The sequence below is a fragment of the Micromonospora peucetia genome (assembly GCF_900091625.1).
GTDB classification, from domain to species: domain Bacteria; phylum Actinomycetota; class Actinomycetes; order Mycobacteriales; family Micromonosporaceae; genus Micromonospora; species Micromonospora peucetia.
Map to the genome: position 1 here is coordinate 514317 of NZ_FMIC01000002.1, position 57028 is coordinate 571344.

At 72.6% G+C, this 57028-nt stretch carries 49 protein-coding genes and 3 tRNA genes (2 of these 52 only partly in view); 19 read left to right on the plus strand and 33 right to left on the minus strand.

All coding sequences use genetic code 11. The annotated features are described in order from the left end of the window. Positions 1–619 carry the 3' portion of a helix-turn-helix domain-containing protein gene (locus GA0070608_RS02805; RefSeq protein WP_091621102.1) on the plus strand. It extends 227 nt beyond the left edge of the window, so the window shows 619 of its 846 coding nt (coding positions 228–846); the start codon falls outside the window, past its left edge; the stop codon is at positions 617–619. A 4-nt stretch (positions 620–623) separates the two neighbouring features. Beyond that, entirely contained in the window at positions 624–824 is a 201-nt protein-coding gene (locus GA0070608_RS02810) for a DUF397 domain-containing protein (protein ID WP_091621105.1), read from the plus strand. A gap of 236 nt (positions 825–1060) precedes the next feature. Here the strand turns inward: GA0070608_RS02810 and GA0070608_RS02815 are convergent, their stop codons facing one another. Genes GA0070608_RS02815 through GA0070608_RS02830 form a run of 4 tightly spaced genes read right to left on the minus strand, consistent with a single transcriptional unit; the run spans position 1061 to position 4746 of the window. Continuing rightward, complete coding sequence (locus GA0070608_RS02815; RefSeq protein WP_091621108.1) at positions 1061–1852, minus strand: putative protein N(5)-glutamine methyltransferase; 792 nt, start codon at positions 1850–1852, stop codon at positions 1061–1063. A 58-nt stretch (positions 1853–1910) separates the two neighbouring features. Next, a complete protein-coding gene (locus tag GA0070608_RS02820; protein ID WP_411970806.1) occupies positions 1911–3023 on the minus strand; it encodes a cystathionine gamma-lyase in 1113 nt (370 codons plus the stop codon). Between the two features lie 5 nt (positions 3024–3028). Beyond that, complete coding sequence (locus GA0070608_RS02825; RefSeq protein ID WP_091621115.1) at positions 3029–4027, minus strand: NAD(P)H-dependent glycerol-3-phosphate dehydrogenase; 999 nt, start codon at positions 4025–4027, stop codon at positions 3029–3031. Further along, positions 4024–4746, minus strand: a complete 723-nt coding sequence (locus GA0070608_RS02830; protein WP_091621117.1) for a lysophospholipid acyltransferase family protein — start codon at positions 4744–4746, stop codon at positions 4024–4026. Before GA0070608_RS02830 ends, GA0070608_RS02825 begins: the two co-directional genes overlap by 4 nt. A gap of 128 nt (positions 4747–4874) precedes the next feature. Here GA0070608_RS02830 and cofC point away from each other — a divergent pair, with 128 nt between their 5' ends. From cofC to GA0070608_RS02850, 4 genes are read left to right on the plus strand one after another with little or no spacing between them, the layout of a single operon-like run. Beyond that, positions 4875–5510 (plus strand): 2-phospho-L-lactate guanylyltransferase, encoded by a 636-nt coding sequence (cofC, locus tag GA0070608_RS02835; protein ID WP_091621121.1) that lies wholly within the window; start codon positions 4875–4877, stop codon positions 5508–5510. 21 nt (positions 5511–5531) lie between these two features. After that, complete coding sequence (locus GA0070608_RS02840; protein ID WP_176733620.1) at positions 5532–5729, plus strand: cold-shock protein; 198 nt, start codon at positions 5532–5534, stop codon at positions 5727–5729. A 53-nt stretch (positions 5730–5782) separates the two neighbouring features. Further along, entirely contained in the window at positions 5783–8074 is a 2292-nt protein-coding gene (locus GA0070608_RS02845; RefSeq protein WP_091621130.1) for an RNA degradosome polyphosphate kinase, read from the plus strand. 24 nt (positions 8075–8098) lie between these two features. Then, positions 8099–9076: an NUDIX hydrolase gene (locus GA0070608_RS02850; RefSeq protein ID WP_091621133.1), complete on the plus strand. Its 978-nt coding sequence runs from the start codon at positions 8099–8101 to the stop codon at positions 9074–9076. A gap of 33 nt (positions 9077–9109) precedes the next feature. On the opposite strand, the gene GA0070608_RS02855 is transcribed toward GA0070608_RS02850, so the two are convergent. From GA0070608_RS02855 to leuC, 4 genes are all read right to left on the minus strand, one after another. Then, complete coding sequence (locus GA0070608_RS02855) at positions 9110–11113, minus strand: endonuclease/exonuclease/phosphatase family protein (RefSeq protein ID WP_091621137.1); 2004 nt, start codon at positions 11111–11113, stop codon at positions 9110–9112. A 183-nt stretch (positions 11114–11296) separates the two neighbouring features. Next, positions 11297–11998, minus strand: coding sequence for an HU family DNA-binding protein (locus tag GA0070608_RS02860; RefSeq protein WP_176733927.1), 702 nt, complete (start codon positions 11996–11998; stop codon positions 11297–11299). Between the two features lie 172 nt (positions 11999–12170). After that, on the minus strand, positions 12171–12758 hold the full coding sequence (gene leuD, locus GA0070608_RS02865) for a 3-isopropylmalate dehydratase small subunit (protein WP_091621145.1): 588 nt from the start codon (positions 12756–12758) through the stop codon (positions 12171–12173). Between the two features lie 12 nt (positions 12759–12770). Next, a complete protein-coding gene (leuC, locus tag GA0070608_RS02870; protein ID WP_091621147.1) occupies positions 12771–14219 on the minus strand; it encodes a 3-isopropylmalate dehydratase large subunit in 1449 nt (482 codons plus the stop codon). Positions 14220–14268: 49 nt separating this feature from the next. On the opposite strand from leuC, the gene GA0070608_RS02875 reads away from it, so the two are divergent. Then, entirely contained in the window at positions 14269–14955 is a 687-nt protein-coding gene (locus GA0070608_RS02875; RefSeq protein WP_091621152.1) for an IclR family transcriptional regulator, read from the plus strand. A 275-nt stretch (positions 14956–15230) separates the two neighbouring features. Here the strand turns inward: GA0070608_RS02875 and GA0070608_RS02880 are convergent. The 4 genes from GA0070608_RS02880 to GA0070608_RS02895 all read right to left on the minus strand — a co-directional run bounded on the left by GA0070608_RS02880 (position 15231) and on the right by GA0070608_RS02895 (position 16896). Continuing rightward, positions 15231–15303: transfer RNA gene (locus tag GA0070608_RS02880), tRNA-Glu, on the minus strand. 400 nt (positions 15304–15703) lie between these two features. Further along, positions 15704–15776: transfer RNA gene (locus tag GA0070608_RS02885), tRNA-Glu, on the minus strand. A 137-nt stretch (positions 15777–15913) separates the two neighbouring features. Then, positions 15914–15985: transfer RNA gene (locus GA0070608_RS02890), tRNA-Gln, on the minus strand. Positions 15986–16092: 107 nt separating this feature from the next. Beyond that, positions 16093–16896: a fumarylacetoacetate hydrolase family protein gene (locus GA0070608_RS02895; protein WP_091621157.1), complete on the minus strand. Its 804-nt coding sequence runs from the start codon at positions 16894–16896 to the stop codon at positions 16093–16095. Between the two features lie 192 nt (positions 16897–17088). Between GA0070608_RS02895 and GA0070608_RS02900 the strand changes: the two genes are divergently transcribed. Then, positions 17089–18372, plus strand: coding sequence for a hypothetical protein (locus GA0070608_RS02900; protein WP_091621161.1), 1284 nt, complete (start codon positions 17089–17091; stop codon positions 18370–18372). Positions 18373–18444: 72 nt separating this feature from the next. Next, complete coding sequence (locus GA0070608_RS02905) at positions 18445–19344, plus strand: 3-methyladenine DNA glycosylase (RefSeq protein ID WP_091621166.1); 900 nt, start codon at positions 18445–18447, stop codon at positions 19342–19344. 117 nt (positions 19345–19461) lie between these two features. On the opposite strand, the gene arfB is transcribed toward GA0070608_RS02905, so the two are convergent. From arfB to GA0070608_RS02945, 8 genes are all read right to left on the minus strand, one after another. Then, the gene (gene arfB, locus GA0070608_RS02910) at positions 19462–19887 is read right to left on the minus strand and encodes an alternative ribosome rescue aminoacyl-tRNA hydrolase ArfB (protein WP_091621169.1); all 426 of its coding nucleotides are present in this window, start codon (positions 19885–19887) and stop codon (positions 19462–19464) included. Between the two features lie 9 nt (positions 19888–19896). Next, complete coding sequence (locus GA0070608_RS02915) at positions 19897–20199, minus strand: hypothetical protein (RefSeq protein ID WP_091621172.1); 303 nt, start codon at positions 20197–20199, stop codon at positions 19897–19899. A gap of 110 nt (positions 20200–20309) precedes the next feature. Continuing rightward, a complete protein-coding gene (locus GA0070608_RS02920) occupies positions 20310–21173 on the minus strand; it encodes a S1C family serine protease (RefSeq protein WP_091621176.1) in 864 nt (287 codons plus the stop codon). A 44-nt stretch (positions 21174–21217) separates the two neighbouring features. Then, positions 21218–22177 carry a VWA domain-containing protein gene (locus tag GA0070608_RS02925; RefSeq protein WP_091621182.1) on the minus strand — a complete coding sequence of 320 codons (960 nt, stop codon included), beginning with the start codon at positions 22175–22177 and terminating at the stop codon, positions 21218–21220. Beyond that, on the minus strand, positions 22174–23160 hold the full coding sequence (locus GA0070608_RS02930; protein ID WP_176733928.1) for a DUF58 domain-containing protein: 987 nt from the start codon (positions 23158–23160) through the stop codon (positions 22174–22176). Before GA0070608_RS02930 ends, GA0070608_RS02925 begins: the two co-directional genes overlap by 4 nt. A 29-nt stretch (positions 23161–23189) precedes the next feature. Continuing rightward, positions 23190–24239: an AAA family ATPase gene (locus tag GA0070608_RS02935; RefSeq protein ID WP_091621191.1), complete on the minus strand. Its 1050-nt coding sequence runs from the start codon at positions 24237–24239 to the stop codon at positions 23190–23192. Positions 24240–24449: 210 nt separating this feature from the next. Continuing rightward, positions 24450–24974, minus strand: a complete 525-nt coding sequence (locus tag GA0070608_RS02940; protein ID WP_091621194.1) for a hypothetical protein — start codon at positions 24972–24974, stop codon at positions 24450–24452. Positions 24975–25374: 400 nt separating this feature from the next. Continuing rightward, positions 25375–26154 (minus strand): transposase family protein, encoded by a 780-nt coding sequence (locus tag GA0070608_RS02945; protein WP_091621200.1) that lies wholly within the window; start codon positions 26152–26154, stop codon positions 25375–25377. A 102-nt stretch (positions 26155–26256) separates the two neighbouring features. Here GA0070608_RS02945 and GA0070608_RS02950 point away from each other — a divergent pair, with 102 nt between their 5' ends. Next, complete coding sequence (locus GA0070608_RS02950; protein WP_245716064.1) at positions 26257–27249, plus strand: endonuclease/exonuclease/phosphatase family protein; 993 nt, start codon at positions 26257–26259, stop codon at positions 27247–27249. An 18-nt stretch (positions 27250–27267) separates the two neighbouring features. Here GA0070608_RS02950 and cimA read toward each other — a convergent pair whose 3' ends face one another. Then, complete coding sequence (gene cimA / locus GA0070608_RS02955; protein WP_091621207.1) at positions 27268–28848, minus strand: citramalate synthase; 1581 nt, start codon at positions 28846–28848, stop codon at positions 27268–27270. A 339-nt stretch (positions 28849–29187) separates the two neighbouring features. On the opposite strand from cimA, the gene GA0070608_RS02960 reads away from it, so the two are divergent. The 4 genes from GA0070608_RS02960 to GA0070608_RS02975 all read left to right on the plus strand — a co-directional run bounded on the left by GA0070608_RS02960 (position 29188) and on the right by GA0070608_RS02975 (position 31707). After that, the gene (locus GA0070608_RS02960) at positions 29188–29748 is read left to right on the plus strand and encodes a peroxiredoxin (protein WP_091621211.1); all 561 of its coding nucleotides are present in this window, start codon (positions 29188–29190) and stop codon (positions 29746–29748) included. A gap of 2 nt (positions 29749–29750) precedes the next feature. Next, a complete protein-coding gene (gene ahpD / locus GA0070608_RS02965) occupies positions 29751–30281 on the plus strand; it encodes an alkylhydroperoxidase, AhpD family (RefSeq protein ID WP_091621214.1) in 531 nt (176 codons plus the stop codon). Between the two features lie 172 nt (positions 30282–30453). After that, positions 30454–30912, plus strand: coding sequence for a PRC-barrel domain-containing protein (locus tag GA0070608_RS02970; protein WP_091621217.1), 459 nt, complete (start codon positions 30454–30456; stop codon positions 30910–30912). A gap of 30 nt (positions 30913–30942) precedes the next feature. Then, the gene (locus GA0070608_RS02975; RefSeq protein WP_281186176.1) at positions 30943–31707 is read left to right on the plus strand and encodes a tyrosine-protein phosphatase; all 765 of its coding nucleotides are present in this window, start codon (positions 30943–30945) and stop codon (positions 31705–31707) included. Between the two features lie 261 nt (positions 31708–31968). Here the strand turns inward: GA0070608_RS02975 and GA0070608_RS02980 are convergent, their stop codons facing one another. Both GA0070608_RS02980 and GA0070608_RS02985 read right to left on the minus strand, forming a co-directional pair. Next, the gene (locus tag GA0070608_RS02980; RefSeq protein WP_091621220.1) at positions 31969–33066 is read right to left on the minus strand and encodes a branched-chain amino acid aminotransferase; all 1098 of its coding nucleotides are present in this window, start codon (positions 33064–33066) and stop codon (positions 31969–31971) included. 195 nt (positions 33067–33261) lie between these two features. Next, positions 33262–34293, minus strand: a complete 1032-nt coding sequence (locus GA0070608_RS02985) for a 3-isopropylmalate dehydrogenase (RefSeq protein WP_091621222.1) — start codon at positions 34291–34293, stop codon at positions 33262–33264. Positions 34294–34516: 223 nt separating this feature from the next. Here GA0070608_RS02985 and GA0070608_RS02990 point away from each other — a divergent pair, with 223 nt between their 5' ends. Together GA0070608_RS02990 and GA0070608_RS02995 are read left to right on the plus strand one after the other, a co-directional pair. Next, the gene (locus tag GA0070608_RS02990; RefSeq protein WP_091621224.1) at positions 34517–35362 is read left to right on the plus strand and encodes an FAD:protein FMN transferase; all 846 of its coding nucleotides are present in this window, start codon (positions 34517–34519) and stop codon (positions 35360–35362) included. Between the two features lie 344 nt (positions 35363–35706). Beyond that, entirely contained in the window at positions 35707–36063 is a 357-nt protein-coding gene (locus GA0070608_RS02995; RefSeq protein WP_091621227.1) for a hypothetical protein, read from the plus strand. Between the two features lie 63 nt (positions 36064–36126). Here the strand turns inward: GA0070608_RS02995 and serA are convergent, their stop codons facing one another. The 5 genes from serA to GA0070608_RS03020 form a co-directional block, all read right to left on the minus strand. Continuing rightward, the gene (gene serA, locus GA0070608_RS03000) at positions 36127–37725 is read right to left on the minus strand and encodes a phosphoglycerate dehydrogenase (protein ID WP_091621229.1); all 1599 of its coding nucleotides are present in this window, start codon (positions 37723–37725) and stop codon (positions 36127–36129) included. 257 nt (positions 37726–37982) lie between these two features. Further along, complete coding sequence (gene ilvC / locus GA0070608_RS03005; RefSeq protein WP_091621231.1) at positions 37983–38996, minus strand: ketol-acid reductoisomerase; 1014 nt, start codon at positions 38994–38996, stop codon at positions 37983–37985. 127 nt (positions 38997–39123) lie between these two features. After that, entirely contained in the window at positions 39124–39639 is a 516-nt protein-coding gene (ilvN, locus tag GA0070608_RS03010) for an acetolactate synthase small subunit (protein WP_091096900.1), read from the minus strand. 61 nt (positions 39640–39700) lie between these two features. Next, positions 39701–41587, minus strand: coding sequence for an acetolactate synthase large subunit (locus tag GA0070608_RS03015; RefSeq protein WP_091621233.1), 1887 nt, complete (start codon positions 41585–41587; stop codon positions 39701–39703). 272 nt (positions 41588–41859) lie between these two features. After that, complete coding sequence (locus tag GA0070608_RS03020; protein WP_091621235.1) at positions 41860–44196, minus strand: putative bifunctional diguanylate cyclase/phosphodiesterase; 2337 nt, start codon at positions 44194–44196, stop codon at positions 41860–41862. 128 nt (positions 44197–44324) lie between these two features. On the opposite strand from GA0070608_RS03020, the gene ilvD reads away from it, so the two are divergent. Further along, on the plus strand, positions 44325–46172 hold the full coding sequence (gene ilvD, locus GA0070608_RS03025; protein ID WP_091621238.1) for a dihydroxy-acid dehydratase: 1848 nt from the start codon (positions 44325–44327) through the stop codon (positions 46170–46172). Positions 46173–46224: 52 nt separating this feature from the next. Here the strand turns inward: ilvD and GA0070608_RS03030 are convergent, their stop codons facing one another. The 5 genes from GA0070608_RS03030 to GA0070608_RS03050 form a co-directional block, all read right to left on the minus strand. After that, complete coding sequence (locus tag GA0070608_RS03030) at positions 46225–46761, minus strand: hypothetical protein (protein WP_091621240.1); 537 nt, start codon at positions 46759–46761, stop codon at positions 46225–46227. A 301-nt stretch (positions 46762–47062) separates the two neighbouring features. Further along, on the minus strand, positions 47063–49573 hold the full coding sequence (locus GA0070608_RS03035; protein WP_091621242.1) for a glycoside hydrolase family 2 protein: 2511 nt from the start codon (positions 49571–49573) through the stop codon (positions 47063–47065). Next, positions 49570–50424: a carbohydrate ABC transporter permease gene (locus GA0070608_RS03040; protein WP_411970807.1), complete on the minus strand. Its 855-nt coding sequence runs from the start codon at positions 50422–50424 to the stop codon at positions 49570–49572. Before GA0070608_RS03040 ends, GA0070608_RS03035 begins: the two co-directional genes overlap by 4 nt. Positions 50425–50453: 29 nt before the next feature. Beyond that, positions 50454–51470 (minus strand): carbohydrate ABC transporter permease, encoded by a 1017-nt coding sequence (locus tag GA0070608_RS03045; RefSeq protein ID WP_091621247.1) that lies wholly within the window; start codon positions 51468–51470, stop codon positions 50454–50456. 78 nt (positions 51471–51548) lie between these two features. Continuing rightward, positions 51549–52838 carry an ABC transporter substrate-binding protein gene (locus tag GA0070608_RS03050; protein WP_091621250.1) on the minus strand — a complete coding sequence of 430 codons (1290 nt, stop codon included), beginning with the start codon at positions 52836–52838 and terminating at the stop codon, positions 51549–51551. A gap of 252 nt (positions 52839–53090) precedes the next feature. On the opposite strand from GA0070608_RS03050, the gene GA0070608_RS03055 reads away from it, so the two are divergent. Together GA0070608_RS03055 and GA0070608_RS03060 are read left to right on the plus strand one after the other, a co-directional pair. Beyond that, positions 53091–54110 (plus strand): LacI family DNA-binding transcriptional regulator, encoded by a 1020-nt coding sequence (locus GA0070608_RS03055; RefSeq protein ID WP_091621252.1) that lies wholly within the window; start codon positions 53091–53093, stop codon positions 54108–54110. 297 nt (positions 54111–54407) lie between these two features. Continuing rightward, positions 54408–57028, plus strand: partial view of a carbohydrate binding domain-containing protein gene (locus tag GA0070608_RS03060; RefSeq protein ID WP_091621254.1) — the 5' portion only. The gene runs 391 nt beyond the window's last position; only the first 2621 of its 3012 coding nucleotides appear in the window; the start codon lies at positions 54408–54410; its stop codon lies off the right edge, out of view.

Genomic DNA, 57028 nt, shown 5'->3' on the forward strand with positions numbered 1-57028 from the left:
CAAGGACGCCCGCAAGCCCGGCTGGTGGGTGTCCTACTCGCACCTGCTGGACCGGCGAACCATCGACTTCATCGCGCTGGAGGCCGAGGCGACCGGCATCGCCAACTTCGAACCGTCGGTGGTGCCGGGGCTTTTGCAGACCGCCGACTACATCCGAGGCGTAATGCGGGGCGGCCCGCACACCCTGCGTGACGACGAGGTGGAGCAGCGGGTCCAGTTCCGACTCGACCGGCAGCAGCGGCTCATCGGCGACCAGCCGCCGATCCTGGACGCCATCATCGACGAGGGCGCGCTGCTGCGGCCCGTCGGCGACCGGCCGGTGATGGAGACCCAGCTGCAACACCTGGTCAAGATGGGCGAGCTGCCCAACATCACGGTCCAGGTGATACCGCTCTCCGCCGGCTACCACCGGGGCACCCGGGGCTCGCTGCACATCCTGGAGTTCGCAGACCCCGAGGACCCGATCATCGCCTCGGTGGAGACGGTAGCCGGGCAGATGGTCCTCGACCGGCCGGGCGACCTGCGCACCTGCACCAAGATCATGGAGCACCTGCGGACCGTCGCGCTCAGCCCGACGGACAGCCGCGACCTGCTCCTCCAACTCCGGAAGGGACGGTAGGACGATGACACCGACGATCAGCGCGGCGCTGGGTGCGGCGCGGTGGCGCAAGAGCAGCCGCAGCGGCGACGAGGGGGCGTGCGTGGAGATGGCGGTCATCCCCGACACGGTCGCCGTCCGCGACTCCAAGGACCCGTCCGGCCCCGCGCTGCTCTTCCCGCCGGCCGCATGGGCCACCTTCGTCGGGGCGCCGCCCGGACACTGACCCTCCCTCCGGGGCGCCGGCGCGCCCGCTGACCACGTCGTGCCGGCGCCCGTCGGCGACGGTCCCACCGTCGGGAGCCGGTGGGGCCGTCGCCCGGCGGGGTCAACCCGCGACCACCGGACGACCCGCACGCAGCGCCTCCAGTGCCGCGATGGCCACCCCACGGGCGCCGGCCATGCCGACCGCCGGGCTTCCCGCCCGGATCGGCAGCCCGGCCGGCGACGTGACGGCCGGAGTCAGCCGGGGCGGCGGGCCGTGACGGCGGTGGCGTCCCGGTCGTCGTCCCGGGTCACCGTCGGGTGCAGTCCCACGGCGGTCAGCGCCGCGCGGAGCGCGTCCACCTGCGTCTGTCCCGTTTCCACCACCAGGTGCCCGCCCGGGGCCAGCCAGCGCGCCGCGCCCTCGGCGACGCGACGCAGCACCGCCAGCCCGTCCGGCCCGCCGTCGAGGGCCACCGGCGCCTCGTGCAGCCGTGCTTCCGGCGGCATCAACGCCACGGCCGCCGTCGGCACGTACGGGGCGTTGGCCAGCACCAGGTCCAGCCGGCCCCGCCAGCGCACCGGCAGCGGGTCGTACAGGTCGCCCTGGAAGACCGGGACGGCCAGCGGGGCCAGGTTTCGGCGGGCGCAGGCCACGGCGGCGGGGTCCACGTCAGCGGCGGCCAGCCAGCGCGGCGCGAGCCGGCGGGCCAGCGCCACCGTGGTGGCGCCGGAACCGCAGCACAGGTCCACCACGGCCGCCGCCGGCCCGGTCACCGCGACGGCGACGTCGACCAGCAGGGCGGTACGCGCCCGCGGCACGAACACGCCGGGGTCGACGGCGATCCGTTCGCCGCAGAACTCGGCCCAGCCGAGCACATGTTCCAGCGGCAGCCCGGCGACCCGGCGGTCGACCAGTCCGGCCAGCGTCCCGGCCGAATCGGCGGCGGCGATCAGCAGCTCGGCCTCGTCCTCGGCGTAGACGCAGCCGGCGGTGCGTAGCCGGCGCACGAGGGCGGACCGGTCGGGGCGGAAGGAGAAGACGCTCACCGGCGGCGCTCGGCGCAGCAACCGGCGTCACACGGTGCGGCAACCGGCGTCGCCCGGCTCACCGGCTGGCGTCCAGCGCGGCGGCCACGTCGGCGACCAGGTCGACGGCGTCCTCCAACCCGCAGGAGAGCCGGACGAAGCCGGGCGGGGTGTCGTCGCCCCACTGGGCCCGCCGGTCGGCGGTGGTGTGCGGGCCGCCGAAGGAGGTCGCCGCGAACACCAGCCGGGCCGCGTCGAGGAACCGGGCCACCCGATCGGCGTCGCCGAGATCGAAGGCGAGCACCCCGGGGATCCGGCGCATCTGCGCCGACGCCACCAGGTGGGCCGGGTCGCCGGGCAGCCCCGGCCAGCGCACCCCGGTCACGTCGGCACGCCCCGCGAGCAGCCCCGCGAGGGCCTGAGCGTTCGCGGTCTGCCGGGCCAGCCGCAGGTCCAGGGTGGCCAGCGACCGGTGCGCGAGCCAGGCGTCGAACGCGCCGGGCACCGCCCCGGTGGCGTTCCGCCAGGCGGTGACCGCGTCCCGCAGCTCGGCCGAGCGGGTCGCGACGTAGCCGAGCAGCAGGTCGGAGTGCCCGGTCAGGGCCTTGGTTCCGGAGGCCACCACGACGTCGGCGCCCAGGTCGAGCGGACGCTGCCCGAGCGGCGTGGCCGTGGTGTTGTCGACCGCGACCAGCGCACCGGCGGCATGCGCCCGGGCGGCCAGCGCCGCCACGTCGGCGACGTCCAGGCCGGGGTTGGCCGGGGTCTCCAGCAGCACCAGGCGTACGCCGTCGAACCCCGGGTGCGGGCCGGCGGTCGGGGCGAGGAGCACCCGGACCCCGATGCCTTCCAGGGTGTCGGCGGCGAAGGCCCGGACGGAGAAGTATCCGTCCGACGGGAGCACCACGGTGTCCCCCGGCCTCAGCACCGTCAGCAACAGCCCGGTGATCGCGGCCTGCCCGCTGGCGAAGACCCGGCAGTCGCCCCCCTCCAACTCCCCGACCGCCGCCTCCAGCAGCCGCCGGGTGGGGTTGTCGGACCGGCCGTAGCCGTCCGGCGCTGCCGCCGGCCCCGCCCACGGATCCAGGTGGTAGGGCGCGGCGAACACCGGCCCGGGCAGGAACGGCTGGCCGGGAACCGGCTCGGGCAGGCCGGCGCGGACGCAGCGGGTGCCGTCGTGCTGGTCGGCCATGTCGCTCACTCCGGCTTGGTGGTGCGGCTCATCAGGGTGGTCACGGCCAGCCGGGGGTCCATGCCCTCGTGGCAGACCATCTCGACCTGCTCGGTGATCGGCATCTCCACCGAGTGCGCCCGGGCCAGGTCGCGCAGGGCCAGCGCGCTCTTGACGCCCTCGGCGGTCTGCCGGGTGGCGATACGGGCCTCCTCCAGGGTCGCGCCCCGGCCCAGGTGCTCACCGAAGGTGCGGTTGCGGGCCAGCGGCGACGAGCAGGAGGCGACCAGGTCACCCATCCCGGCCAGGCCGGCGAAGGTGAGCGGGTCGGCGCCGAGGGCCACCCCGAGCCGGGCCGTCTCGGCCAGCCCCCGGGTGACGAGCGTGGCCCGGGTGTTGTCGCCGAAGCCCATCGCCACCGCGATGCCGTACGCCAGGGCGATCACGTTCTTCACCGCGCCGCCCAACTCGCAGCCGATCACGTCGTCGTTCGTGTACGGGCGGAAGTACGAGGTGGTGATCGAACGCTGCACCAGCGTGGCCCGGTCGGCGTCGGTGCAGGCGACCACGGTCGCGGCAGGCTGCTCGGCCGCGATCTCCGGGGCCAGGTTGGGACCGGAGACCACCACCACCCGGTCCGCCGCCACCCCGGTGGTCTCCACGATCACTTCGCTCATCCGTCTGGTGGTGCCGAGCTCGATGCCCTTCATCAGCGACACCAGGGTGGCGTCCGGGTGCAGGTGCGCGGCCCACCCGGCCAGGTTGCCGCGCAGCGTCTGCGACGGCACGGCCAGCACCACCACCTCCGCCCCGGTGATCGCCTCGGCGGCGTCCCCGGTCGCCGTGACCCGGGACGGCAGCAGCACGTCCGGCAGGTACTCCGGGTTGCGCCGCTCGGCGCGGATCGTGTCGGCGACCGCCTGCCGGCGGGCCCAGACGGTGACGTCCCGGCCGGCATCGGCGAGGATCTTGGCGAACGCGGTGCCCCACGAGCCGGCCCCCAGGACCGCGACGTGCCCGCTCACGCCGCCGCCTCCCCGGCAGGACGGCCCGCTCGTTCCCACAACGGCGGCGGCGTGCCGCCCCGGATCTCGGTGAGCATGTCACGAAGGCGCAGCATGATGGTGTCGGTCATCTCCTCGAGGACGGCCTTCGTCGGGGTCGCCCCGGCCCACCGGCCCAGGTCGACGGGCGGCCCGGCGACCACGGTCACCGGGATCCGGGGGCGGGGGTCCAGTCGGGCCCGGCGCGGGTCGAACATCCGCTCCGGCCCCCACATGACGACCGGGACCACCGGCGCCCCGGTGGCGAGCGCGAGCCGGGCCGCTCCGGTCTTGCCCTTCATCGGCCACAGGTCCGGCTCGCGGGTGATGGTGCCCTCCGGGTAGATCACCACCGCGCCGCCCCGGTCGAGCGCGGCGACGAGGTAGTCCAGCGACCGCACCGCGTCCACGGTGTTCCGCTCGACCGGGATCTGCCGGCACCGGTGCAGGATCCAGCCGATAACCGGGACCCGGAAGACACTGGCCTTGCCGAGGAACTGCGGCCAGCGGCCGGCGTCGTAGACGAAGTGGGCCGCGACGAGCGGGTCGGCGTGCGAGATGTGGTTCGGCACGATGATCACACCGCCGTCGCGGCGCAGGTGCTCCGTGCCGCGCCAGGTGCGCCGGGTCCAGACGGTCAGCACCGGCTTGACCAGCACCACGGCGAACCATTGCCAGAACCCCAGCCTCCGCCGTGTCACCGCGCCTCCTCGTGCCGCCCCGACCCGCACCGGATCCGCACCCCGGTGATGCCCGCAGCGGAAATCATGCCTGCTCGACCCGGGTCCGGCCAGAGAGGGTACCGCCGTACGGCTGGCAGGATGGCGGTGTGAGTCAGCCGAGGTGGACCGTGGTGGTGCCGGTGAAGCGCCTCGCCGCCGCGAAGAGCCGGCTGCGGGGGGCGCTGCCGGCCGTACCGCACGAGGAGCTGGCGCTGGCCCTGGCCGCCGACACCGTCGCCGCGGTGCGGGCCTGCCCGGCGGTGGCCGGGGTGCTGGTCGTCACCGACGACGCCCGGGTGGCCGAGACCGCCCGCCGCGTGGGCGCCCGGACCCTGCCCGACGCCCCCGGCGCCGGCCTGAACGCCGCCTTCCGGCACGGCGCGTCGGCCGCCGGCGGCGGCTGGGTGGCCGGGCTCACCGCCGACCTGCCCGCGCTGCGCCCGGCCGAACTGGCGGCGGCGCTGTACGCGGCGCAGGCCCCGCCCCCGGAGGTACGCCGGTACGTCGCCGACGCCCCCGGCCGGGGCACCGTGCTGCTGGCCGCACCGCCGGGCGTGCCCCTGGACCCCCGCTTCGGGATCGGCTCGGCCGCCGCACACGCCGCGAGCGGGGCGCTCGCCCTCACCGGATACTGGCCGAGCCTGCGCCGCGACGTCGACACCGCCGACGACCTGGCCGCAGCGGCCCGGCTCGGGCTGGGACCGCGCACCGCCGCGTTGGCCGCCGCCGGCTGCGCGGCCTGAGCGGCGTGTAGCCTGCGGGACATGCAGGGCACGGTGGCCACCTACGACGCGGCGACCCGCAGCGGGACGCTGCTCCTCGACGACGGCACCGAGCTGGCCTTCCCGGCCCGCGCGTTCGACGCCTCCGGGCTGCGGCTACTCCGCCTCGGCCAGCGGTTGCGCGTCGACACCGATGCCACCGGCGAGGTGGTCCGGGTGACATTGCCGACGATGGCCTGAGCGGTCGGTCGAAGTTCGTTTTGCGTTAACCGCATCCGGGTGATTATGAGCGGGTGAGCACCCCTCGCAAGCACCCCGCCAACCGACCGCAGACCGATCCGACCGCCCGCGACGGCGCCCGGTCCCGGGGCGCGAACGGCCGTGCCCGCGCCGACGGAACCCCGGGGGCGGACGACGCGGCGGCCGCCTCCGCCGGCCTGGAGGAGGTGCTGGACCCGGTGCCCGGCCCGCCGGCCGGGGCGGCGGCGCCGGGTCTCGGGGACGAGCCGCGTGCGGCGGAGCCGCTGCCGGAGGATCGCTTCCTCAACCGGGAGCTCTCCTGGCTCGACTTCAACGCCCGGGTGCTGGCGCTCGCCGAGGACCCGCGCACGCCGCTGCTGGAGCGGGCCAAGTTCCTGGCCATCTTCGCCAGCAACCTCGACGAGTTCTACATGGTGCGGGTCGCCGGGCTGAAGCGCCGCCTCCAGGCCGGCCTGCCGGTACGCGGTGGCGACCGGATGCCGTTGCGCACCCAGCTGGAACTGGTCGCCGAGAAGGCCGCGACGCTGGTCGCCCGGCACTCGGCCTGCTTCACCGACGAGGTGCTGCCGAAGCTGGCCGCCGAGGACATCCGGATCCTGCGCTGGGCCGACCTGGACGACCCCGAGCGGGACCGGCTGCGCGCGTACTTCCGGGAGCAGATCTTCCCGGTGCTGACTCCGCTGGCGGTGGACCCGGCACACCCTTTCCCGTACATCTCGGGGCGGTCGCTCAACCTCGCGGTGGCGGTCCGCGACCCGGACGGCGGCTCGGAGTTCTTCGCCCGGGTGAAGGTGCCGAACAACGTGCCCCGCTTCGTCCGGGTGCACCGCGACCTGCCGGGCGTGCGGATGCTGCCGGTGGAGGACCTGATCTCGGTGCACCTGGGGCAGCTCTTCTCCGGCCGGCAGGTGGTCGAGTGCCACCTGTTCCGGGTCACCCGTAACGCCGAGGTGGAGGTCGACGAGGACCGCGACGAGGACCTGCTCCAGGCCCTGGAACGGGAGCTGGCCCGACGCCGGTTCGGCCCGCCCGTCCGGCTGGAGGTGGCCGCCTCGATCTCCGACCACGTGCTGGAGCTGCTCGTCCGCGAGCTGGACATGCACGACCAGGAGGTGCTGCGGGTGCCTGGCCTGCTCGACCTCTCCGCGCTCTGGCGGCTCTACAACGAGGCCGACCGGCCGGACCTGAAGGACCCGCCGTTCGTGCCGGCCACCCACCCCCGGCTCACCGAGGGCGAGGTGCCGCGCAGCGTCTTCGCGACCCTGCGCGACGGCGACATCCTGGTGCACCACCCGTACCACTCGTTCGCCACCAGCGTGCAGCGCTTCATCGAGCAGGCCGCCGCCGACCCCGACGTGCTGGCCATCAAGCAGACCCTCTACCGCACCAGCGGCGACTCCCCGATCGTGGACGCGCTCGTCGACGCGGCGGCCGCCGGCAAGCAGGTGGTGGTGCTGGTCGAGCTGAAGGCGCGCTTCGACGAGGTGGCCAACATCGGCTGGGCGCGCACCCTGGAACGCGCCGGCTGCCACGTCGTCTACGGCCTGGTCGGGCTCAAGACGCACTGCAAGACCGCCCTGGTGGTACGCCAGGAGGGCAACCAGATCCGCCGCTACTGCCACATCGGCACCGGCAACTACCACCCGAAGACCGCCCGGCTCTACGAGGACTTCGGCATGCTCACCGCCGACCCGGAGATCGGGGCCGACCTGACCGACCTGTTCAACGTACTCACCGGCTACAGCCGGCAGACCGCGTACCGGCGGCTGCTGGTGGCGCCGCAGGGCATCCGCAGCGGGCTGGTCGAGCGGATCGAACGGGAGATCACACACGTCCGGCTGGGCATGCCCGGGCTCGTGCAGCTCAAGGTGAACTCACTGGTCGACGAGAAGATCACGGACGCGCTCTACCGAGCATCCCGGGCCGGCGTCCACGTGGACCTGGTGATCCGGGGCATGTGCACGCTGCGACCTGGGGTGCCCGGCCTGTCGGAGAACATCCGGGTCCGCTCCATCCTGGGCCGGTTCCTGGAACACTCCCGGATCTTCCGGTTCGGCAACAACGGCGACGCCGAGTTCTGGATGGGCTCGGCCGACCTGATGCACCGCAACCTGGACCGCCGGGTCGAGGCGCTGGTGCGGGTGAGTGACCCGGTCGCCAGGGCCGAACTGGACCACGTGATGACCGCCGCGATGAGCCCCGACGTGGACGCGTTCGAACTGGCGGCGGACGGCACCTGGAGCCGGCGTACCGGCACGGCCGAGGAGCCGCTGGTCCACCTCCAGGAGTTGCTGCTGCGTCGGGTCGGTGGCACGGCGGGCTGACCCGTACCCGCATAGGCTGACCAGATGCTGGATGAGCCGGACGCGGCCGGCCCGGGTCGGGGTTGGCCGGCCGGGATCCCCGACGCGACGCCGCCGATCCGGGCGGCGGGTGGTGTCGTGTGGCGCCCCGCCGACGAGTCCGAACCGACCTCCGGGAGCGCGGACGCCGCCCCCGCGCCGCCCGGCGCGGTACGGGTCTGCCTGGTGCACCGGCCCCGCTACGGCGACTGGTCGCTGCCCAAGGGCAAGTTGGAGCCGGGCGAGCATCCGCTGCTCGCCGCCGTCCGGGAGGTGGCCGAGGAGTCCGACGTCCGGGCGGTGCCACAGGTACGGCTGCCCACCGTGCGTTACCGCAGCGAGGGCCGCCCGAAGGTGGTCGACTACTGGTCCATGCGCGCGGTGGCCACCGGCGGCTTCCAGCCGGCCACCGAGGTCGACGACGTGCGCTGGCTCGGCGTCGACGAGGCGATCCGGCTGGTCAGCTACCCGCACGACGCGGAGGTGCTGGCCGCGTTCGCGGCCCTGCCGACGGTCACCGGCACGATGGCGCTGGTCCGGCACGCCCACGCCGGCCGGCGGGCCACCTGGTCGGGCCCCGACACCGGCCGGCCACTCGACGCCCGGGGCTGGGCGCAGGCCCGGGCACTCGCCCCGCTGGTGGCGCTGCTCCGCCCGGTACGCCTGTTGTCGGCCTCGGCCCGTCGCTGCGTACAGACGCTCGACCCCGCGGCGGCGCTGCTCGACCTGCCGATCGAGATCGACGGCGACCTGGACGAGCCCCGGCCGGGCCAGCAGCCCGACGAGTGCGTGCTGGCCGCCGCCGCCCGCCTGGCCGCGCTGGCGGCCACCGGCGAGCCGGTGGGGGTGTGCGGCCAGGGCAAGGTGATTCCGGGCGCCCTGGCCCGGCTCAGCGGGCGGGCGGACGACTTCACCACCCCGAAGGGCGGCGGCTGGCTGCTCGCCTTCGCCGGCGACCACCTGCTCGCGGTCGACCGGCTCTGACCGGGGCCGTGCCTGACCCGGTCACGCGGCGGGTCAGGCTGGCGGCAGCGTCAGGGTCACCACGACCGGCAGGTGGTCGCTGGCCGTCCCGGGTGGGGCGGCGGGGTCTGCCGTGGCCAGGTCGGGCGTGACGAAGATGTGGTCGATCTGCTGGCGCGGTTCGTCCGCCGGGCTGGTCGGCAGGGGACGCGCGGCAGCCAGCGCGTCGACCAGGCCGGCCCGGGTGAACTCGGCGAACGCCGGGTCGCCCGGTTCGGTGTTCAGGTCGCCGGCCACCACCAGCGGCCGGCCGGCCGCGTACCGGACGGCGAAGTCGGCGACCGCGCCGGCCTGGACCACCGGGTCCTCGCCGGGTGGCGGTTGCAGATGGGTGGCGACCACCGCGAGGCGGACGTCCCCGCCGAGGTCGACCGTGATCCCGAGGGCCTGCGCCCCGGTCGGCGCGCCGACCGCCGGCAACGGCCGGGTCCGCGCCGCGTCCAGGGGCCACCGGCTCAGCACCGCGTCCCCCCACAGCGGGTCGGCGGCCGGCGCGAAGACGTACGGCATGTCCAGCCGTTCCGCCAGCAGGTCGAGCGTGTCGTGGCCGCCGTTGAGCAGCCAGCCCCGGTCCACCTCGCTGAGCGCCACGACGTCGGCCCCGGCCACGGCCCGCGCCAGCGCGTCCGGGTCGAAGCGGCCGTCCATCCCGAACCCCATCCGGACGTTGTACGCCGCCACCCGCACCGTGTCCGGCGGCCCGTCCCGGTTGCTGGCGGACAGCAGTTCGTCGCTCGCGATCGCGGCCAACAGCGTCAGTACGGCGGCCGAGGCGGCGGTCCACACCGGCGGCACCGACGGCCGGACCGGCCCCGGGGCGGGCCGGGCGGCCAGCGCGACGGCGGCTACCAGCACCGCCACCACCACCGGCACCCCGGCGTTGGGGTGACCGAGGTCGTAGGCGGAGTAGTAGGCGACCGCCGCGACGGCGAAGACGAGCATCCCGGCGACCGCGGCGTACCCGCGTCGCCCGGCCGCCCGTGCCAGATCCCGCTCGGCCGCCCGCGCCGGGCCCCGCTCAGCCGCCCGTGCCGGTCCTTGCTCGGCGTGCGCGTCGCCGTTTACGGCCGGAGCACGAGCCTCGTCGGCGCCGTTCCCAGCCGGTCCGTCGACCGCGCCGGCCGATGCCAGGCACGCGCCGAGACCGACGGCGCTGAGCAGGACTGCCGGCAGCAGCAGGTCCCCGCGTTCGAGAGCGACGAGAACGGCCCCGCCGACCAGGGCCGTCGGCCCGAGCCAGCGCCAGGCCCCCCGGCGGGGCGACGCCAGCGCGGCGAGCAGGAAGCCACCGACCGCCACGGCGAGCGGGACGGCGCCGAACAGCGGCACCGTGGCCACCCCCACCTCGTCGGCGGAATCCGACCGCAGCAGACCGAACTGGTACGACGTCGCCGTCCGGGCGACCGCCGGGGAGAGCGCCACCATGCCGGCGAGCAGCAGCGCCGGCCCGGCCAGCAGCCAACTCCGTACGCCGCCTGTCCCGGCCGGCGGCGTGGGCCGCGCCTGCCCCGCCAGGAAGAGACCACCGACCACGACGGCCGCGAGCCACGCCGGCCAGGCTCCGAAGAACGCCGAGCGGTACGTGTCCAGCACCGTGTGTACGAAGGCGCTGAGCGCCAGCCCGAGCGCCAGCCCGGGTACGGGGCGATCGGTGCCGGCGGCGACACCGGCGAGCCAGACCAGCCCGGCGAGCAGCCCGGCCGTCGCCAGCCAGAGCTGGAGCCGCCCGCCCGGCTGGCCGTTGACGGCGAGACGCGCGACGACCAGCAGCACCGCGGCGACGAGCGTGACGGGGCGGGCGCCGACCCGGCGGACCAGCGCGGGCGCGGCCAGGGCGAGCAGGAACCAGCCGAACGCGAAGGCCCCCAGCAGTTCGGCGGGGGTCGAGGCGGCCTGCCCGAAGATGGTGATGACGGCCGGCAGGAAGACACGCAGCACGTCGGCCAGGAGCACGACGCCCAGGGCGAGGGTGACGGTGGTGAGGTGGCGGTAGCGCATGGGCTGCCTTTCGCCGACCGGAAGGGGTGCGGCGATTCTGCGGGCGGGGCACGGTCCCGGTCAACGGGCGGGGGTGGGCACGGTAAGGGGCGCCCACCTGTCGGTGGACGCCCCTGCGTACCGCTCGATTTCAGCGCCCGGTCGCGGCCCTCCTGGCTCGACGCCTGGTCGCGGCCTTCTGGCTCAGCGCTTGGTGGCGGCCTTCTTGGCTGCGGACTTCTTGGCCGGGGCCTTCTTGGCCGCGGTCTTCTTCGCCGCGGTGGCCTTCTTGGCCGCCGGGGCCTTCTTCGCCGCCGCGGTGGTCTTCTTCGCCGCGGTGGCCTTCGTCGCCGCAGTGCTCTTCTTCGCCGGCGCGACCTTGGTGGTCGCGGTGGTCTTGGTCGCCTTCGCCGCGGAGGCCTTCTTCGCCGCCGTGGTCGCCTTGGTGCCGGTCGCCTTCGCACCCGCCGCCTTGGCACCGGTCGCCTTCGCCCCGGTCGCCTTGGCCCCGGCGGCCTTCGCACCGGTCGCCTTGGCAGTCGTCGTCTTGGCAGCCGCTGTGGTCTTGGCTGCGCCCGTCGTCTTGGCGGCGGCTGTGGTCTTCTTCGCCGCCGCTGCGGCCTTCGGCACCTTGCCGCTGGCCACCATCTCCTTGAATCCGGCGCCGGGACGGAAGGTCGGAACCGATGTCTTCTTGACCTTCACCGCCTCGCCGGTCCGCGGGTTGCGCGCTGTTCGGGCGCCCCGGACGCGCTTTTCGAACGCTCCGAATCCGGTGATCGCCACCTTCTCGCCCTTGGTGACCGTCGCCTGGACCTCAGCGAGGACCGCGTCCAGCGCGGCCGTCGCCGTCTTCCGGTCCCCCAGGCGAACGGCGAGCGCCTCGATGAGCTCGGCCTTGTTCACGATTTCCTCCCGATTGTGCAACTGACTCGACGCGAGCCATTCTGCGCGCACGGTATGCCCTGTGCTGCCGGGACACAAACATTCGGCCGAAAAAAGCCCTTGTGTCGTAACGGATTCGCCCCCGCCGACGAGGCCGGCGGGGGCGGAAACCGCTGTGGGATCGGGCGAACGGCTATGCGACCGAGGGCAGGAACGGCGGCCGGGTGGCCTCGAAGGCACTGATCTCCGCCTCGTGGCGAAGGGTGAGTCCAATGTCGTCCAAGCCCTCCAGCAGCCGCCAGCGGCTGAAGTCGTCCATCGGGAACGACCAGGCGGCCTCGCCGACACGCACCTCGCGGGCGGTCAGGTCGACGGTGACCGGGGTGGTCGGATCGGCCTCCACCAGATCCCAGATCTCCTCGACCGCTTTCAATTCCAGCTCGACCGGGAGCAGACCCTCCTTGAGCGCGTTGCCCCGGAAGATGTCGCCGAAGCGGGGTGAGATCACGGCACGGAATCCCCAGTCCCGCAGCGCCCAGACGGCGTGCTCCCGGGAGGAGCCGGTGCCGAACTCCGGACCGGCCACAAGAATCGACGCACCCGAATGGGTTTGATCATTCAGCACGAATTCCGGGTCCTCGCGCCAGGCGCTGAACAAGCCGTCCGCGAAACCGGTCCGGGTCACCCGCTTGAGGTACACGGCGGGGATGATCTGATCAGTGTCCACGTTGGACCGCCGCAGCGGCACGGCGGTACCCGTGTGGGTGGTGAACCTTTCCATCTGGGTGCCCTTCTACAGGTCGGCGGGAGCGGCCAGCCGGCCCGCTACGGCGGTGGCGGCGGCGACCGGCGGGGAGACCAGGTGGGTACGTCCGCCCCGGCCCTGGCGGCCCTCGAAGTTACGGTTGGAGGTGGACGCGGAGCGCTGGCCCGGAGAGAGCGTGTCCGGGTTCATCCCCAGGCACATCGAGCAGCCGGCGAAGCGCCACTCGGCACCGGCGTCCGTGAAGACCTTGTCCAGCCCCTCCGTCTCGGCCGCCTCGCGGACGGCGGCGGAGCCGGGCACGACCAGCATCCGCACCCCGTCGGCGACCCGCTGCCCGCGCAGCACGTCGGCGGCGGCCCGGAGGTCCTCCAACCGGCCGTTGGTGCAGGATCCGACGAAGACCACGTCGACCGCGAGGTCCCGCAGCGGGGTGCCGGGGCGCAGGTCCATGTACTCCAGCGCGCGGCGGGCGGCGGTCCGCTCGGCCTCGGTGACGAACTCCTCCGGGGCGGGCACCAGTGCGCCCAGCGGCGCGCCCTGGCCCGGGTTCGTGCCCCAGGTGACGAACGGGGTCACCGCGCCGGCGTCCAGGGTCACCTCGGCGTCGAAGGTGGCGTCCTCGTCCGTGGGCAGGGTCCGCCACCAGGCGACCGCCGCGTCCCAGTCGGCGCCCTTCGGGGCGTTCGGTCGCCCCTTCAGGTACGCGAAGGTGGTCTCGTCCGGCGCGATCATGCCGGCCTTGGCACCCCACTCGATGGACATGTTGGCGATGGTCATCCGCCCCTCCATGGACAGCGACCGGATCGCCTCGCCGCGATACTCGACGATGTGCCCGCGTCCGCCACCCGTGCCGACCTGGGCGATCAGGGCGAGCACCAGGTCCTTGGCGGTGACCCCGGGGCCGAGCTGCCCCGTCACGTTCACCGCCATCGTCTTCGGCCGGCTCTGCGGCAGCGTCTGGGTGGCCAGCACGTGCTCGACCTCACTCGTGCCGATGCCGAACGCGAGCGCGCCGAACGCGCCATGGGTGGCGGTGTGCGAGTCGCCGCAGACGATGGTCATGCCCGGCTGGGTGATGCCCAGCTGCGGGCCGATGACGTGCACGATGCCCTGGTTCTCGTCGCCCAGCGGGTGCAGCCGGACCCCGAACTCGGCGCAGTTGCGGCGCAGCGTCTCGATCTGCGTACGCGAGGTGGGGTCGGCGATGGTGAGCAGGTCGCCGCGGCGCTGGCGGAACGACGGGTCGGCGTACCCCGTCGGGGTATTGTGATCCTCCGTCGCGAGCGTGAGGTCGGTGCGGCGCACCCCGCGCCCGGCGAGGCGCAGTCCGTCGAAGGCCTGCGGGCTGGTCACCTCGTGCAGCAGGTGCAGGTCGATGAAGAGCAGATCGGGCTCGCCCGCGGCGGACCGCACGACGTGCGCGTCCCAGACCTTCTCGGCCAGGGTCCTCGGCTCGGTAGTAGTGACTCCCACCATCTGGACATCCTAAATTCTGGGAGGTAAGTTTCGGCTTGTGGGACACAGTATGAGCGGTGTCGGCGTTCTCGACAAGGCGGTGGTCATCCTGGCCGCCTGCGTCGACGGCGCCAGCCTGGCCGAACTCGTTGAACGCACCAAGCTGCCCCGGGCCACCGCGCACCGGCTGGCACAGGCGCTGGAGATCCACCGGATGCTGGTCCGGGACACCCAGGGGCGCTGGCGTCCGGGCCCACGCCTGGGTGAGCTCGCCAACTCCGCGCCCGACGTGCTCCTGACGGCGGCGGAGCCGCTGCTGGCGGCACTGCGGGACGCCACGGGCGAAAGCGCCCAGCTCTACCTGCGCCGCGCCGACGAACGCATCTGCGTGGCCGCAGCCGAGCGGGCCAGCGGCCTGCGGGACACCGTGCCGGTCGGTTCGGTGCTGCCGATGACGGCGGGCTCCGCGGCGCAGATCCTGCTCGCCTGGGAGCCGCCGGAGGCCGTCATGCCGCTGCTGCCCCGGTCGAAGTTCACCGGCCGCACCCTGGCCGAGGTACGCCGCCGAGGCTGGGCCCAGAGCGTCGCCGAACGCGAGGCCGGTGTGGCGAGCGTCTCGGCGCCGATCCGCGACCGCACCGGCCGGGTGATCGCCTCGATCAGCATCTCCGGCCCGATCGAGCGCCTGGGACGCCGCCCCGGCGAACGCCACGCGATGGCCGTGGTCCGAGCCGGCCAACGCCTCTCCGGCCTCTGACCCCCACCCGCCCAGGGCTCCCTGTCCACCCACGCCCCAGCCCCACCGGGCTCCACGGGCTCCACGGGCTCCACGCCAGTGTTGATCAAGAGGTTTGCGTCCAATCCGGTATCGGATCTGTACGCAAACCTCTTGATCAACCTGCCTGACAGCACCACCGTCGGTCGGGACGGCTCGGCGGTTGAAGGTCGGGAGGTCGGGGAGGTCGGGCGGGGGTGGAGGGGTGGAACGCGGAACGGCCCGTCCCACCAGGGTGGGACGGGCCGTTCGAGATGTAGCCCCGACCGGATTCGAACCGGCGCTACCGCCTTGAGAGGGCGGCGTCCTGGGCCACTAGACGACGGGGCCAAGACTTTCACTGCTTCCACCGCCCTTGCGAGCGGTGTCGCTGTAGTCTAGCGGCGTCCCCTTCGGGGACGGAAATTGGGGCGACCGAGACCGAACTGGCCGAGACCGAGCTGGCCGAGACCGAGCTGGCCGAGACCGAGCTGGCCGAGACCGAGCTGGCCGGGAGCGGGCCAGCCGAGAACGGGCCGACGCAAAGGCAACGACGGACGCCATCCCACAGCTCAATACAGTCGAGCCAGTCAGCCGAGCCCGCTGCCCAGTGAGCGACACCGCCGGGGTTCAGCGGCCTGCAGAGCGGCGCGACCCTCGGCGCAGTCGGGTCACCCGCAGGGTCGGCGCGGGCGCACAGGGGCATGCGAAACGGCCCGCCCCACCGGAGTGGAACGGGCCGTTCGAGATGTAGCCCCGACCGGATTCGAACCGGCGCTACCGCCTTGAGAGGGCGGCGTCCTGGGCCACTAGACGACGGGGCCAGAACTTTCCTTGCGACACCACTCTGCCGAGCGGCGCCGCTGGACTCTATCAGAGAGAACCCCGATCCCCTGACCGGGAATCGGAGCTGCTCTCCTACGAGATCCAGCGCCCGAGACTCTCTCGAACCTCGGCTGCGCTGGGGTACCAGGACTCGAACCTAGACTAACTGAACCAGAATCAGTCGGGCTGCCAATTACCCCATACCCCATTGGCCCCTTGCGGTGCCGGGATCAAACTTTACCCTCCCGGTGCCGGCGGGCCAAATCGAGCCCCCCATACCGCTCCTGAACAGCGGAAACAGGACCTCGACGCGAATCAGGCGACGGGCACCACCGGGTTGCTCAGCTCCCCGATCCCCTCGATCCGCACGCTGACCGTATCCCCCTCCACGAGCGGGCTAACCCCCGCGGGCGTGCCGGTGAGCACCACGTCGCCGGGGAGCAGCGTCATCACGTGCGAGACGTACGACACCAGGGCCGGCACGTCGAAGACCATGTCCCGGGTCCGGCCGAGCTGACGGACCTCCATCTCCTCGGGATTGCGACCCACCTCACAGCGGATCTCCAGGTCGCGGACGTCGAGCCCGGTGGTGATCCACGGTCCGATCGGGCAGAACGAGTCGAAGCCCTTGGCCCGGGTCCACTGGCCGTCGGAGTGCTGGAGGTCCCGGGCGGTGACGTCGTTGGCACAGGTGTAGCCGAAGATGGCCCGTTCGGCGGCGGCCCGGTCGGCCCGGCGGGCGCCCGGCGCGCCGATCACCACCGCCAGTTCGGCCTCGTGCTCGACCCGCTTGGAGAAGATCGGCAGCCGGATCGCGTCCCGGGGCCCGATCACGGAGGTGGACGGCTTGAGGAAGAGCAGCGGTTCCTTCGGCACCTCGCTGCCGTGCTCGGCGGCGTGCTCGGCGTAGTTGCGGCCGACGCAGACGACCTTGCTGGGCAGGATCGGCGAGAGCAGCCGGACGTCCGAGAGCGCCCAACGGGCACCGCTGAAGGTGATCTGGCCGAACGGATGACCCTCGATCTCGGCGATGGTCAGGCCCTGCGGACCCGCCTCCGACTCGCCCTCGACGGCCCCGAACGACATTCCCTTGGCATGAGCAAAACGAGCGATACGCACCAGGCCAATCTAGCCCCGGTGACCCGCGTCCCGGCCGAGGCGGCACGCAGGCGCACCCGGACGGCCGGGACACACCGGAAAACCGGGGAGGGCGCAGCCTACGCCGCCGGCCGTTCGCGGGAGCGCAGTTCCCGACTTCGTACCCGCCCGGCGTCGCCCCGCCCCTAGCGTCGGCTCCGGAGGTTCGTTCGTATGCCTGCATCGACACGACACCACAGGGCCCTCGCAGTGTTCGTACACTGCCTCGGCATTCTCGCCGCCGTGCCGGCACTGCCCGCGGCGGCCCCACCCGCGGCGGCCGCACAGCCACCACCGGCGGTCGCGCCGACCCCGGAACCGGCCATGCCGTCGGTGCCGCCCGCGGTGCCCACCCCGACCCGGGCCGCCCCGCCGGTGGCGAAGCCGCCCGTCACGGTCGCGGTGACGCCGGAGAGCACGCCGGCGCCGCGCTACCGGATCCAGGTCCGCAACAGCGGCGGCACGCCGGTGGACACCACCGTCCGGCAGGAACTGCCGGCCGGGGCCTCGGCGACCGCCATCACCGCCGGGGGCCGGGCCACCCGGACCGCCGGGCAGTCGGCGACCGAGGTGACCTGGCAGCTCAAGTTGCCCGCCCGTAGCACCACCACCCTGGGCACGGCGCTCACCACCGCAGCCCCGGACCGGCCGCTGACCGCGCCGGCCTGCGCCTTCGCCCGCGACGGCAGCCGGCCGTACGACTGCGCGACCGGGACCTGGAAGGCGGCCGTGCCGGCCGCCGCGCCCGAACGGCCCGAGACGCCGCCGTGGCAGCGGACGCCGGTGCTGCTGGCCGGGCTGGGCGTCGTGCTGGTGCTCGCGCTGGGCGGGGCCTGGATCTGGCGCCGGCGGCGGCGCCGACCGGTCGCCGCTGCCCTCTCCGACGGGCCGGGGACGGTCTACCCGCGGCCGGCCACGCCGCGCCCGGAGCAGATCCGCCGAAGGCCGTCCGTCTGGCTGATCGTCCCGGTGGCCGCCGTGGTGCTGGCCGGCACGGTGGGCACCGCCGCCTGGACGGCCACCCGGCAGGTCGCCGACATCGACACCGACAGCCAGCCGACCAGCGGCGCCTGGTTCGGCCAGGGGGTCAACGGTGCCGTCGGGGAGCCGCTGCGCGAGTCGGCGTTCGAGTTCACCGTGTACCGCGTCGCGTGCGAGCCGGGCGGGGCGGCCCGGCAGTGCGAGGCCACCGTCGGGGTCCGCAACCTCACCCCGGAGCAGCAGAGCTGGCACGGGCGGCTGCAACGGGCGTACCTGCCGGACGGCAACTTCGTCAGCACCGACGAGCAGGCGACGCGGACCGCCAACCAGGGCCGGGACGTCTTCGCCCAGCCGATGGCGGCCGGCAGCCGGACCGTGCTGCCGCTGGTCTTCACGGTCGACGGGAAGGCGCCGCCGGAGCAGTTGGAACTGCGCAGCGGGGTGTTCTCCGCCGGGGTCCGGGTGGACGTGCCCTGACCGGGCACCGGGCGGCGGTCGTACCCTTGGCCCCGTGACCGCCGCCCTCGCCCCGACCGCCCGCGAGCAGCCGTGACCAGCATCCCGGCGGCGTGCTGGCTTCCCCTCCTGGAAACTCACGAGAAGCGCGCCGACTCCCTCACCGCGGGCCACCGCGCCCGCAAGACCACGAGGGAACGCCACGCGATCGATGACTTCTTGTACGACTACTACGGCACCAGGCCCGCCGCCCTCCGAAGGTGGCACCCGGGCGTGGGCATCTCCCTGGAACCAGGACCGAACGGCTCTGCCCCACACCGGCAGTGGCGCTGGTACGCCACGGACGCGGACGGGGTCGTGACCTTCGACGTCGCGGCGTTCCTCGCCGACCGGGCCGAGTCGGTGCGCTTCATCCACCGACTGCTGTCCGCGATCGCGTCGCGACCAGCCTTCACCGGCTGCCTCGGCCTGCACGAGTGGGCGATGGTGTACCGCCAACGTGAGCATCGGCATCCACTCCCCCTGCGACTCGGGCAGGAGGGCACTGACGCGGTAGTCGAGTCTCACCAGATCCGCTGCACGCACTTCGATGCGTTCCGGTTCTTCACCCCGGAGGCAGTCAGCTTGAACCGGCTCCAACCCACGAGGGAGAGCCAGGTGGAGCTTGACCAACCGGGCTGCCTGCACGCCTCGATGGACTGCCACAAGTGGGCAACCAAGCTGGGCCCCGCGGTTCCGGGGGACCTGGCGCTCGACTGCTTCGAGTTGGCGAGGGACATTCGACTACTCGACATGCAGGCGTCCCCGTACGACCTCTCCTCGTACGGGGAACCGGCGGTGGCCATCGAGACACCGGAGGGCAAGGCCGGGTACGTGGCTCGTCAACGCGAGTTCTCGCAGCGTGCCGGCCAGCTACGCGCCCGGCTGATCGCTGTCTGCGCGGCGCTGCTCGAGAGAGCGGAGCCGCCGGCAAGGGAAGCGGCGCGTTCGTAGGCCAGGGTGAGTTCGGCGAGGACGCCGTCGGCAGGGTGCTGACGGCCCTCGAGTGTTCTGGATGACCACCGACCCGCGTGCCGCACGAATGTCGAGATGCGTACGCCGCTCGCGCGGTCAGTCGCCGTCGACGCGGCGGTCCCGCTTGCGCTGTGACCGGCGCTTCTTCTCGGCCAGCCGGCGTTCCTTCGCCCCACGTGACGGGCGGGTGGGCCGGCGGGGCGGTGGCGGCGGGGCGGTGGCCTCACGCAGCAGCGCGGCCAGCCGTTCCCGGGCGGCCTCCCGGTTGGCCAACTGCGCCCGGTGCTCGCTGGCGGTGACGGTGAGCACCCCATCGACCAGCCGGCCCGCCAGCCGCTCCAGCGCCCGCGCCCGCAGCGGCTCGGGCACGCCCGTTGAGCCGGCCAGGTCGAAGCTCAGCTCGACCCGCGAGTCGGTGGTGTTGACGCCCTGGCCACCGGGCCCGGACGACCGGGAGAAGCGTTCCCGCAGCTCGGCTGCGGGAACGGTCCATCGCTCGGTCACCCGTAGTCCGTCGTCCACCCCCCGAGGCTAACGCCCCGCCCGGACGCTCGGAGTCGCGGACGGGCTCGGGGTCGGGTCGGGTGGGGCGGGCTCACCGTCGGAGCCGGCGGCGGCGTACGCGACCGCCCCGATCAGCAGCAGGGCGATCACCCCGATCTTCGTGGTGGCCACTTTGATCAGCAGCCACGCGGCGCTCCGGGCGCCGGGCACGGTCTTCTTGACGGTCTGGTAGTCGGCCCACCCACGTCGCGCCCGGGCATACGCCGACCCCACACCGGTACCGATCAACAGGCCCACCAGCAGGAGGACCACGATTCCAGGACGCTCCACCCACGCCAGTATCCATACTCAGCGTGATATTTCCATTGGCCGATCATTTCGCGCCGGGTATCCGACAGTTTTCACATTCCTGAGCCCTCGGATAAGGGCGTGCGGGCAGCTCAGCCGCCCTTTCCGATGATCGTGTCGGCGGTCTGCTGCACCTGTTCGATAGGAATGGCGAAGCCGATCCCGATCGAGCCGTTGCCGTCGATCGTGGCGATGGCGGTGTTCACCCCGACCACCTCACCGCGCGCGTTGACCAACGGGCCGCCCGAGTTGCCCGGGTTGATGGAAGCGTCGGTCTGCACGGCGGTGTGCCGGTTGTCGCCGAGGCGTACCTGCCGGTCCAGGGCGCTGACGATGCCGGCGGTGACGGTGCCGGGCAGCCCCAGCGGGGAGCCGACCGCCAGCACCGGCTCGCCCACCCGGGTCGATCCCGGCTTGGCCAGCGGCAGCGCCGCCAGGCCGGCCGACGGCGGCACCCGGAGCACGGCGAGATCGCTGCGCGGCTCCCGGCCGACCACCTCGGCGGCGAACCGCCGCCCGTCCGGCAGTTCCACCGTCACCGAGCCGCTGCGCCCCTTGGCCAGGATGTGGTCGTTGGTGATGATGTGCTGCTGGTCGTCGACCGCGAAGCCGGAACCGGTGGCGGAGGCGCCACCGGCTCCGCCCACGAGCACCGAGACCACCCCCGGAACGGTCTTCCCGGCCGCGGTCACCAGCTCCGCCGGGACCGGGGCCGCCGAGGCCGCCGCCGGGCCGGGGGCGGCGTCGCGGCCGGCCACGACGCCGCCGGCCACCGCGCCGGAAACCGTCGACAGGGCCACCACGGCCAGCCCCGCCAGCAGCCGCCCACGCGGGCGCCACCGGCCCGGACCACCCTCCGGTCCGGGCCCGTCCCACCGGCCCCGGCCATCCGGATCCAGCTCCGGGGAGATGAACCAGGGGCCGCGCGGTTCGCCCAGCCCGGTCTGCACTGCCATGCGTACGCTCCTCACGTGTCCTTCTCGACGGTGGCCGTTCGGATTCAGGGCAGCCGGGAGAACCAGCGCATCGAGCCGGCCGCGGCGCCCATGGCGAGCACCAGTCCGAGACCGATGAAGCGGGCCGAGACGTCCTGCCGTTCCGTGCGGTAGCCGACCGAGGTGCCGATGTCCTCGTAGACGGCACGCAGCTCGTCGCTGGTGCTGGCCTCGTGGAAGACACCCCCGGTCTCCTCGGCGACCGCGCGCAGGGTCTGCCCGTCGACGGGCACCTGGATCGGCCGGCCGCCCCGGTCCACCGTGCCGCCCGGGGTGCCGAACGAGATGGTGTGCACCGGCACCTTCATGTCGATCGCCTCGGACGCCGCCTCCATCGGGTCCATGCCGGAGGTGTTCGCCCCGTCGGAGAGCAGGATGATCCGGGCCGGCGGTGGGTCCTTCGCCGCCTCGCTGTCGAAGCCCTTCACCGCGCCGAGCGAGGTGCTGATGGCCTCGCCGATGGCGGTGCCCTGCACCCCGGTGGCCCCCTCGACCAGCCGCTCGATCCCCTCGTGCAGCGCCTCCCGGTCGGTGCTGGGCGGCACCAGCACCGCCGCGCTGCCGGCGAACGCGACCAGCCCGACGTTGAACTCGTCAGGCAGGCCGTCGACGAAGCGCCGGGCGGACTCCTTGGCGGCGCTGAGCCGGTCCGGCTCCACGTCGCCGGCGAGCATCGAGGTGGAGACGTCGACGGCGACCATCACCGTTGCCCGTTCCCGGGGCACCCGCACCTCCGCCGTGGGCCGGGCGAAACCGACCACCAGCAGCGCCAGCATGGCCAGGAAGAGCCCGGCCGGCACGTGCCGCCGCCAGGCCGGGCGGTGCGGCGCCACCCGGTCGAGCAGCCGCAGGTTGGTGAACCGGACGGCGTAGCGGCTGCGTCGGCGCTGCATCAGCAGGTAGCCGGCGGCCAGGGCGAACACCCCGAGCAGGAGCCAGAGCCGGGCGGGCGACTGCCAGATCACACCGCACCTCCCCGCGCGGTCCCGGCCGGGGCCGCCGCGAGCCGCCGCTGCGCGTGCACGTGCCGCACGATGTCGGCGCCCCAGTCCCGGTCGGTGCGCAGCGGCAGGTGGGTGGCCCCGCTGCGGCGCAGCGCCTGGCGTACCTGGTCGCGCTGGGCGGTCGCGGCGTCCGCGTAGCGTTCGCGCAGCGTGCGGTCGCCGGTCCAGACCTCGCGCCGCTGCCCGGTCTCCGGGTCGACCAGGGTGACCAGGCCGACATCCGGCAGCTCCAGCTCCCGGGGGTCGGTGACCTCCACGGCGAGCACCTGGTGCCGCACGGCGAGGCGGCGCAGCGGGGCCTCCCAGGTGGGTGCCTGCCCGGGGTCGTCGGGCAGCCCGTCGAGGAAGTCCGAGACCACCACGACGAGCCCGCGACGCAGCGCCACCCGCTGCACGGCGGCCAGCCCGTCGGCCAGATCGGGACCCGCCGGCGCCGGGTCGCCCCCGTCGTGGCCACCGACGCGCGGGGCGGTCAGCAGTGCCCGGAGCAGCCCGAACAGGTGGGTACGGCCGCTGCGGGGCGGAAACCTGCGCAGCCCGCCCGGGCCGAGCACCTGCGCGCCGAGGCGGTTGCCCACACCGCCGGTGAGAAAGCCGACCGCCGCGACGGCCGCCACCGCCAACTCCCGCTTGTCCAGTTCGGCGGTGCCGTACTCCATGCTGGGGCTCGCGTCGACCAGCAGCCAGGTGGTCAGCTCCCGGTCGGCGTCGACCTCGCGTACGTGCGGGACCGTGGTGCGGGCGGTCACCGCCCAGTCCATCCGGCGCACCTCGTCCTCACCGGGGCGGTACTCCCGGCTGCCGGCGGGTTCACTGCCCGGCCCGGGCAGCAGGCCGCGGTACCGGCCGTGCAGCAGCCCGTCCAGCCGGCGGGTGACGGTCAGCTCCAGCCGGCGCAACCGCCGGTCTCCGGTGAGGTCGGCCAGTCCCGGATCGGCCGGCACGGTCGCCGGTGCGGCGGCCCCGCGCCACCTCATGCCGCCGCCAGATCGGCCGCGTGTTCCGGATGGATGGTGGCGACGCGGGGCGGCGGCACGGCCTCGACCAGCCGCCGGACCACCGCCTCGGCGGCCACCCCGTCGGCGACCGCGTCGAAGGAGAGCACCAACCGGTGGGCGAGCACGTCGACGGCCAGTTCACGGACGTCCTCGGGCAGCACGTACTCGCGTCCGCGCAGCAGTGCCTGGGCCCGCGCGGCGGCGACCAGGCCGAGGGTGGCCCGGGGACTCGCCCCGTAGGCGAGCAACGGGGCGATCTCGGGCAGGCCGAACCGACCCGGGTCCCGGGTGGCGAGGATGAGCCGGACCACGTACTCGGCGAGGGCGTGGTGTACGAAGACGTGGCCGGCGCGGGCCTGGAGCTCCCGTAGTCGCTGCGGGTCGAGCACCCGACGGGCGGTGGGCCGCTCGGCGCTCATCCGGTAGAGGATGGCGAGTTCGTCGGCGTCGCTCGGGTAGTCGACGACGACCTTCATCAGGAACCGGTCGCGCTGCGCCTCCGGCAGCTGGTAGACCCCCTCGGACTCGATCGGGTTCTGGGTGGCCAGCACCAGGAACGGCTCCGGTACGGGATAGCTGCGCCCACCGATGGAGACCTGACGCTCGGCCATCGCCTCCAGCAGGGCCGACTGCACCTTGGCCGGGGCCCGGTTGATCTCGTCGGCGAGCACCAGGTTCGCCATGATCGGGCCCAGCTCGATGTCGAAGTTCTCCCGTGACGCCCGGTAGATCCTGGTGCCGACGATGTCGGAGGGGACGAGGTCCGGGGTGAACTGGATCCGGGAGAAGGTGCCACCCACCACGGTGGCCAGGGTCTGGGCGGCGAGCGTCTTGGCCACCCCGGGCACGCCCTCCAGCAGGCAGTGCCCGTCCGCGATGAGGGAGGTGAGCAGGCGCTCGACGAGCCGATCCTGCCCGACGATCACGCGTTTGACCTCGAAGAGCGTCTGTTCCAGGTCGGCCGCGGTCGCGTCCGGATCGACCGGGCGGGGCACGCTGGCCAGGGTGTCCGAGATGTCCGTCACGGTGCTTGCTTCCCGTGGCGGCGGTCGGACAAACGTCGGATTAACCGCGCCGGGACGGTCCTTACCGCCCCGAACCGGGACGAGCCTCCCGCCCCGACAGAGACGGTGCCGACCCCCGCCCCTCGGCAAGCACCAGCACCGCCCGAAAGGAAGGGCCCCCTGTTACGCCTGGCGCGGCGGTTCCAAAGGGCCCTTCCTTGCATCTGTGGGTCAGTTGGCGACGACCAGGTGGAAGGGCCGGTCGGACGGGCCTCCGGACGAGTTGCGGGTCTGGACGAAGACCGCGTTCGGCGTCTGGAGCCGCGGCGCGACGGAGATCTCGCCGCCCGGCGGCACGTTGAACGGGTCGATGGTGCCGATGGTCGCGTGGATCGCCTTCAGCGAGACGTTGTAGTTGAACAGGACCTGGTACTGCCCGGGGCCGTACCGGGTGGCGGACACCACCTCGGGCGAGCCGCGGAGCAGGATGCCGCCGCTGGTGACGGCGGCGGACGCGACGGTGCCCGGCGTGGTCGCCAGCGCGGACGGGCCCTGCGCCAGCGCGGCCTTGGCCTTGGCGGCCTCGGCGGGGGTCACGGCGGGCTGGCTGCCGGAGCCGGGCTGACGGGCCGGCTGGGCAACCTCGGCGGGCGTCTGCGCCGCCGGCTGGGCGACGGCGATCCCGCCTCCGGCCAGGGTGAGCGCCAGCGCGGCGAAGGCCACCGCCACCGCCTTGCGTCGGAAGAGTGTGGTCATGACAGGTCTCCCTTTTGTTGACCGTGCAGATTCGACCGCTCCCACCGATCGCGGGACGGCTGATTTCCATTTCTTGGGCCGAGGAGAAAAGAGCGACAACCGCCTGGAAGCCCGCACTTCAGGCCGCACCCTAGATGTTGTCATCTCAACAATTTCCACCAGCCCTGAGCAGGCATTACTACTCAGAGCTTCGACGTCTCAACCCAATGGAACGTAGCACCGCAAAAAGCCAGACGTCAATAGTTGATCACACCTTGTCAATCGCCTGGACCTGCGTCGCTGAATTGTGAAAAGCGAGGGTTGAAACACTCACAAATATGTGGCGCACACATGATCGGGGCCGCTGGCTAAGGGACGTCTCGTAACTGGGTGAAGGCGTTGCCTGGGACGGGGTCGGCGGTCAGCCGGCGAGGATGATGTTGTGGAGGTTGGCGATGCCGGAAGCGGCGTCGGCCAATGTGTGGGCGGCGCGGCGGTAGTCGCGCAGGATCTTGAAGCACTTCATCCTGGCCAGGGCGTGTTCGACCCCCGCTCGGACGGTGCGGTGTTCGACGTTGAGGGCTTCCTTCCAGGTCGGCAGCGAGCTGCCGTCGGCGGGCTTGCGGTACGGCATGATCACCTCGGGGTTACCTCGGTAGCCGCCGTCGGCCATCACCGGCCGCCCGTTCAGCTTCTGGTCGATGTCTGAGGTGCGGTAGACGATCGTGTCGTTGCGGTTGCCCGGCTGCGGATCGCCAACGGCGATGACCAGGCGGGTGCTGGCGTCGATGGCGACCTGCAGGTTCGTCGAGTAGCGGTAGTTCTTGCTGCGGGCGGCCAGGCGGTGATCGCGGGTGGGGATCAGGGTGCCGTCGACGATGGCGATCTGTTCGACCGGCCGTTTACGCACTGGTGCCAGGGCCAGTAGCGGCGCGAGGGTGTCGATGACCCGGTGCGCCGCGGAGTGCGACACCCCGAACAGCGGGCCGATCTGCCGCATCGTCAGGTTCGTACGCCAGTAGGCGGCCACCAGCAACACCCGATCCGGGAGGTCGAGGGCCCACTGCCGGCCCGGCCGGCCGTCGGCGATGCCGTCACCGCCGCGCTCGGCGACCAGCCGGACCAGCCTGCGGAACTGGGCGGGCTGCAACCCGGTGAACGGAAAGACCCACTCCGGACGGGCTGCCGAGATCACCTGCACCCCACCATGATCCACGATGGACGCGAGACCCAGTTACGAGACGTCCCTTAAGCACTCGACCGGACCGCCCCCGGTGGGCGGAGCCACTATCCTCCAGCCGTGATCACCGAGGCCCCCCGACGGGCGACGAAGCACCGGACGACGCGGCTACGGACCGCGCTCTGCTGGGCCGCCGTCGCACCCGGAGTCGCCTGGGCGGCCGTACGCCTCGGCGGCCTCGACCGGGGGCCGTTGGTGCAACTGCTCGCCTTCACCCCGTACGCCGCCGCTGGGAGCCTGCTGCCACTGGTGCTCGCGCTCGCCCTGCGGCGCCGCTGGCCGGCGGTGGTCGCGGCGCTGGCCATGGCGACCCTGGTGGCTGTGGTGGCGCCTCGGGCCCTGCCGTCCGACCAGCCCCCGGCCACCGGGCCGACGGTGCGGCTGCTGACCGCCAACCTGCTCGCCGGGGCCGGTGACACGCGGGCGCTGGTCGACCTGGTCCGGCGCCACCGGGTGGACGTGCTCGCCGTGCAGGAATTCACCCCGGACGCCGAGGCGGAGCTGGACCTGCTCGGCCTGGACCGGCTGCTCCCCCACCGGCAGCTCGGCCCGCAGCTCGGCACCGTCGGCTCCGGCCTCTACGCGCGGTTCCCGATCGGCGAGGGCGGCGTCCGGCGCAATCGCGGCGGCTGGGGCTTCGACCAGGCCTACGGCACGGTGTCGGTGCCCGGGGCGCCGGCGGTACGGGTCGAGTCGGCGCACCCGTCGGCCCCGTACGCGGTGGACCAGGTCGGCCACTGGCGCGCCGACCTGGCGGCACAGCCGCCCGCCACCCCGGACGGGCCGCTGCGGATCCTCGCCGGCGACTTCAACGCCACCCTCGACCACGCTCCGCTGCGCGCCCTGCTGGACACCGGCTACGTCGACGCCGCCGACCAGGTCGGCGCGGGCCTGGTCGGCACCTGGGGGCCATACGACGGGGACCCGATCCCGCCGGTGACCATCGACCACGTCCTGGTCGACCGGCGGATAGCCGTGCGGGCGGTGGCCGTGCACCGGATGCCGGGCAGCGACCACCGTGCCGTCCTGGCCGAGCTGCGCCTCCCGGCCGGGTGAAGCCCCAGCCGGGCCGGTTCAGACGCGGGCGCGGTCGAGGCCGTAGGTGAGCGCGTCGACGAGGGCGTGCCAGGACGCCTCGACGACGTTGGGGTGCACGCCGACCGTGGTCCAGTCCCGGCCGGTGCCGTCGGCGGTCTCCAGCAGCACCCGGGTCACCGCGCCGGTGCCGTGGGTGCCCTCCAGGATCCGCACCTTGTAGTCGGCCAGCTCGAAGTCGCGCAGCTCCGGGTAGTGCCGGGTCAGCCCGGCCCGCAGCGCCTCGTCCAGGGCGTTGACCGGACCGTTGCCCTCCGCGGTGGCGATGACCCGCTCCCCACGTACGCGGATCTTGACGGTCGCCTCGGAGACCACCGCGCCGTCCTCCCGGTGCTCGACCAGCACCCGGTACGACTCCAGCGCGAACGGCCTGGCGGGCGCGGTGTCCAGCTCCGAGCGGACCAGCAGCTCGAACGACGCGTCGGCGGCCTCGAACGACCAGCCGCCGGCCTCCAACTCCTTGACCCGCCGGGTGACCCGTGACAGCGCCTCCGGATGGCCGGCCAGGTCCAGGCCGAGCTCGCGGCTCTTGAGCTCGACGCTGGCCCGGCCGGCCATCTCGGTGATGAGGATCCGCATGTCGTTGCCCACCACCTGTGGGTCCACGTGGTTGTAGAGCAGCGGATCCACTTTGATCGCGCTCGCGTGCAGCCCCGCCTTGTGGGCGAAGGCCGCAGCCCCGACGTAGGCCTGGTGGGTGTCGGGGGCGATGTTGGCGATCTCGGCGATGGCGTGGGAGACCCGCACCATCTGCCCCAGGCAGCCCTCCGGTAGGACGGGCAGCCCGAGCTTGAGCTGGAGGTTGGCGACGACGGCGAAGATGTCCGCGTTGCCGGGGCGCTCGCCGTAGCCGTTGGCGGTGCCCTGGAAGTGGCGTACCCCCGCCTCCACGGCGGCGACGGTGTTGGCCACGGCGCAGGCCGTGTCGTTCTGGCAGTGGATGCCGAGCAGTTCCGGGCCGACGCCCAGCCGCGCGGTCAGGTCGGCGATGGCGGCGGTCACCTGGGAGGGCAGCATCCCGCCGTTGGTGTCACAGAGCACCATCCGTTCGGCGCCCGCGGCGAGCGCGGTCTCCACCACGGCGGCGGTGTACGCCGGATCGAACCGGTAGCCGTCGAAGAAGTGCTCCCCGTCGACGAAGACCCGGCGTCCCTCGGCCACCAGGTGCGTCACCGTGTCGTGGATCATCGCCAGGTTCTCGGCCGCGGTGGTGCGCAGCGCCCGCTCGACGTGCCGCAGGTCCGCCTTGGCGACCAGGGCGACGGCCGGCGTCTGCGCGTCGAGCAGGCCGCGGACCTGCGGGTCCTCGCCGACGGCCAGCCCGGCCCGTCGGGTGGCCCCGAACGCGACCAGCAGCGCGTGTCTCAGGTCGAGTTCGGTGCGCGCCCGGCGGAAGAACTCGGTGTCCTTCGGCACGGCGCCCGGCCAGCCACCCTCGATGAAGCCGACCCCGAACTCGTCGAGCAGCCGGGCCACCGCGAGCTTGTCGACCACCGAGTAGCTGAGCCCCTCACGCTGGGCGCCGTCGCGCAGCGTGGTGTCGTACACCTGGAACGTCATCAGGGAGTCCTTTCGAGAGCAACAAAAAGACCTCCCGCGGTGCGGGAGGTCTGCGCGCTCGGCGGAGGGAGAGGCCGGCGCGCTAGGTGCGAATAATCAGGTGGGTGCTGGTCACGATCGCCACTCTGCCACCCGGACCCCCGTTTTGGGAGGCAGAACCCACATGGCGGGACGGTGACAGAGGGTCGCGGTACCGCACCGAGGGCGGTTCGCCAGCACAACGCGCCGCTCGTGATCGACTTCACAAGTCACCCGGCCGCCACCAGGCAGAAACGACGGTGCGGAAGAATCTGGAACTGATCCAGTTTATCGGCCTCGTGCCGCTGCCAAGGAGGACCTGTGCTCACTGTCGGTGACCGCTTCCCCGAGTACGAACTCACCGCCTGCGTGTCGCTGGACGCCGACAAGGCGTTCGAGTCGATCAACCACAAGTCCCACCAGGGCAAGTGGCGGGTCGTCTTCTTCTGGCCGAAGGACTTCACCTTCGTCTGCCCGACCGAGATCGCGGAGTTCGGCCGGCTGAACGAGGAGTTCGCCGACCGCGACGCCCAGGTCCTCGGCGTGTCGGTGGACAACGAGTTCGTCCACCACGCGTGGCGCAAGGACCACCCGGACCTGCGCGACCTCCCGTTCCCGATGCTCAGCGACATCAAGCGCGAGCTGACCGCCGACTGCGGCGTGCTCGGCGAGGACGGCGTGGCCCAGCGGGCCACCTTCATCGTCGACCCGGACAACGAGATCCAGTTCGTCATGGTGACCGCCGGTTCGGTCGGCCGGAACGTCTCCGAGGTGCTGCGGGTGCTCGACGCCCTGCAGACCGACGAGCTCTGCCCGTGCAACTGGAACAAGGGCGGCGACACCCTGGACGCCACCAAGCTCCTCGCCGGCGCCGGAGCCTGACCATGGGCCTGGACGTCATCAAGGCGGCTCTGCCCGAGTACGCCAAGGACATCAAGCTCAACCTCAGCTCCACCATCGCCACCAGCACGCTGAAGCCGGAGCAGGCCTGGGGCACCGCCCTGGCCTGTGCCGTCGCGGCGCGCAACCCGGTGGTGCTGCGCGAGATCGCGGCCGAGGCGGCCAGCCACCTCGGACCGGAGGCGGTCGAGGCGGCCAAGGGCGCCGCCGCGATCATGGCGATGAACAACGTCTACTACCGGGCCAAGCACCTGATCGGCGACGATCAGTACCAGTCGATCCCGGCCCGACTGCGGATGCAGATCATCGCCAAGCCGGGCGTCGACAAGGCCGACTTCGAGCTGTGGTGCCTGGCGGTCTCGGCGATCACCGGCTGCGGGGTCTGCCTGGAGTCGCACGAGAAGACCCTGCGCAACGCGGGCTTCAGCCGCGAGCAGGTGCACGAGGGGCTGCGCATCGCCGCCGTCGTGCACGCCGCCGCGGTCACCCTGGACGCCCAGGCCGCGCTCGCCTGACGCGTACGCCCCGACGGGCCGGAGCCGCACCGCGGCCCCGGCCCGTCGCCGTCTCCAGTGGCGGCCCCGGCTGCCCGCCGTTTCCGGTGGCGACCGCCCGGGTAGCTCCTCGAAGAGACGAGACACCCGGACCGGCGAGACGACTGGCGACAGTCGGGGCAGGAGTTGTCAGATGGACAGGCTCGACCCGCACAGCACCCACGGCAGCCCGGACCCGCTACGCGGCGGCGGCCAGGGCGAGTTCGCCGGGAGCGCCCCGCCCGGCACGTTCGACCCGTGGCGTTACCGGGACACCGCGAGGATCGCCGACGCCGACCTGGTCGGCTACAAGGTCGAGGCCACCGACGGCGGCATCGGCAAGATCGACAGCGCCAGCCACGAGGTCAACGACAGCTACCTGGTGGTGGACACCGGGCCGTGGATCTTCGGCCGGAAGGTCATGATCCCGGCCGGCACCGTCAACCACGTCGACCACGACGAGCGCAAGGTGTACGTCGACCGGAGCAAGGACCAGATCAAGGCCGCCCCGGAGTACGACGAGACCGCCGACACCGACCCCACCTACCGGGACCGGCTCGGCGGCTACTACGACGAGACGTACTCGGCCATCCCGCCCGGCACCGCCCGCTAGCCGACACCGGCGCGCGACGGCCTCCCGTGGATCGCGGGAGGCCGTTACCGTGTCAGCGTGGACGCCACCGAGGTCGGTCGCAGGATCCCCTTCTCCGCGATGTTCAACTTCCGTGACGTGGGCGGGCACTCCGGCCACGACGGTCGCACGGTGCGCCGGGGGCGGCTCTACCGCTCCGACTCGCTGCACCGTATCGACGACACCGACCGGGAGGCGTTCGCCGCCCTCGGCATTCGCACGGTCATCGACCTGCGCCGCCCGTACGAAGTGGAACGCGACGGCCGCGTCCCCCACTTCGACGGCCTGACCTGGCGCAACATCCACCCGGAGCACGCGGAGTGGGGCGAGCGGCCCTACCGTCCCGGCACCGACCTGGCCCGCTACCTGGCCGACCGGTACGCCGACCTCGCCGAGACCGGCACCGTCGGGATCGCCGAGGCGATCGGACTGATCGCCGACTCCGCCAACACCCCCGCGGTCGTGCACTGTGTCGCCGGCAAGGACCGCACGGGCATCGTCTGTGGGCTCACCCTCGCGGTGCTCGGTGTCGGTGACGACGACATCGTCGCCGACTACGCCCTGAGCACCGAGGCCGGCGAGCGGTACCGCGCCTGGTTCGAGGCCACCGGCCGGAAGACCGGGCAGATCCTGCCGGTGCTGACCTGCCCCGCCGAGGCCATGACGCTCTTCCTCGCCGAACTGCGGGAGGCGCACGGCTCGATCGAGGGCTACCTGCACCACGCCGGCGTCACCGAGCCCCAACTCGCCGCCCTCCGCACCCACCTCCTGACCTAACTCGACGCCCCGCCCCGCGCTGTGCCGCGATCTTGCAGTTTCTGCCCCGGAAATGCGCAGTATGGACGAAATATCCGGGCGTAAAGTGCAAGATCGGCGCGCGGTGGGATGGGGCGGGGCAGCGCGGTGGGATGGGGCGGGGCAGCGGAGCGGTGGGTGGGTGGGTGGGCGGCATGGTGGTTTGGCGACGACGCCCCCGCGCCGGGGGCGCGAGGGCGTCGTCGGTCGTACGTTCAGGTCAGAGAGGTCGTACGTTCAGGGTCAGAGGATGCGTCGGACCCAGCTGTGCGGGTCGGCGGTCTTGCCCCGCTGGAGGTCTACGAGCTGCTGACGCAGGGCCATGGTGACCCGCCCCGGCCCGCCGCCGCCGACCAGGAACTCACCGTCGGGGAAGCGCACCTGACCGATCGGAGTGACCACGGCGGCGGTGCCGCAGGCGAACACCTCGCGGAGCCGGCCGCTCGCGGCATCCGCCTGCCAGTCGGCGAAGCTCACCGGGCGCTCCTCGATCCGGTGCCCGGCGTTGGCGGCCAGGGTGAGCACCGACTCCCGGGTGATGCCGGGCAGGATCGTGCCGGTCAGCGGCGGGGTGACCACTGTGTCGTCATCGTAGACGAAGAACACGTTCATGCCGCCCAGCTCGTCGACGAAGCGGCGCTCCACCGCGTCCAGGAAGACCACCTGGTCGCAGCCGTGCTCGATCGCCTCGGCCTGAGCCGCCAGCGAGGCGGCGTAGTTGCCGCCGCACTTCGCCGCGCCGGTGCCGCCCGGGGCGGCGCGGGTGTAGTCCGGGGAGACCCAGACCGTCACCGGCTTCACGCCGCCGGAGAAGTAGGCGCCGGCCGGCGAGGCGATCACCACGTAGAGGTACTCGTTGGCCGGCCGGACGCCGAGGAACACCTCGCTGGCGAACATGAACGGCCGCAGGTAGAGGCTGCTGTCCTCGATCTCGGGGATCCAGCCCTGGTCGACCTCGACAAGCTTGCGCAGCGACTCGACGAACGCCTCCTCGGGCAGCACCGGCATCGCCATCCGCCGGGCGGAGGTGGCGAACCTGGCGGCGTTGGCCTCCGGGCGGAACATGGTGACGCCGCCGTCGGCCGTCCGGTAGGCCTTCAGCCCCTCGAAGATCTCCTGCGCGTAGTGCAGCACCGCGGCGGCCGGGTCCATCGGGATCGGCGCGCGCGCCTCGACCCGGGCGTCGTACCAGCCCTTGCCGTCGGCGTAGCGGATGGTGACCATGTGGTCGGTGAAGACCCGACCGAAGCCCGGGTTGGCCAGCAGGGCGGCCCGGTCGGCGGCGGATACCGGCGCGGGATTCGGACGGATCTCGAAGTCGAGCTTGTCACCACCGCTCATCGCGCTGACCTCCCTGCGGGACTACGGCACACGGGTCCGCATGCCGAGAATTCTGGTGCGAGAAACTTACCCCGAACGGTCGTTCAGCGGGTAGCGCGCCCGGGCGTACCGGCAGCGCCGGACGGGTGGACGCCGCCGGGCCGGGGTGCGGCCGGGCGGCGGATTCGGGACCTCGGGGTGGGGTGGCCGGCGGCCTCAGGAGGTGGCGTACCCGGCCAGCCGGTCGCCGACCTCCTCGGTGCGCAGTGCCACGCCCGGGGTCCGCCCGGCCAGCTCCGCGCCCACCGCCGCGGTGACCCGGGCTGCGGCGTCGGCGTGCCCGAGCTGGTCGAGCAGCAGGGCCGCCGAGAGTACGGCCGCGACCGGGTCGGCCACGCCGCGACCGGCGATGTCCGGTGCCGAGCCGTGTACCGGCTCGAACATCGAGGGGTACGCCCTCTCAGGGTTGATGCTGCCGCTGGCGGCCAGCCCGATCCCACCGGTGACCGCGGCGGCGATGTCGGTGAGGATGTCGCCGAACAGGTTGTCGGTGACCACCACGTCGTAGCGCTGGGGCTGGGTGACCAGGAACATCGCGGCGGCGTCGACGTGCTGGTACTCCGTGGTCACGTCGGGGTACTCGGCGGCGACGGCCTCGAACGCGCGCGCCCACAGCGAGCCGGCATGGGTGAGCACGTTGGTCTTGTGCACGAGGGTGACCTTGCGCCGCTCCCGGCGCGAGGCGCGGGCGAAGGCGTCGCGGATCACCCGCTCCACCCCGTACCGGGTGTTCAGGCTCTCCTCGGTGGCGATCTCGGCCGGGGTGCCCCGGTGCAGCGCGCCACCGGCGCCCGCGTACAGGCCCTCGGTGCCCTCACGGACCACGACCAGGTCGACCTCGCCGGGCTTGACGCTCGCCAGCGGCCCGCCCACGCCGGGCCAGAGCCGCGACGGGCGCAGGTTGACGTACTGGTCGAAGGCGAAGCGCAGCTTGAGCAGCAGCCCTCGCTCCAGCACCCCGGGCGGGACGGTCGGGTCGCCGACGGCGCCGAGCAGGATCGCGTCGTGCCCGGCCAGCTCGGCCAGCACGGAGTCGGGCAGCACCTCGCCGGTGCGGTGCCAGCGGGCGGCGCCGAGGTCGTACCCAGTGGCGTCCACCCCCGGCAGCACGGCGTCGATGACCTTGCGGGCCTGCGCGACCACCTCGGGTCCGATCCCGTCCCCAGCCACCACCGCGATCCGTGCCACGTCGCTGTGCTCCCTCGCCTCGCCGTTTCGTCCGACCGTACGCCGCCGTCCCGTCTCCCGGTACGAACCTTCCAGCATTTGGGAAACGATGATGCACAGGATGCTCCCAGGTGGCATTCATGGTGGGGTCATCTCCGCTGCCTAGCGTGGTGACAAGCGGGTCAACGGGGGCCCGTGACGGAGGCCGTGAGGACGCGGCCGGCGTCAGCAAGGGAGCAGCGTCATGCGGATCGACCAGCAGCCACGGACCCGCTGGGTGGACCAGTCGGCCTTCCAGCCGCGCCGGCCGGACCTGCGGCTCGGCGCCCGCAGCCACCGCATGGACCGGCCCGGCACGGTCAGCGGGGACCGGATCGCCGTCCAACACACCGTGCGGACCTCGACGGCGGAATACTCGTTGATGCTCAACGCCCCCGAGTGGCTGGGCCATCGCGGCGTCGGGGAGGCGCTGCGGGACGCGGTGGCGGAACTGCGGGCCATCGACCTCACCTACGGTCCGGCCCGGCCGGAAAGCCTGGTCTCCCGGCTGCGCCGGGGCGAGATCAGCCCCGACTCGTACCCGCCGCTGGCCGACCTCGTGGACCGCTGCGCGGCGATGCGGGCGGCCACCGACGGCTGGTTCGACGCCTGGGCGGTGCCCGGCGGCTTCGACCCCGGCGGCCTGCTCGGCGGATGGGCGGTGGAGCGGGCCGCCGCCCGGCTGCGCGCCGCCGGCGTCCATGACTACGCCGTGCTCACCGGCGCCGACCTGGTCGTACGCGGGCACGCCGCGCACGGCGGCCCGTGGCGGGTGGCGGTGCACCACCCGGCGGACCGGCACCGGGCGCCGCTGGTGCTGGAGATGACGGCAGGTGCGGTCGGCACGTCGGGGGTGAGCGGCCGGCAGGGGCACGTGGTGGACCCGCACACCGGCGAGCCGGCCGATCAGCTGGTCGCCGCGACGGTCGTCGGGCCGGACCTCGCCGTCGCCGACGCCTACGCCACCGCGCTCTACGCCGCCGGGCCGGCCGGGCTGGCCTGGTTCCGCAACGGGTCGGACTACCGCGCGCTCTTCGCCCACCGCCGCTGAGCCCACCGCTGCCGCGTCCACCGGGCTGCCCGGCCTCGCGTCGTCGGGGTGCGGCCGAACGCGCGATCGGCCCCCACGGTCTCGGCAACGACCGTGAGGGCCGGTCAGCGACGAGTGCGCGTGGCTCGCGCAATCGAGGGGTGCGGGCCGGCCGGCCGGACGTCGACCTCGTCACCCGAAGACGGGCCTACGCCACGAGCTCGGCCAGTGACCGCACCGGTACGCTAGCGAATCGACGCAACTCAACGCAAGGGTCTCCACAGCGGACCGTCGCAACAGGAGCATGGCGATCCGGCGACGGGGTGATTTCGACGCGGTGAACGGCGGATGGCACGCTGTCCGCCGTGAGTTTCGACCTGAGCGTGTGGGCCCTGGCGGACGGGGCGACACCCGAGGACGTGCGGGCGGCGGTGCTGCGGTGCCGGCAGGGACAGCACGTCGAGCGCCACCCCGACCCGCGGGTGGTGGCGTTCTACCGGGCCATCACCAACAGCTACCCGGACCGGCCGGCCGGCCCGGGCACCCCGTGGGCGGTGACGCCGCTGCACGCGGCCAACGACCACGTCGAGCTGAACCTGCACCCGACCTGCGAGGACCAGGTGCTGCTCGACATCGAACGGCTGGCCGGCGCGTACGACCTGATGCTCTTCGACGTGCAGGACGGCTCGGTCTACCCGCCGCCGGCCCGGCTGACCGGCTGACCGCTGGCCCGTACGACAAGGGGGCCCGGCGGATCCGCCGGGCCCCGCTGTCGTGCGTTCAGGTCACTCGTCGCGCAGGTCCGCCGCGCTGGCCGCGACCGCGCCGATCGAGTCCGCCGCCGAGGTGAGCAGGTCGGCGCCGAGCGCCTGGTCGACGGTGAGGGTCATCAGGGTCTCACCGCCGGCCTCCCGGCGGGCCACCTGCATCGCCGCGATGTTGACGCCGGCCTCGCCGAGCAGCGTGCCGACCGTGCCGACGACGCCCGGACGGTCGACGTAGCGCAGGAAGACCAGGATGCCCTCCGCGCCGATCTCCACGTCGAAGCCGTCGACCTCGGTCAGCTTGATGACGTCGCGGGCGCCGGCGGTCGTCACGGTGCCGGAGACGCTGACCGTACGGCCGTCGGGCAGCGCGCCGCGGACGGTGACCAGGGTGGGCTGGTCGACCGTGTCGGCCTGGGCGACCAGCGTGACCTCGACGCCGCGCTCGGCGGCGAGGTGCGGGGCGTTGACGTAGGTGACCTGCTCCTCGACCACCGAGCTGAACAGCCCCTTGGTGGCGGCGAGCTTCAGCACCGACACGTCGTGGTTGACGATCCCGCCGCGCACCTCGACGGTGACGCTGGCGGCCACCCCGCCCGCGACGGCGGTGAAGGCCCGGCCGAGCTTCTCGGCCAGCGGCAGCAGCGGCCGGACGTCCTCGGCGACCACGCCGCCGGCCTGCACGTTCACGGCGTCCGGCACGAACTCGCCCTGCAACGCCAGCTTCACGCTCTTGGCCACGGCCAGGCCGGCCTTGTCCTGCGCCTCGCCGGTGGAGGCGCCCAGGTGCGGGGTGGCCACCACGTTGTCGAGGCCGAACAGCGGCGAGGAGGTGCAGGGCTCCTTGGCGTAGACGTCCACGCCGGCGCCGGCGACCCGGCCCTCGGCGATGGCGTCGGCCAGGGCCTGCTCGTCGACCAGCCCGCCCCGGGCGGCGTTGATGATCCGGACGCCCGGCTTGACGACGGCCAGTTCCTTCTCACCGATCAGGCCGACGGTCTCGGGGGTCTTCGGCAGGTGGATCGAGATGAAGTCGCTCTCCCGCAGCAGCTCCTCCAGGCCCACCAGGCGGACGCCGAGCTGGGCCGCGCGGGCCGGCTGGATGTAGGGGTCGTACGCGATCAGCCGGGTGCCGAAGGCGGCGATCCGCTGGGCGAAGAGCACGCCGATGCGGCCGAGGCCGACCACGCCGACGGTCTTGCCCTGGATCTCGACGCCGGTGTACTTCGACCGCTTCCACTCCCCCGCCTTCAGCGCGGCGCTGGCGCTGGCGGTGTTGCGGGCCACGGCGAGCAGCAGCGCGAGGGCCTGCTCGGCGGCGGAGACGATGTTCGAGGTGGGAGCGTTGACGACCATGACGCCCCGCGCGGTGGCGGCCGGCACCTCGACGTTGTCCAGACCCACGCCCGCCCGGGCGACGACCTTCAGCCGGGGCGCGGCGGCGATCGCCTCGGCGTCGATCTGGGTGGCACTGCGCACGATGACGGCGTCGGCCTCGGAGAGCGCCGAGAGCAGGGCCGGACGGTCCGTGCCGTCGACGTGGCGGACGTCGAAGTCGTGGGCGAGCACCTCGATGGCGGCGGGGGCGAGTTCTTCGGCGATCAGTACGACAGGAGTCATTGGTCCTCGTAGTTGTCGTCAGAGCGGTGGGCCGGGGCTGCGGGACGCCGCGCTGCGCCCCGTGCTGATCCGGGCCATGGCCGTCAGGTGCCGGCTACGCACCTACCCCGCGATCGTAGGTGGCCGGCCGGCCGGCAGGTCCCGGACCGTGGGGTGAGTGCCCTCACAACGGGTGACGGCCGGTGGTGGTGCGGAAAGGGGGACGGCCCGGTCCGGGCGCCGGGGAGAGCGCCCGGGCCAGGCCGCCGGGGTGTACGTCAGGCGGTCTCGGTGATCGGGCGGTCGACCCAGCTCATCATCCCGCGCAGCTTGCTGCCGGTCTCCTCGATCGGGTGCGCCGCGCCCTCGGCCTGCCACTTGCTGAAGTTGGGCCGGCCGGCCTCGTCCTCGGCCACCCACTCCCGGGCGAACTCGCCGGACTGGACCTCGCTGAGGATCTTGCGCATCTCCTCCTTGACCCGGGCGTCGATGACCCGCGGGCCACGGGAGAGGTCGCCGTACTCGGCCGTGTCGGAGATGCTGTAGCGCATCTTCGCGATCCCGCCCTCATACATGAGGTCGACGATCAGCTTCAGCTCGTGCAGGCACTCGAAGTAGGCCACCTCGGGGGCGTAGCCCGCCTCGGTGAGCACCTCGAAGCCGGTCTGCACGAGCGCCGCCGCGCCGCCGCAGAGCACCGCCTGCTCGCCGAAGAGGTCGGTCTCGGTCTCCTCGGTGAAGGTGGTCCGGATGACGCCGGCCCGGGTGCCGCCGATGCCCTTTGCGTACGACAGGGCGAGGGCGAGGGCGGTGCCGCTGGCGTCCTGCTCGACGGCGACCAGGCAGGGCACGCCCTTGCCGTCGGCGTACTGGCGGCGGACCAGGTGGCCCGGGCCCTTCGGCGCGACCATCGCCACGTCGACGTCGGCCGGCGGCTTGATCAGGCCGTAGCGGATGTTGAAGCCGTGGCCGAAGAAGAGCGCCTTGCCGGGGGCCAGGTTCGGCGCGATCGACTCGGCGTAGATGCCGCGCTGGGCGGTGTCCGGGGCGAGGACCATGATGACGTCGGCCTCGGCCGACGCCTCGGCCGGCGTGAGCACCCGCAGGCCCTGCTCCTCGGCCTTGGCCCGGCTCTTGGAGCCCTCCGGCAGACCGACCACCACGTCGACACCGGAGTCGCGCAGCGACAGCGCGTGGGCGTGGCCCTGGCTGCCGTAGCCGATCACGGCGACCTTCCGGCCCTGGATCAGGCCCAGGTCGGCATCGTCGTCGTAGTACACCTCAACGCTCATGATTTCCCTTTCGTACGGCGGCCCGGGCGGCCCGTCGTGGATCTGTGCGGTGTCGGTCCCAGGTGGCGTACGACGCCGGCCTGGTCGGGCGGTCTCGGCCGGCGCGTGCCGGCCCGGTCGGGTGGGGTCAGGCGGCCCGGAGCGCGGGCCCGGCGGTGATGGAGCGCGAGCCGCGCCCGATCGCCACCAGCCCGGACTGGACCATCTCCTTGATCCCGAAGGGTTCGAGGTCGCGCAGCAGCGCGTCGAGCTTGTCCGGGGTGCCGGTGGCCTCGATGGTCAGCGTGTCCGGCGCCACGTCGACCACCCGGGCCCGGAACAGGCCGACCGTCTCCAGCACCTGGGCCCGGGCCGCGCGGTCGGCGCGCACCTTGACCAGGAGCAACTCCCGGGCGACCGAGACCTGCGGGTCCAGCTCGACGATCTTGAGCACGTTGACCAGCTTGTTGAGCTGCTTGGTGACCTGCTCCAGCGGAGACGACTCGGCGTTGACCACGATGGTGATCCGGGATACGTCCGGGTTCTCGGTCTCCCCGACGGCGAGGCTGTCGATGTTGAAGCCGCGCCGGGAGAACAGGCCGGAGACCCGGGCCAGGACGCCCGGCTTGTTCTCCACCAGCACGGACAGGGTGTGCATGGTCATCGCTGTGCCTTCCTTGTCATGCCCTCATGGCCCTCACTACGTTCGGTGCGATCGGTCATGACTACATGTCATCCTCGTCGAAGGCCGGGCGGACGCCCCGGGCGAACATGATCTCGTCGTTGCTGGTGCCGGCGGCGACCATCGGCCACACCATCGCGTCCTTGCCGACGACGAAGTCGATGACCACCGGGGCGTCATTGATCTCCATGGCGGCCGCGATGGTGCGGTCGACGTCCTCGGCGTTCTCGCAGCGCAGCCCCACGCAGCCGAGCGCCTCGGCGAGCTTCACGAAGTCGGGGATGCGGTGCTTGTGGGTGCCGAGGTCGGTGTTGGAGTAGCGCTCCCCGTAGAACAGGGTCTGCCACTGCCGCACCATGCCGAGGTTGCCGTTGTTGATCACGGCGATCTTGACCGGGATGCCCTCCAGCGCGCAGGTGGCCAACTCCTGGTTGGTCATCTGGAAACAGCCGTCGCCGTCGACCGCCCACACCACCGTGTCCGGCCGGCCGACCTTCGCGCCCATCGCCGCCGGCACCGCGTAGCCCATCGTGCCGAGGCCGCCGGAGTTCAACCAGGTGTACGGCTGCTCGTAGGAGATGAACTGCGAGGCCCACATCTGGTGCTGGCCGACCCCGGCGACGTAGACCGCGTCCGGGCCGACGAGCTCACCGAGCCGCTTGATCACGTACTGCGGGGAGAGAGTGCCGTCGGACGGCTCCTCGTAGCCCAGCGGGTACCGCTTGCGCAGGTCGTCGAGCTGGGTCCACCAGTCGGCCAGGTCGACCCGCCGGCCGGCCGCCTGCTCGGTGGTCACCGCCGCGATCAGCTCGTCGATGACGTTGCGGGCGTCGCCGACGATCGGGACGTCCGCATGCCGGTTCTTACCGATCTCGGCCGGGTCGATGTCGGCGTGCACCACCGCCGCGTCCGGGGCGAACGAGTCCAGCCTGCCGGTGACCCGGTCGTCGAAGCGGGCGCCCAGGGCCACGATCAGGTCTGCCTTCTGCAGGCCGTAGACCGCGGAGACCGTGCCGTGCATGCCGGGCATGCCCAGGTGCTGCGGGTGCGAGTCGGGGAACGCGCCGAGCGCCATCAGCGTGGTGACCACCGGGATCCCGGTCAGCTCGGCCAGCCGGCGCAGCCCCTCGGTGGCACCGGCCTTCAGCACACCACCGCCGACGTAGAGCACCGGGCGCCGGGCGGTGGCCATCAGCCGGGCCGCCTCGCGGATCTGCTTGCCGTGCGGGTGCAGGGTCGGCCGGTAGCCGGGCAGGTCCAGCGTCGGCGGCCAGGTGAAGGTGGTGGGCGCCTGGAGGACGTCCTTGGGGATGTCGACCAGGACCGGCCCGGGCCGGCCGGTGGCCGCCAGGTGGAACGCCTCGGCCAGCACCCGGGGGATCTCCTCGGCCTCCTGCACCAGGAAGTTGTGCTTGGTGATCGGCAGGGTGATGCCCTGGATGTCCGCCTCCTGGAAGGCGTCCGTGCCGATCGAGGGCCGTGCGACCTGACCGGTGATGGCCACGATCGGCACCGAGTCCATGTACGCGTCGGCGATCGGGGTGACCAGGTTCGTCGCGCCGGGACCGGAGGTGGCCATGCAGACCCCCACCCGGCCGGTCGCCTGGGCGTAGCCCGTCGCCGCGTGCCCGGCGCCCTGCTCGTGGCGGACCAGGATGTGCCGGACCGTCGAGTCGTAGAGCGGGTCGTACGCCGGCAGGATCGCGCCGCCCGGGATGCCGAAGACGACATCGACGCCGAGCGCCTCAAGGGACCGCACGAGCGAACCGGCGCCGCTGACCTGGGCCGGGGCGGGTGTGCGTACCCCCGGGACGGCCGGGGTGGCCGCGGCGCGGGCGGTGCCGGCGGGCTCGGCGTCGCTCGCGGGCTCGGCGGACGTGCGGGCCCGCCGGGCGGAGTGGGCGAGTGTCTCTGGCGTGGGTCTCGTCATGGCGGTTCAAAGCCTTCGGCTGGAGTGGTTCAGGCTGTTTCGAGCGGTGTGACGCGGGCTACCTCGCCCGCGCCGGTGGGTCCGACGGCAACAAAAAAGCCCACGTGCAGGATGCACGGGGCCAGCGCACTCTCGGTGGGAGAGTGCGCTCAGGTAAGTACTCGCAGCGACCGGTACGACGACATGCGAACCAGCCTGACGTATCTCACGCGATGAGTCAACTGATCCCACATGTTGGTTAACGGATCATCGTTTTTCACCCGTCCGGGTGCCTAGGAACCCCGTTCCACCTGCGCGGACCCCTGCTCAGACCGGCGCAGGGCGGGCAGCGTCGGCAACCGCCGGGGCGGCGGCGACGCGGGCGGGCCGGGCGGTGCCGGGGTCGGGGTCAGGGTCGGGGCCCGGCGGGCGCCGGCCGGCGTGGCCGCCTCCAGCATCGCCTCCAGGTGCTCGGCCGGCACGCCCCAGCCGAAGAGTGCCCCCTGGCCGAACCGGCAGCCGGCGGCAACCACGGCGGCCAGTTCGGTCGGCGTGGTCACCCCCTCGGCGATGACCTCCAGGCCGAGCTGGTGGCCGAGCCGCATGACGATGTCGACCATCGGCGCGAACGCCGGGCCGTCCCTGCCCACCGGCCGCACCGGCTCGTGCTCGGCGACCAGCCCGTGGTCGATCTTGAGAATGTCGATCGGCAGGCGGCGCAGCTGCCCGAGCGAGGAGTAGCCGGCGCCGAAGTCGTCCAGCGCGATCCGTACGCCGGTCCGCCGCAACGCCGTCAACCGCCGGATCAGCTCGTCCAGATCCGTCGCGACGGCGTGCTCCGTGACCTCCAGCACCAGTCGCTGCGGCGGCACGTGGTGGGCGCGCAGCGCCTCGGCGACCTGGACCACGTACTCCGGGGCGTGCAGCTCACGGGGGGACACGTTGACCGAGACCCAGACGTCGTGACCGTCGGCCAGCCAGCGGGACAGCTGGTGGCACGCCTGGTGCAGCACCCAGGCGCCCAGCTTGGCGATCATCCCGCACTCCTCGGCCAACGGGATGAACTCGTCCGGGCCGACCTTGCCCAGCACCGGATGGCGCCAGCGCAGCAGTGCCTCCGCGCCGACCGGTCGCACCGAGGGCAGCGAGGCCACCGGCTGGAACACCAGGCGCAGTTCGTCGCGCTCGATCGCGCCGCGCAGCTCGTGTTCGAGCGTGGTGCGCCGGCGCAGCAGTTGGTCGTACGCGGCGTCGTAGCGCTCGATCCGGTTCTTTCCGCGTTGCTTGGCGTAGCGCAGCGCCAGGTCGGCGTGGCGCAGCAGCAGCTCCACGTCGGGCTCGCCGGCCCAGCCGGCCACGCCGATGCTCACCGACAGGAAGACCGGCCCCTCCGGCTGGTCGTAGCCGCGTCCGAGCACGCCGAGCAGGCGCTCGGCGACCCGGTCCGCGTCAGCCGGGCAGCCGTGCATCAGCACCGCGAACTCGTCACCGCCGAGCCGGGCCGCCACGTCACCGGGGCGCAGGTTGGCGCGCAGTCGCTCGCCCACCTCGGCCAGCACCGCGTCGCCGACGTCGTGGCCGCGCATGTCGTTGACGTGCTTGAATCCGTCGAGATCGAGACCGAGCAGGACGCAGGGGGCGCCGGCCTCGGCACACCGGTGCAGCGACTGCAACAGCCCTCGCCGGTTGGCCAGCGCGGTCAGCTGGTCGGTGTGCGCCAGCTCGCGGAAGTGCGCCTCACGCTCGGCCAGCCGTCGGGCATAGCCGCGCACGTCGCGCAGCGTCAGATATTGCCGGGTCACCAGGGCGAAGCCCTCCACGCTGCCGGCGACGATGCCGAGCGCGTCGAACCGGCCGTCCTGGAGCAGGTGGTACATCGCCGAGGCGGCCATGGCGAACATCGGGACGAACGCGTACGCGCCGTCGCGGCGGATCAGGTCGAGGGACGCCTGGGCCACCGCGTCCAGCCGGCGGGCGGCCAGCGCGGCGGCGAGCAGGCCGGCGGCGAGCGCTCCCGCCCCGACCAGCACCACGCCCGGACCGGCCTGGCAGAGGCCGCTGGCGATGCCGAGCCCGCCGCAGGTCACGGCGGTGGCCCCGGCGCCGAGCCAGCCGGCTCGACGACGCGACGGCGGGGCGCGGAACGCCACGATCAGGGCGAGCCCGGCGGTCACGGCCGCGCTGACCGTGGCGAGCAGAATGGGCGCGCAGGCCACCGGGGTGGCGTCGCCGAGCAGCCGGGTCGGCTCGGAGAAGAGCACCCAGCCGACGAACCAGAACGCCGCCGCCATCACCAGGCCGTCGAGCGCCAGCCGGGCCGTGGCAGCCGCGGTGGAGGCCACGCCGGGCAGCCGGAGCAGCCCGGCGGAGAAGATCAGCCCGGTGACCGCCGTGCCGATCGAGACGATGCCGGCCAGGCCGGTGCGCCGGTCCGGCGGGGGCCCCTCGTGCCCGGCGGTGGAAAGCGCCACGGCCACCCCGAGCAGCAGGGTGACCAGCGCCACCCCGGACGCGGCGGCGAGCAGCGCGTACGCCTGGCGGTGCGGGCCGGTGCGGCGTCGGGCGTCGGCGGCCGACAGCGTGGTGGCCGCCGCGGCGACCAGCCCGCACAGCACCACGGCCGCGACCATGACCGGGGGGAACCGCACGCCTCAACTGTGCCGGATGCGCGCCCCGCGTGGTGCCCCGGGTGTGCATCCTTTGGGACACGGCACGCACTGCGGACGGCCGCCCCGGCGGCGGTGTAACACTGGTGGGCATGCCTGAGCTGCGGTCGAAGACCTCCACCCACGGTCGGATGATGGCCGGCGCCCGGGCCCTCTGGCGGGCCACCGGGATGACCGACGACGACTTCGGCAAGCCGATCGTCGCCATCGCCAACAGCTTCACCCAGTTCGTACCCGGTCACGTGCACCTCAAGGACATGGGCGGCCTGGTCGCCGACGCGGTGGCCGAGGCCGGCGGGGTGGGCCGCGAGTTCAACACCATCGCCGTGGACGACGGCATCGCCATGGGCCACGGCGGCATGCTCTATTCCCTGCCCAGCCGGGAGCTGATCGCCGACGCGGTCGAGTACATGGTCAACGCGCACTGCGCCGACGCCCTGGTCTGCATCTCCAACTGCGACAAGATCACCCCAGGCATGCTGCTGGCCGCCCTGAGGCTGAACATCCCGGCCGTCTTCGTCTCCGGCGGCCCGATGGAGGCCGGCAAGACGGTGGCGATCGAAGGGATCGTGCACTCCAAGATCGACTTGATCGACGCCATGATCGCCTCCTCCAACGAGGCGGTCACCGACGACCAGCTCGGCGAGATCGAGCGCTCGGCCTGCCCGACCTGCGGTTCCTGCTCCGGCATGTTCACCGCCAACTCGATGAACTGCCTCACCGAGGCGATCGGCCTGGCCCTGCCGGGCAACGGCTCGACGCTGGCCACCCACGCCGCGCGCCGGTCGCTCTTCGTCGAGGCCGGCCGCACCGCCGTGGAGATCGCCAAGCGGTGGTACGACGACGACGACGCCTCGGTGCTGCCGCGCGCCGTCGCCAGCCGGGCCGCGTTCGACAACGCCGTCGCCCTGGACGTGGCGATGGGCGGCTCGACCAACACGATCCTGCACCTGCTCGCCGCCGCCCGCGAGGCCGAGATGGACTTCGACGTCGCCGACATCGACGCCATCTCCCGCCGGGTGCCCTGCCTGTCCAAGGTCGCGCCGAACTCCCCGCAGTACCACATGGAGGACGTGCACCGGGCCGGCGGAATCCCGGCCCTCCTCGGCGAACTGGACCGCGCCGGCCTGCTCAACCGGGACGTGCACGCGGTGCACTCCCCCAGCCTGGAGCGCTGGCTCGCCGACTGGGACGTCCGGGGCGGGTCGGCGACGCCGGAGGCGACCGAACTGTTCCACGCCGCCCCCGGCGGGGTGCGCACCACCGAGCCGTTCTCCACCACCAACCGCTGGTCGTCGCTGGACACCGACGCCGCCGGGGGTTGCGTGCGGGACCTCGCCCACGCCTACAGCGTGGACGGCGGGCTGGCCATCCTGCACGGCAACCTGGCGCCGGAAGGTTGTGTGGTGAAGACCGCCGGGGTGCCCGAGGAGTGCCTGACGTTCCGGGGTCCCGCCAAGGTCTACGAATCCCAGGACGACGCCGTCGAGGCGATCCTCAACAAGCGGATCGTCGCCGGCGACGTGGTGGTGATCCGCTACGAGGGGCCGAAGGGCGGCCCCGGCATGCAGGAGATGCTCTACCCCACCTCGTTCCTCAAGGGCCGGGGGCTGGGCCGGTCCTGCGCGCTGCTCACCGACGGCCGTTTCTCCGGCGGCACCTCTGGGCTCTCCATCGGACACGCCTCCCCGGAGGCGGCCTCCGGCGGGCTGATCGCCCTCGTCGAGCCCGGCGACGAGATCGTCATCGACATCCCGGCCCGGTCGATCGAGCTGAACGTGGCCCCCGAGGTGCTGGAAGCCCGCCGGATCGCCCAGGAGAAGCGCGACAAGCCGTACACGCCGGTCGACCGGCAGCGGCCGGTGTCGGCGGCGCTGCGCGCGTACGCCTCGATGGCCACCTCGGCCAGCGACGGCGCCTACCGTCGCGTCCCGGAGTAGGCGTGGGATGGCCCCTGCCGCCGCTCCGGCGTGCGGCAGGGGGCCGCCTGCCTCAGTACCCGACCAGGGCGATGACCAGCGAGGACACCGCGGCCACGAGCAACACCGCGCCGGTGCCGAGGCCGACCACCGCGCTCACCGCGACGGCGCGGGCCCGGGCCACCGGAGCCGCCGCCAGCGCCACCGCCGTCACCAGGGCGGCGACCACGTGAATCAGCGGGTAGTCGATCAGCGTCGCGACCGGGAACAGGTGCACGCCCACCACGAGGGCGACCCAGACCGGGATCAGGTCCCGTCGACGCCGCAGGGCGAGCAGCCCGGCACCGAGTGCCGCGACGCCGAACTCTATGCCCACGACGATGCCGAAGGTGGGACTGGTGTCGGCGTCGAAGGCCGTCGGTTCGGCCCAGCGCCGCCAGGTGAGGATCCCGCCGGCAATCGCGGTGAGCAGCGAGAGCACCGATCCGACGCCGAGGAACGGTCGCCAACTCCTGGGCGGCGCGTCCTGGGCCCAACCGAACCAGCTGGACGCGAAGAAGCCGAACACCACGGCCGTGGCCGACGCGTCACGAATGTGCTCCGCGATCATGCTTCTCCCCTGGGTGGTGCGGCGTTGGACGCAGGTCGGGCTCCCACCACAGCGGTAACCCGATCTTGGTAGATCCTTCCCCCAGGGACCGGGCCGCCTGCCGTCGGGGTCGCTTGAGCTGCCCAGGAACGACCAGCCGGCTCCAACCGGACACGCGCCGCGTACGTAGCTTCACCCGCCGCCGCTGCCTGATCCGCCCCGCCTCTGGCAGCACGACCGAAGATCTTGGTCAGGGATGGCCCCTCCGGGGGCCGTTTCCTGCCAAGATCTCCGTCGCAGCACCGGGGAGGGGGCCGCCGGGTCAGTCGGTGATGATGTCGTTGACGCAGCGCAGCACGGGTCGGGCGGTCAGCGCTGCCGGGTCCAGCGGCGCGTCGCAGCGCACGGTGAAGGTGGCCGACTCACCCGGCAGCAGGGTGACCAGTGCCTCGTCTACCTCGGCCGCCGGGTCCAGCCGGTCCGGGAAGAGGGTCAGGTCGCGCAGCACCGTCCGGGCGGTGACCCGGACCTGCTGCCCGCCGTCGATTGACTCGACCGTCGCGTCGTACCGGGCCGCCGGTCGGTCCGCGTCGCGGTCCTCGGCGAAGAACCAGAGCGCCCGCTCCCCGCGCCCGTCTCCGAGGTGACCGACGACGCGCTCCGTGCCGCCCGCCTCGGCCACCAGCAGCTCGCGGCGGGCCTGCTCCGGCCGCGCCAGCTCAGCCGGCAGTGCCAGCGTCACCGAGGAGTACGCGGGGACGTCCAGCTCCAGCGTGGTCTTGGCCCGTGGCTCGCCGGTCAGGGTCAGCCGGCTCACCGAGGCGGTCGCCCGCCACGGGGTCGACCCGTCGTTGACCGCCACCAAGGCCAGCCCACCCTCGCGGGGCTGGACGGTCAGCAGTCGGTCCGCGTACGCCCGGCGCAGCGCGTACCACAGCGGTTTGCGGCGGCCGTCGCCGTCGACGGCCGACCAGGAGGTCACCGGCCAGCAGTCGTTGAGCTGCCAGACGATGGTGCCCGCGCAGACGTCCCGGTGGGAGCGGAAGTGCTCCACCGCGAGCTGGATGGCGCGCGCCTGGTTGAGCTGGGTCAGCCAGTGCCAGTCGTCGAAGTCCGCCGGCTCCGGCAGGTGGGCGTCGAGGCCCCGCCGGAGTTTGGCGTCCCCGTCGATGGCCTTCTGGTGGTGCGCCATGCCGGGCGAGTCGGGCGCGAGGGGCTGGTCCGACAGGGCCCGGCGCAGCGTCGCGTACGCGGGTGGGGCCTGGTAGCCGAACTCGGCGACGAAGCGTGGCACGTACTCGCGGTATTTGGTGTAGTCGTCGGTGTTCCAGACGTCCCAGATGTGCGTGGTGCCATGCGCCGGGTCGTTGGGGTGGATCTCCTCGCTGCCCGACCACGGGCTGCCCGGCCAGTACGGCCGCGTCGGGTCCAACTCGCCGACGATGCGGGGCAGCAGGTCCAGGTAGTAGCCGCGCCCCCAGGTGCGCCCGGCGAGGGGCTCCTGCCAGTCCCAGTCGTGCCAGCCCCAGATGTTCTCGTTGTTGCCGGTCCAGAGCACCAGCGACGGGTGCGGTGCGAGCCGGAGCACCTGCTCGGCGGCCTCGGCGGCCACCTCCGCGCCGAACGGTTCCTCCTCGGGATAGGCGGCGCAGGCGAAGAGGAAGTCCTGCTGCACCAGCAGCCCCGCCTCGTCGGCCAGGTCGTAGAAGTCGTCCGACTCGTACCGGCCGCCGCCCCAGACGCGCAGCAGGTTGATGTTCGCCCCGGCGGCCTGGTCGAACCGGTGCGCCAGCCGGTCCCGGGTGATCCGGGTGGGGAAGGCGTCGTCGGGGATCCAGTTGACGCCCCGGACGAAGACCGGGGTGTCGTTGACGTGCAGGGCGAACGGCGTGCCGTGCGCGTCGGGGGTGGTGTCGAGGCGCACCGACCGAAAGCCGACCCGCCGCGACCAGTCGTCCAGGCGTTCCCCGTCCGGCCCGCACAGGGTCACCGCCAGCTCGTAGCGGCGCTGCTCGCCGTACCCCCGGGGCCACCACAGCGCGGGGTCGGCGACGGTGAGGACGAGCACGGCAGTGTGCTCCCCGGCCGGGATCGTCGCCTCGGCCGTCGCGCCGGAGACGGTCGCCCGCACGGTGAGCGGAGCGTCCCCAGCCCGCACGGTAAGCGGAGCGCCCCCGGCCCGCTCGATGTCGACGTGCAACTCCACCCGGCCGTCGCCGGCCTCGACGGTCACCAGGGGACGTACGGCGGCCAGCCGGGCGGTGGACCAGGCGTGCAGCCCGATCTCCTGCCAGATGCCGGCGGTGACCAGGGTCGGCCCCCAGTCCCAGCCGAAGTTGCAGGCCATCTTGCGGATGAACGGGAACGGCTCCGGGTAGGCGTTCGGCCGGTCCCCGAGCCGGTCCCGGTGCGCCTCGGCGTAACGGTAGGCGGAGTCGAGGCGTACGCCGAGGGTGTTGGAGCCGGCGACCAGCGAGGACCGGACGTCGAAGCGATAGCCACGGTGCATGTTCTCCGTGCGGCCGACCTCGGTGCCGTTGAGGGTGAGCGTGGCGACGGTGTCCAGGCCGGCGCAGACCAGGTCGACCCGCTCGTCGGCGCACGGCTCGTGGGCGAAGGTGGTCTCGTAGACCCAGTCGGTGCGGCCGATCCAGGCCAGCGCCTTCTCGTTGTCGTCCAGGTACGGGTCGAGGATCAGGCCGGCGGCGAGCAGGTCGGTGTGCACGCAGCCGGGGACGGTGGCCGGCACCGCGCGGCCCGCGATCCCGGCCGGTACCTGCGGTCCGGGTACCGCCCGCAGGGTCCAGCCCTCGTGCAACGCTCGCCGGGTCACGACTTCACCGCACCTTCCATGATTCCGCGGACGATCTGACGGCCGCCGATGAAGAGCATCACCAGCAGCGGGAGGGTGGCGACCAGGGCGCCGGCCAGTACCCGCCGGTACAGCACGTAGTTGCCGCTGGCGAGGTCGGAGAGGGCGACCATCGAGGTCGGGTAGTCGGTGCCGCCAAGGGTGATCAGCGGCCACTGGAACTCGTTCCAGGTGGCGACGAACGTCAGCAGGCCGAGCACCGCCATGGCGGGCCGGACCGCCGGCACCACCACGCTCCAGAAGATCCGCATGGTGCTCGCGCCGTCCATCCGCGCGGCCTCGACCAGCTCGTCGGGCACCGCGTCGAGGATGAACTGCCGCATGTAGAAGACGCCGAACGCGCTGACCAGGCCGGGCACGATCACCGCGAGAAGGGTGCCGTTCCAGCCGCCCTCGCCGGGCATCCGACCCATCAGGATGTAGAGCGCGACGACGCCGAGCTGGTTCGGCACCGTCATGGTCAGGATGACCATGACCATCAGCGCGTTACGCCCCTTGAACCGCAGCTTGGCGAAGGCGAAGCCGGCCAGCGAGCAGAAGAAGAGCACCGAGGCGGTCACCACCGTCGACACGATCACGCTGTTGCCGAGCGACTGGAGGAAGAACACGTCCTGCATGGAGAAGACCTCCCGCAGGTTGGTGACGAGCTGCCCGCCGGGCAGCACCTGCGGCGGGATCTTCGCCAGCGCCTCGTCGGTGTTCGTGGCGATGACGAACATCCAGTAGAGCGGGAACGCCGAGAACGCGATCACGACGCTCAGGAACAGGTAGGTCCGGACGCTGCCGGGCAGGTGCTGCGGCGCCCGCCCCATCAGCGCCGCCCGCCGGGAGTTCGAAGCGCTCATTTTCTTCCACCGCCCAGGCGGTTGGTGACCAGGGCGTTGACCGCCGCGACGATCAGGATGACCAGGAAGAGGGCCCACGACATGGCGGCGGCGTAGCCGAGGTTCAGGTCCCGCCAGCCGACCTTGTAGATGAGCTGCGCGACGGTCTGCCACTGCCCGTCGTCGCCGCCGAGGCCCAGGGCCGGGTTGGAGTCGAAGAGCATCGGCTCGGTGAACAGTTGCAGGCCGCCGATGGTGGAGAGCACGACGGTGAAGATGACCACCGGCCGGATCATCGGCACGGTGATCCGCCACAGTTGGCGCCACGGCCCGGCGCCGTCGACGGCGGCGGCCTCGTAGACGTCGCGCGGGATGGACTGCATGGCGGCCAGGTAGAGCAGCGCGTTGTAGCCGATCCACTTCCAGTTGACCATGGTGGCGATGGCGATCCAGGAGGACCACTTGGCGGACCGCCAGTCGATCGGCTCGGTCCCGCCGATGCCGAGCAGCGACAGCGCCCAGTTGGCGATGCCGGTGTCCCGGGCGAAGACCACGGAGAAGATCAGCGTGGAGGCGGTCACCGGGGTGATGTACGGCAGCAGCACTCCCACCCGGAACCAGGTCTGGGCCCGTAGCTTCCGGTTCAGCAGCGACGCGACGATCAGCGCCAGCAGCAGTTGGGGCACGGTGGAGAGCAGGAAGATGCCGAAGGTGTTGGCGAGCGCGTTGAAGAAGTCGTCGTCGGTGAAGAGGCGGCTGAAGTTCTCCAGCCCGGCCCAGCCGGTGAGCGCCGGGTCGTCGAGCCGCCAGTGGCGCAGCGCGACGACGCCGTTGAACACGATCGGGAAGAGCCCGAAGACCGCGAAGAGCAGGAAGAACGGGGCGATCAGCAGGTACGGCGCGTAGCGCACGTCGAAGCGGTACAGCCGGTTGCGCCAGCGGCCCGGCTCGGGTCGGCGGCTGCGGCGGTCAACCGACGTGTCGGCGTCCCGGCCGGATTGGGGGGCTGCGGGGGCGGCACGGGTGGTGGACATCGGGGCACCTCCAGGGGACCGGGCGGGACGGCCGGTCGGGACGGGGCTCGGCGGCGGCCCGCCCCGACCGGCGTACGGTCAGGACTTGGCGGCCTTCTCGGCTTCCTTGACCGCCTCGGTCCACGCCTGGTCGGTTTTGCCCTTCAGGTTTCCGGTGGCCAGCCGGTTGAGCACGTTCTCCACCGCCACCCGGGTCGGGCCGTTCTTCTTGCCGAGGTACTGCGGGGTCAGGTTCTCCGCCGTCTTCGAGAAGATCTGGCCGACCGGGGCGTTGTTGAAGAAGGGGTTGGTGAAGTCCCTGATCGCCGGGTCCTGGTAGAGCGCCGGCTGCGAGGGCAGGTTGCCGACCTTCTTGAAGATCTCGATCTGCTGCTCGGGCTGGACGAGCCACTCCACGAACTTGTATGCAGCGTCGACGTTCTTGCCCTGCTTGGGGATGGTCAGGAACGAGCCGCCCCAGTTTCCGCCGCCGCCGGGGATCGCGGCCACGTCCCACTTGCCGCTGGTGCCGGGGGCGGTGTTCTTGATGTGCCCCTGCATCCAGGCCGGGCAGGCGAGCACGGCGAAGTTGCCCTTGACGAAGCCGCTGTTCCACTCGGGCGAGAACGCGGCAAGGTTGGCCGAGAGGTCGGCGGCGACGGTCCGGGCCGCCACGTCGAAGGCGACCTTCGGGCCGCCGTCCATCTTCAGCGCGTCGCTCTCGTCGTAGAAACCGACGGGCTGCTGCCCGAGGACCGGGTTGAAGATGTTGGTGCCGGAGTCGATGAACTTCTTGCCGCTCTTGGCGGTGTACCGCTGACCGACCTGGATGAAGCTGTCCCAGGTGGGCCAGAGCGCGGAGACCTGGTCGCGCTCGGTGGGTAGCCCGGCGGCCTTGAACAGGTCGGTGCGATAGCACATGGCCAGGCCGCCGACGTCGGTGCCGAGGCCGATCTGGGTCTTGCCGTCGGGCGTCAGGGTCTGCGTCCACTTCCAGGGCAGGTACTTCTGCTCATACGTGCCGGCGCCCTTGTCGAGCAGGTTGACGAACTTGTCGGCTTGGCCGCGGAACTGGACGACGAAGCCCTCGTCGACGGCGGCGATGTCCGGCGCGCCGGAGCCGGCGATGAGCTTCTTCTGCAGGTCCTCGTGCTGGGCGTTGTACTCGCCGGTGTTCAGGCTGATCTTGACGTTCGGGTTGGCGTCCTCGTACTTCTTCTTGAGTTCGTCGAGCCCGAAGTCACCCCAGAAGTTGATTTTCAGGCTGACGGGGCCGTCGGCCCGGGAGCCGCCGCCACCCCCGCTGTTGCCACTGCACGCCGCGACCATGACCAGGCTGACCGCGCCGACCGCGGCCGTCCTGACCCAGTGCGTCAAGGACCGTCTCATGTCATCCTCCGCGCCAGATGGGAACGCTCCCGACATCGAGAGACGTTGACTGAACCGGATAAGTGACGCCACCGTACGGGCCAGTTTTGACAGTGTCAACGAATGCTTAACCGGGAAAGTCGTTGACCATGAGGGTGTCGCACGCCGGTCGGACCGGACCGGCGGCGACCGGTGCAGTAGCGTGGGTCGCCGCCGGTCGCCCCGGCTTCGTGGTGACACCCCGCCCGGGCGGGAGAGTGGAGGAGCACGCCGGTGAAGCGGCCCACGATCGCCGACGTCGCCCGCCGCGCCGGGGTCTCCAAGGGAGCGGTGTCCTACGCGCTGAACGGCCAACCGGGGGTCTCCGAGGCCACCCGGCAGCGGATCCTCGCCATCGCCGCCGAGATCGGCTTCAACCCGAGCCGGGCCGCCCGCTCGCTCTCCGGGGCCACCGCCGACGCGGTCGGTCTCACCCTGTGCCGCCCGGCCCGCACGCTCGGCATCGAGCCGTTCTTCATGGAGCTGATCAGCGGCGTCGAGGCCGAGCTCTCCGCCCGGTCGTACGCGCTCACCCTCCAGGTGGTGGCCGACCAGGAGGCGGAGGTCGCGGTCTACCGTCGGTGGTGGGGCGAACGCCGGGTCGACGGCGTCCTCGTCTGCGACCTGCGCACCGACGACCGCCGGGTGCCGGTGCTGGAGGAGCTGGGCCTGCCTGCGGTGGTGATCGGCGGCCCGGACGGCACCGGCGGGCTGGCCAGCGTCTGGTCCGACGACGCGGCGGCGCTGGTGGAGACCGTGGAATACCTGGTCGCCCTCGGCCACCGCCGGATCGCCCGGGTCGGCGGGCTGCCCGCCCTGCTGCACACCGAGATCCGCACCGAGGCGTTCGCCCGGGTGTGCCGGCGGCTGGGGCTGGCCGACGCGGTCACCGTCCCGTCGGACTACACCGGCGAGGAGGGGGCGCGCGCCACCCGCCGGCTGCTCAGCTCGGCCACCCGCCCCACCGCCGTGATCTACGACAACGACGTGATGGCGATAGCGGGGCTGTCGGTGGCCCAGGAGATGGGCCTCGCCGTGCCGGCCGAGGTGTCCATCGTGGCCTGGGACGACTCGCCGCTCTGCCAGCTCGTGCACCCGCCGCTGACCGCGCTCGGCCGGGACATCCCGGCGTACGGCGCGCACGCCGCCCGGCAGCTGCTCGCGGTGATCGGCGGCTCGCCGGCCAGCCGCGTCCAGGACGAGACGGCGCACCTCACCCCCCGGGGCAGCACGGCACCGCCCCGCGCCAACTGAACCGGTTCAGCCCAACCCCACCCGGACCGACCCCAGTCGGCGCGCACCCCACCCCCGCACGGTGGCGTGCCCGCCGGCTGAGGGCCGCCGTCCCACCCGCTGTGAACTCCTGGTGTCAAGACGTTGACGGTGGTAACTTTCTCGTTACTGCAAGACCTTGCAGAAACATTCGTCTCTCTGTGACGCGATACGTCACATCCCTGTCCGGATCGGGCAACCATCCTCCCGCTGACGACTGTTCCCGCAAGGCACCCCCGTCCCGTCGGCCCCCGCCGACAACACCCCCGAGGAGGTCCGATGCGCCCCAGCACCGGACGACGACGACGGATGATCGGGGCCGCGCTGGCCGCCGGGCTCACCGTCGGGCTGGCCCCGCTCAGCACGGCCGCCGCCGCGAACTCCGTGACCGTCTACTACCGACCCCCCACCGCCTGGACCGGGCAGGTGAACATCCACTACGCCCCGAACGGCGGCGCATGGACGGCCGTCCCCGGGGTGGCGATGGAGACCGCGTGCGCCGGCTGGCGCAAGCGCACCGTCGACGCCGGGACCGCCACCGGCCTCCAGGTGGTGTTCAACGACAACGCCGGGACCTGGGACAACAACAGGGGCGCGAACTACCGCACCGGCACCGGCACGGTGACCGTCGCCGACGGCGTGGTCGGCACGGGCGATCCCTGCGGCACCCCCACACCGACGCCCACCCCGACGAACCCGCCGACCGGCCGGACGGCCGACGTCTGGTACCACGTCGGGACCAAGGGCTGGACCACCGCGAACATCCACTACCAGCCCGCCGGCGGCGCCTGGACCACCGTCCCCGGTGTGCCGATGGAGGCGGGCTGCACCGGTTGGGCCCGCCGGGTGGTCGACCTCGGCACCGCCACCACGCTCCGGGCGGCTTTCAACAACGGCGCCGGAGCCTGGGACAACAACAACGGCGCGGACTACACCATCGGCTCCGGGGTGAGCACGGTAAAGGCGGGGGTGGTGACCGCCGACGCGGCCTCACCGTGCCCGCCCGACAGCCCGGACACGACGCCGCCGTCCACCCCCACGGGGCTGGGCGCGACCGCGAACGGGCTGCGGGTCGCCGTCTCCTGGGCGGCGGCCACCGACGACCGGGCGGTCACCGGTTACCGGCTCACCCGCACCGGCGGGCCGCAGGGCACGGTCACGGTGACCACCGCCGGCACCAGCCACGTCGACAACGCGCTGAGCCCGGACACCCGGTACGAGTACACCGTCCAGGCGTACGACGCGGCCGGCAACACCTCCCCGGCCAGCGCCCCCGCCGCGGCGACCACCGGCAGCACCCCGCCGCCGCCACCGGCCGGCACACCGCTCGGCGGCGATCCCCGCGAGGACAGCATCTACTTCGTGATGACCGCCCGGTTCGCCGACGGCGACAGCACCAACAACCGGGGCGGCAGCCAGCACGTGAGGTCCGGCAACGCGGCCAACGACGACCCGATGTTCCGCGGCGACTTCAAGGGTCTGATCGACAAGCTCGACTATGTCAAGGGGCTCGGCTTCTCCGCCCTCTGGATCACCCCGGTCGTGCTGAACCGGTCCGACTACGACTTCCACGGCTACCACGGCTGGGACTTCTTCCGGGTCGACCCGCGTCTGGAGAGCCCCGGCGCGACCTACCAGGACCTGATCAACGCCGCGCACGCCAAGGGCATGAAGATCTTCCAGGACGTGGTCTACAACCACAGCTCCCGGTGGGGCGCCAAGGGCCTGTTCACCCCCACCGTGTACGGCGTCCGCGACGAGCAGTGGAAGTGGATGTACAGCAGGCCGGAGGCGGGCCGCGAGTACGACCCGACGGTCGAGCACTCCGGCACCGACCCGGAGCTGACCCCGGCGCAGAACGCCCTCGCCAAGGGCCGGCCATACAACGGGGACGTCTGGTCGACCACCGCGCCGGCCGGCAACCAGTGCCCACGCTGGGGCGCCCCGGCCGGCACCAGCCCCGAGGGCTTCCGGCTCTACGAGTGCCAGTGGCCGACCCCGACCAGCAAGCTGTTCCCGGCCGACCTCTACCACCAGTGCTGGATCGGCAACTGGGAGGGTGAGGACTCGCGCAGCTGCTGGCTGCACGAGGACCTGGCCGACTTCAACACCGAGAACGCCACCGTGCAGAAGCACCTGATCGACGCGTACAACCGGTTCATCGACATGGGGGTGGACGGCTTCCGGATCGACACGGCCGTACACATCCCCCGGGTCACCTGGAACCGCCGGTTCCTGCCGGCGATCCAGCAGCACGCGCTGGCCAAACACGGCGAGAAGGGCCGGGACTTCTACGTCTTCGGCGAGGTCGCCGCGTTCGTCAACGACAAGTGGAACCGCGGCTCGGTCAACCACTCGGCGCAGTTCTTCACCTGGAAGGAGCGCAGGGACTACAGCCCCGACGACGTGCGGGCCGCGATCGAGCAGTACGACCACGAGCAGCTGATCGGCCCGAGCGGGCAGCCCACCACCGACAACGCGTTCCTGCGCGGCAACACGTACCACGCGCCGGACCGCTCGAAGTTCTCCGGCATGAACGTCATCGACATGCGGATGCACATGAACTTCGGCGACGCGAACAACGCCTTCGGCAACGGCAAGGACTCCGACGACAGCTACAACGACGCCACCTACAACGTCGTGTACGTCGACAGCCACGACTACGGCCCAAACAAGTCGAACACCCGGTACACCGGAGGCACCGGCGCCTGGGCGGAGAACATGAGCCTGATGTGGACGTTCCGGGGGATCCCGACGCTCTACTACGGCTCGGAGATCGAGTTCCAGAAGGGCGCGAGGATCGACTGCGGGCCGAGCTGCCCGCTGGCCACCACCGGCCGGGCCTACTACGGCGGCCACCTGGCGGGCACGGTCACCGCGACCGACTTCGGCCGGGTCGG

What these genes read in the sequence shown, in the direction of transcription:
- GA0070608_RS02940 (WP_091621194.1), bottom strand. Translation starts at nt 24,974, where the DNA reads ATGACCACACTCTTCCGACGCAAGGCGGTGGCGGTGGCCTTCGCCGCG.
- cimA (WP_091621207.1), bottom strand. Translation starts at nt 28,848, where the DNA reads ATGACGTTCCAGGTGTACGACACCACGCTGCGCGACGGCGCCCAGCGT.
- GA0070608_RS02820 (WP_411970806.1), bottom strand. Translation starts at nt 3,023, where the DNA reads ATGGCCGACCAGCACGACGGCACCCGCTGCGTCCGCGCCGGCCTGCCC.
- GA0070608_RS02990 (WP_091621224.1), top strand. Translation starts at nt 34,517, where the DNA reads ATGCGGATCGACCAGCAGCCACGGACCCGCTGGGTGGACCAGTCGGCC.
- GA0070608_RS02850 (WP_091621133.1), top strand. Translation starts at nt 8,099, where the DNA reads ATGCTGGATGAGCCGGACGCGGCCGGCCCGGGTCGGGGTTGGCCGGCC.
- GA0070608_RS02920 (WP_091621176.1), bottom strand. Translation starts at nt 21,173, where the DNA reads ATGGCAGTGCAGACCGGGCTGGGCGAACCGCGCGGCCCCTGGTTCATC.
- GA0070608_RS03045 (WP_091621247.1), bottom strand. Translation starts at nt 51,470, where the DNA reads ATGTCCACCACCCGTGCCGCCCCCGCAGCCCCCCAATCCGGCCGGGAC.
- GA0070608_RS02970 (WP_091621217.1), top strand. Translation starts at nt 30,454, where the DNA reads ATGGACAGGCTCGACCCGCACAGCACCCACGGCAGCCCGGACCCGCTA.
- GA0070608_RS03040 (WP_411970807.1), bottom strand. Translation starts at nt 50,424, where the DNA reads ATGGGGCGGGCGCCGCAGCACCTGCCCGGCAGCGTCCGGACCTACCTG.
- GA0070608_RS02855 (WP_091621137.1), bottom strand. Translation starts at nt 11,113, where the DNA reads ATGCGCTACCGCCACCTCACCACCGTCACCCTCGCCCTGGGCGTCGTG.
- ahpD (WP_091621214.1), top strand. Translation starts at nt 29,751, where the DNA reads ATGGGCCTGGACGTCATCAAGGCGGCTCTGCCCGAGTACGCCAAGGAC.
- GA0070608_RS03020 (WP_091621235.1), bottom strand. Translation starts at nt 44,196, where the DNA reads ATGGTCGCGGCCGTGGTGCTGTGCGGGCTGGTCGCCGCGGCGGCCACC.
- leuC (WP_091621147.1), bottom strand. Translation starts at nt 14,219, where the DNA reads ATGGTGGGAGTCACTACTACCGAGCCGAGGACCCTGGCCGAGAAGGTC.
- GA0070608_RS02875 (WP_091621152.1), top strand. Translation starts at nt 14,269, where the DNA reads ATGAGCGGTGTCGGCGTTCTCGACAAGGCGGTGGTCATCCTGGCCGCC.
- ilvN (WP_091096900.1), bottom strand. Translation starts at nt 39,639, where the DNA reads ATGACCATGCACACCCTGTCCGTGCTGGTGGAGAACAAGCCGGGCGTC.
- GA0070608_RS02810 (WP_091621105.1), top strand. Translation starts at nt 624, where the DNA reads ATGACACCGACGATCAGCGCGGCGCTGGGTGCGGCGCGGTGGCGCAAG.
- ilvD (WP_091621238.1), top strand. Translation starts at nt 44,325, where the DNA reads ATGCCTGAGCTGCGGTCGAAGACCTCCACCCACGGTCGGATGATGGCC.
- GA0070608_RS02900 (WP_091621161.1), top strand. Translation starts at nt 17,089, where the DNA reads ATGCCTGCATCGACACGACACCACAGGGCCCTCGCAGTGTTCGTACAC.
- GA0070608_RS03050 (WP_091621250.1), bottom strand. Translation starts at nt 52,838, where the DNA reads ATGAGACGGTCCTTGACGCACTGGGTCAGGACGGCCGCGGTCGGCGCG.
- GA0070608_RS03015 (WP_091621233.1), bottom strand. Translation starts at nt 41,587, where the DNA reads ATGACGAGACCCACGCCAGAGACACTCGCCCACTCCGCCCGGCGGGCC.
- GA0070608_RS03030 (WP_091621240.1), bottom strand. Translation starts at nt 46,761, where the DNA reads ATGATCGCGGAGCACATTCGTGACGCGTCGGCCACGGCCGTGGTGTTC.
- leuD (WP_091621145.1), bottom strand. Translation starts at nt 12,758, where the DNA reads ATGGAAAGGTTCACCACCCACACGGGTACCGCCGTGCCGCTGCGGCGG.
- ilvC (WP_091621231.1), bottom strand. Translation starts at nt 38,996, where the DNA reads ATGAGCGTTGAGGTGTACTACGACGACGATGCCGACCTGGGCCTGATC.
- serA (WP_091621229.1), bottom strand. Translation starts at nt 37,725, where the DNA reads ATGACTCCTGTCGTACTGATCGCCGAAGAACTCGCCCCCGCCGCCATC.
- GA0070608_RS02980 (WP_091621220.1), bottom strand. Translation starts at nt 33,066, where the DNA reads ATGAGCGGTGGTGACAAGCTCGACTTCGAGATCCGTCCGAATCCCGCG.
- GA0070608_RS02840 (WP_176733620.1), top strand. Translation starts at nt 5,532, where the DNA reads ATGCAGGGCACGGTGGCCACCTACGACGCGGCGACCCGCAGCGGGACG.